The 57,671-nt window shown below is 73.0% G+C and carries 42 protein-coding genes (2 of these 42 running past the window's edge); 17 read left to right on the top strand and 25 right to left on the bottom strand.

Annotated features, from left to right (window positions below):
* The 3 genes from OV090_RS30465 to OV090_RS30475 all read right to left on the bottom strand — a co-directional run.
* Window positions 1-1,369 carry the 5' portion of a c-type cytochrome domain-containing protein gene (locus tag OV090_RS30465; RefSeq protein WP_267708157.1) on the bottom strand. It extends 473 nt beyond the left edge of the window, so the window shows 1,369 of its 1,842 coding nt (coding positions 1-1,369); the start codon lies at window positions 1,367-1,369; the stop codon falls past the left edge of the window.
* A 94-nt stretch (window positions 1,370-1,463) separates the two neighbouring features.
* Complete coding sequence (locus OV090_RS30470; RefSeq protein WP_267708158.1) at window positions 1,464-2,465, bottom strand: hypothetical protein; 1,002 nt, start codon at window positions 2,463-2,465, stop codon at window positions 1,464-1,466.
* Between the two features lie 413 nt (window positions 2,466-2,878).
* On the bottom strand, window positions 2,879-6,340 hold the full coding sequence (locus tag OV090_RS30475; protein WP_267708159.1) for a protein kinase: 3,462 nt from the start codon (window positions 6,338-6,340) through the stop codon (window positions 2,879-2,881).
* Window positions 6,341-6,413: 73 nt separating this feature from the next.
* Here OV090_RS30475 and OV090_RS30480 point away from each other — a divergent pair, with 73 nt between their 5' ends.
* The 5 genes from OV090_RS30480 (at window position 6,414) to OV090_RS30500 (ending at window position 12,053) form a co-directional block, all read left to right on the top strand.
* Window positions 6,414-7,073: a sigma-70 family RNA polymerase sigma factor gene (locus tag OV090_RS30480; RefSeq protein ID WP_267708160.1), complete on the top strand. Its 660-nt coding sequence runs from the start codon at window positions 6,414-6,416 to the stop codon at window positions 7,071-7,073.
* A 91-nt stretch (window positions 7,074-7,164) separates the two neighbouring features.
* Window positions 7,165-8,652, top strand: a complete 1,488-nt coding sequence (locus tag OV090_RS30485; protein ID WP_267708161.1) for a WG repeat-containing protein — start codon at window positions 7,165-7,167, stop codon at window positions 8,650-8,652.
* Window positions 8,649-9,761, top strand: coding sequence for a ribosome small subunit-dependent GTPase A (rsgA, locus tag OV090_RS30490; RefSeq protein WP_267708162.1), 1,113 nt, complete (start codon window positions 8,649-8,651; stop codon window positions 9,759-9,761). Before OV090_RS30485 ends, rsgA begins: the two co-directional genes overlap by 4 nt.
* A 211-nt stretch (window positions 9,762-9,972) precedes the next feature.
* Entirely contained in the window at window positions 9,973-10,953 is a 981-nt protein-coding gene (locus OV090_RS30495) for a hypothetical protein (protein WP_267708163.1), read from the top strand.
* A 506-nt stretch (window positions 10,954-11,459) separates the two neighbouring features.
* Window positions 11,460-12,053, top strand: coding sequence for a hypothetical protein (locus tag OV090_RS30500; protein ID WP_267708164.1), 594 nt, complete (start codon window positions 11,460-11,462; stop codon window positions 12,051-12,053).
* A 14-nt stretch (window positions 12,054-12,067) separates the two neighbouring features.
* On the opposite strand, the gene msrB is transcribed toward OV090_RS30500, so the two are convergent.
* Window positions 12,068-12,478: a peptide-methionine (R)-S-oxide reductase MsrB gene (msrB, locus tag OV090_RS30505; protein ID WP_267708165.1), complete on the bottom strand. Its 411-nt coding sequence runs from the start codon at window positions 12,476-12,478 to the stop codon at window positions 12,068-12,070.
* Between the two features lie 143 nt (window positions 12,479-12,621).
* Here msrB and OV090_RS30510 point away from each other — a divergent pair, with 143 nt between their 5' ends.
* The 3 genes from OV090_RS30510 to OV090_RS30520 all read left to right on the top strand — a co-directional run bounded on the left by OV090_RS30510 (window position 12,622) and on the right by OV090_RS30520 (window position 16,391).
* Complete coding sequence (locus tag OV090_RS30510; protein ID WP_267708166.1) at window positions 12,622-14,400, top strand: DUF1592 domain-containing protein; 1,779 nt, start codon at window positions 12,622-12,624, stop codon at window positions 14,398-14,400.
* A 5-nt stretch (window positions 14,401-14,405) separates the two neighbouring features.
* Entirely contained in the window at window positions 14,406-15,818 is a 1,413-nt protein-coding gene (locus tag OV090_RS30515) for a DUF1552 domain-containing protein (protein ID WP_267708167.1), read from the top strand.
* 150 nt (window positions 15,819-15,968) lie between these two features.
* Entirely contained in the window at window positions 15,969-16,391 is a 423-nt protein-coding gene (locus tag OV090_RS30520) for a GFA family protein (RefSeq protein ID WP_267708168.1), read from the top strand.
* Window positions 16,392-16,415: 24 nt separating this feature from the next.
* On the opposite strand, the gene OV090_RS30525 is transcribed toward OV090_RS30520, so the two are convergent.
* Both OV090_RS30525 and OV090_RS30530 read right to left on the bottom strand, forming a co-directional pair.
* Window positions 16,416-18,125, bottom strand: coding sequence for a tetratricopeptide repeat protein (locus tag OV090_RS30525; RefSeq protein ID WP_267708169.1), 1,710 nt, complete (start codon window positions 18,123-18,125; stop codon window positions 16,416-16,418).
* A gap of 385 nt (window positions 18,126-18,510) precedes the next feature.
* Window positions 18,511-20,943 carry a hypothetical protein gene (locus OV090_RS30530; RefSeq protein ID WP_267708170.1) on the bottom strand — a complete coding sequence of 811 codons (2,433 nt, stop codon included), beginning with the start codon at window positions 20,941-20,943 and terminating at the stop codon, window positions 18,511-18,513.
* An 89-nt stretch (window positions 20,944-21,032) separates the two neighbouring features.
* Between OV090_RS30530 and OV090_RS30535 the strand changes: the two genes are divergently transcribed.
* Window positions 21,033-21,608, top strand: a complete 576-nt coding sequence (locus OV090_RS30535) for a hypothetical protein (RefSeq protein WP_267708171.1) — start codon at window positions 21,033-21,035, stop codon at window positions 21,606-21,608.
* A 290-nt stretch (window positions 21,609-21,898) separates the two neighbouring features.
* Here the strand turns inward: OV090_RS30535 and OV090_RS30540 are convergent, their stop codons facing one another.
* The 3 genes from OV090_RS30540 to OV090_RS30550 form a co-directional block, all read right to left on the bottom strand.
* Window positions 21,899-23,218, bottom strand: coding sequence for a radical SAM protein (locus OV090_RS30540; protein WP_267708172.1), 1,320 nt, complete (start codon window positions 23,216-23,218; stop codon window positions 21,899-21,901).
* A gap of 169 nt (window positions 23,219-23,387) precedes the next feature.
* Window positions 23,388-25,883 carry an SPFH domain-containing protein gene (locus OV090_RS30545; RefSeq protein WP_267708173.1) on the bottom strand — a complete coding sequence of 832 codons (2,496 nt, stop codon included), beginning with the start codon at window positions 25,881-25,883 and terminating at the stop codon, window positions 23,388-23,390.
* A 102-nt stretch (window positions 25,884-25,985) separates the two neighbouring features.
* Window positions 25,986-26,318: a hypothetical protein gene (locus OV090_RS30550; RefSeq protein WP_267708174.1), complete on the bottom strand. Its 333-nt coding sequence runs from the start codon at window positions 26,316-26,318 to the stop codon at window positions 25,986-25,988.
* Window positions 26,319-26,655: 337 nt separating this feature from the next.
* Between OV090_RS30550 and OV090_RS30555 the strand changes: the two genes are divergently transcribed.
* The 3 genes from OV090_RS30555 to OV090_RS30565 all read left to right on the top strand — a co-directional run bounded on the left by OV090_RS30555 (window position 26,656) and on the right by OV090_RS30565 (window position 31,851).
* A complete protein-coding gene (locus OV090_RS30555; protein ID WP_267708175.1) occupies window positions 26,656-27,678 on the top strand; it encodes a Glu/Leu/Phe/Val dehydrogenase dimerization domain-containing protein in 1,023 nt (340 codons plus the stop codon).
* Window positions 27,679-27,989: 311 nt separating this feature from the next.
* Entirely contained in the window at window positions 27,990-30,308 is a 2,319-nt protein-coding gene (locus OV090_RS30560) for an ATP-binding protein (RefSeq protein WP_267708176.1), read from the top strand.
* Between the two features lie 208 nt (window positions 30,309-30,516).
* The gene (locus tag OV090_RS30565) at window positions 30,517-31,851 is read left to right on the top strand and encodes an OmpA family protein (protein ID WP_267708177.1); all 1,335 of its coding nucleotides are present in this window, start codon (window positions 30,517-30,519) and stop codon (window positions 31,849-31,851) included.
* Between the two features lie 184 nt (window positions 31,852-32,035).
* Here OV090_RS30565 and OV090_RS30570 read toward each other — a convergent pair whose 3' ends face one another.
* The 5 genes from OV090_RS30570 to thrS all read right to left on the bottom strand — a co-directional run bounded on the left by OV090_RS30570 (window position 32,036) and on the right by thrS (window position 38,156).
* The gene (locus tag OV090_RS30570) at window positions 32,036-33,355 is read right to left on the bottom strand and encodes an insulinase family protein (protein WP_267708178.1); all 1,320 of its coding nucleotides are present in this window, start codon (window positions 33,353-33,355) and stop codon (window positions 32,036-32,038) included.
* Window positions 33,356-33,597: 242 nt separating this feature from the next.
* Entirely contained in the window at window positions 33,598-34,890 is a 1,293-nt protein-coding gene (locus OV090_RS30575; RefSeq protein ID WP_267708179.1) for a pitrilysin family protein, read from the bottom strand.
* A 98-nt stretch (window positions 34,891-34,988) separates the two neighbouring features.
* A complete protein-coding gene (locus OV090_RS30580; RefSeq protein WP_267708180.1) occupies window positions 34,989-36,059 on the bottom strand; it encodes a methyltransferase in 1,071 nt (356 codons plus the stop codon).
* A gap of 401 nt (window positions 36,060-36,460) precedes the next feature.
* Window positions 36,461-36,850, bottom strand: coding sequence for a hypothetical protein (locus tag OV090_RS30585; protein ID WP_267708181.1), 390 nt, complete (start codon window positions 36,848-36,850; stop codon window positions 36,461-36,463).
* An 85-nt stretch (window positions 36,851-36,935) separates the two neighbouring features.
* Window positions 36,936-38,156, bottom strand: a complete 1,221-nt coding sequence (thrS, locus tag OV090_RS30590) for a threonine--tRNA ligase (RefSeq protein ID WP_267708182.1) — start codon at window positions 38,154-38,156, stop codon at window positions 36,936-36,938.
* A gap of 840 nt (window positions 38,157-38,996) precedes the next feature.
* Here thrS and OV090_RS30595 point away from each other — a divergent pair.
* Window positions 38,997-40,331, top strand: coding sequence for an FAD-dependent monooxygenase (locus OV090_RS30595; protein WP_267708183.1), 1,335 nt, complete (start codon window positions 38,997-38,999; stop codon window positions 40,329-40,331).
* A 253-nt stretch (window positions 40,332-40,584) separates the two neighbouring features.
* Here OV090_RS30595 and OV090_RS30600 read toward each other — a convergent pair whose 3' ends face one another.
* The 6 genes from OV090_RS30600 to OV090_RS30625 all read right to left on the bottom strand — a co-directional run bounded on the left by OV090_RS30600 (window position 40,585) and on the right by OV090_RS30625 (window position 49,867).
* Window positions 40,585-41,643 carry a hypothetical protein gene (locus OV090_RS30600; RefSeq protein ID WP_267708184.1) on the bottom strand — a complete coding sequence of 353 codons (1,059 nt, stop codon included), beginning with the start codon at window positions 41,641-41,643 and terminating at the stop codon, window positions 40,585-40,587.
* Window positions 41,644-42,063: 420 nt separating this feature from the next.
* Window positions 42,064-43,356, bottom strand: a complete 1,293-nt coding sequence (locus OV090_RS30605) for a dienelactone hydrolase family protein (RefSeq protein ID WP_267708185.1) — start codon at window positions 43,354-43,356, stop codon at window positions 42,064-42,066.
* A 9-nt stretch (window positions 43,357-43,365) separates the two neighbouring features.
* The gene (locus tag OV090_RS30610) at window positions 43,366-44,247 is read right to left on the bottom strand and encodes an alpha/beta hydrolase (protein ID WP_267708186.1); all 882 of its coding nucleotides are present in this window, start codon (window positions 44,245-44,247) and stop codon (window positions 43,366-43,368) included.
* Between the two features lie 138 nt (window positions 44,248-44,385).
* Window positions 44,386-45,387: a glycine-rich protein gene (locus tag OV090_RS30615; protein ID WP_267708187.1), complete on the bottom strand. Its 1,002-nt coding sequence runs from the start codon at window positions 45,385-45,387 to the stop codon at window positions 44,386-44,388.
* 544 nt (window positions 45,388-45,931) lie between these two features.
* Complete coding sequence (locus OV090_RS30620) at window positions 45,932-46,780, bottom strand: glycine-rich protein (protein WP_267708188.1); 849 nt, start codon at window positions 46,778-46,780, stop codon at window positions 45,932-45,934.
* A 261-nt stretch (window positions 46,781-47,041) separates the two neighbouring features.
* Window positions 47,042-49,867: a VWA domain-containing protein gene (locus OV090_RS30625; protein ID WP_267708189.1), complete on the bottom strand. Its 2,826-nt coding sequence runs from the start codon at window positions 49,865-49,867 to the stop codon at window positions 47,042-47,044.
* Window positions 49,868-50,041: 174 nt separating this feature from the next.
* Here OV090_RS30625 and OV090_RS30630 point away from each other — a divergent pair, with 174 nt between their 5' ends.
* The 4 genes from OV090_RS30630 to OV090_RS30645 all read left to right on the top strand — a co-directional run bounded on the left by OV090_RS30630 (window position 50,042) and on the right by OV090_RS30645 (window position 52,598).
* On the top strand, window positions 50,042-50,602 hold the full coding sequence (locus tag OV090_RS30630) for a hypothetical protein (RefSeq protein ID WP_267708190.1): 561 nt from the start codon (window positions 50,042-50,044) through the stop codon (window positions 50,600-50,602).
* A gap of 24 nt (window positions 50,603-50,626) precedes the next feature.
* The gene (locus OV090_RS30635) at window positions 50,627-50,923 is read left to right on the top strand and encodes a tetratricopeptide repeat protein (protein ID WP_267708191.1); all 297 of its coding nucleotides are present in this window, start codon (window positions 50,627-50,629) and stop codon (window positions 50,921-50,923) included.
* A complete protein-coding gene (locus OV090_RS30640; protein WP_267708192.1) occupies window positions 50,920-51,840 on the top strand; it encodes a hypothetical protein in 921 nt (306 codons plus the stop codon). The genes OV090_RS30635 and OV090_RS30640 overlap by 4 nt, the downstream gene beginning before the upstream one ends.
* Before the next feature lie 398 nt (window positions 51,841-52,238).
* Window positions 52,239-52,598, top strand: a complete 360-nt coding sequence (locus OV090_RS30645) for a hypothetical protein (protein WP_267708193.1) — start codon at window positions 52,239-52,241, stop codon at window positions 52,596-52,598.
* Window positions 52,599-52,707: 109 nt separating this feature from the next.
* Here the strand turns inward: OV090_RS30645 and OV090_RS30650 are convergent, their stop codons facing one another.
* The 5 genes in view from OV090_RS30650 to OV090_RS30670 are tightly spaced (at most 34 nt apart) and all read right to left on the bottom strand, a layout consistent with a single transcriptional unit that may run on beyond the window.
* Entirely contained in the window at window positions 52,708-53,349 is a 642-nt protein-coding gene (locus OV090_RS30650) for a DUF3261 domain-containing protein (RefSeq protein ID WP_267708194.1), read from the bottom strand.
* Window positions 53,346-55,730: an MMPL family transporter gene (locus tag OV090_RS30655; RefSeq protein WP_267708195.1), complete on the bottom strand. Its 2,385-nt coding sequence runs from the start codon at window positions 55,728-55,730 to the stop codon at window positions 53,346-53,348. Before OV090_RS30655 ends, OV090_RS30650 begins: the two co-directional genes overlap by 4 nt.
* Window positions 55,731-55,763: 33 nt before the next feature.
* The gene (locus OV090_RS30660) at window positions 55,764-56,483 is read right to left on the bottom strand and encodes an outer membrane lipoprotein carrier protein LolA (protein ID WP_267708196.1); all 720 of its coding nucleotides are present in this window, start codon (window positions 56,481-56,483) and stop codon (window positions 55,764-55,766) included.
* Window positions 56,484-56,517: 34 nt separating this feature from the next.
* Window positions 56,518-56,922, bottom strand: a complete 405-nt coding sequence (locus tag OV090_RS30665; protein ID WP_267708197.1) for a thioesterase family protein — start codon at window positions 56,920-56,922, stop codon at window positions 56,518-56,520.
* On the bottom strand, window positions 56,919-57,671 hold the final stretch of the coding sequence (locus OV090_RS30670; protein ID WP_267708198.1) for an aromatic amino acid ammonia-lyase. The gene runs 777 nt beyond the window's last position; only the last 753 of its 1,530 coding nucleotides appear in the window; its start codon lies off the right edge, out of view; its stop codon occupies window positions 56,919-56,921. The genes OV090_RS30665 and OV090_RS30670 overlap by 4 nt, the downstream gene beginning before the upstream one ends.

Genomic DNA, 57,671 nt, shown 5'->3' on the forward strand with positions numbered 1-57,671 from the left:
CGTCGGGGGCGTTCTTGTCCTGCACGATCTGGATCGGCGCGTCGTCGATGCGGACGCCGACCGCGTCGACGATCATGTAGCCCTGGAGGCCGTTCGGCAGGCTGTAGATGATCTCGCTGCCGTCCTCGACGAAGTTGAACGGGTCGACGAACACGTTGGCGTCGCCGGCGTTGCTCTGGAAGTCGTAGCTGATCCAGTAGACGCGGTTGCTGGCGTTCGGGAAGTCGTGGCGCTCGATCACGCGGTGGTTCTCGGACACGCCCGACTCGTGGAACGCGGCGCGCGCGACCCGGTTCGGGTTGGTCTCGATCTCCTCCTGGACGTTGCCCTCGACGTTGATGCCGAAGCTGGCCTCGAGCTCCTGGCGGGTCCGCGGGATCCGCAGGATGTCGTGGTAGAGCGGCGGCTGGGCCGAGACCTCGACAAACGCGTCGGCCTGCAGCAGGAAGAACTTGGTGTTGGTCGCCTGCTTCACGTCCTCGGCGCTGTCGCCGATGAACTCGATCGCGTACGGGTCCTTGTCGGCGATGAGCTCCCAGGTGTCGCGGAACTCCTCGACGAAGGTGTTGGTCTCGATGTCGAGCACGCGGCCCGGCGCGTCCCAGTCGTAGTCGCGGATGTCGATGCGGAAGATCAGCCTGTCCGGATCGATCGCCACCGGCGCCACGACCTTGATCTCGTTCGACAGGCTGTTCGCCAGCTTCGACAGGGCGTGGCGGTAGATGTCGATCTGGTCGTCGCACCAGCCGTAGTTGTAGAGGTGGACCAGGCTGAAGTAGCGGATGAAGGGCCGCGCGTCCGCCGAGATCTCCTGCGTGTTGAGGAGGTCGTTGCGGATCAGGTCGATCACCTGCGTGCGGGTCATCCACGGGTTCTCGCCGCACCCGGTCACGCCGGCGCACTCGCCGATCCACTGCTCGACCGCGCGGATGTCGTCCTCGGTCGGCCGCGGCTCCTGGCCCTCGGGCGGCATCGGCAGCATGGTCGCGGCCATGCGGCGGTAGATCGCCGAGTTGTTCGGCTCGCCGGGCACGACCTTGCCGTTCGAGATCAGCGCGTCGAGGTTGGTGATGTAGTTGATGCTGCCGAGGGCCGCGCTGTCGGCCCCGTGACACTGCTTGCAGTTCTTGTCGAGGATGTTGAGGGTCTGCGCCGACAGCTCGCCGCAGTTGGCCTCGCCCTGCTCGCCGTCACCGCCGGTGCTGCTGCCGCCGTCGGTGCCGCCGCCGGCGGTCGTGCCCCCGGTGCCCTCGGTCTCGTCGCCGCTGTCGTTGCCCGGCAGGACGACGGTCTTGCAAGCGCCGCCCACCATCAGCGCGAGCGCTGCGGCGGAGATCAGCGGGATCGATGAGTAGAATCGTTGAGTCATGGTCGAAGGTGCTCCTGGAACATGTGGCCCGTAGGACAGGTGGGGGATCGCGGAGCCCGGGCCAGGGCGACGATCAGCGGCCTCGGGCCAGGGGTCAGAAGCGCGCGGACAGGAACATGCCGCCGAAGGTCGGCGAGACGGCGGGCGCGACGCGGACGCGCGAGAGCTGCTCCTGGCGCGCCTTCTTGAGGTCGGTCGCGCCGAGAGCGACCAGGGTGACGCCGAGCGCGACGCCGAGGACCCCGGCGACCGCGCCCGCGGCGGTCATCGTGTCGCCCTGCTTCTTCTGCGCCTCGAGCGGGGCGAGGTACTCGGGGTTGCCATCCGCCTTCGGCAATTCGCGGTCGGCCGACTTGCTGAGGTAGATGCCGCCGCCCATGACGCCGAGGGCCGCGAGGCCGCCGGCGAGGAAGATCGAGCCGGCGATCAGCTCGCCGCGGGCGTTGCGACGGACCGGGTTGGTGCGCCGCACGAGGTCCGGCAGCGCGCTGTCGGCCGCGGTCCGCAGCTCGGTGCTCCACGCGTGCATCGTCTCGAGGTCGTCCGGGTTGACGCGGAGGCCGTCGACCGCCCCGCCGCTGTTGGCCGCGAGCAACGCGTCCGCGCGGTCGATGTGGCGCAGGCTGGCCTCCCACTCGGCCTTGGCCTGGTCGGCGCTGCGCTTGCGCGCGAGCTTCTGCCGGGCGTCGGCGGCCGCGAGGTGCAGCACCGGGTCGCGCAGGGCCTCGGCCCCGCCGGCGAGCAGGCCGACGGCGCCCTCGAGGTTGCCGGCGTCGGACAGCTGCTGCGCCTGGTCCTGCAGCGGCGCGCGCTCGGCCTCGGCCTTCTCGACCTGGGCCTTGATCATCGCCTCGCGCGGCTGCGCCTTGGTCTTGTCCTTCTTCTTGCCGCTCCCGCGGTTCTTCTTCACGGGCCCGGGCGAATCGTCGAGGACGACGGTGTCGTCATCTGCGGCCGGCGCGGCCGCCGATTCGGTCTTCCATCCATTCGTGGATTCCCCCGGCTGGCCGGCCCACGCGGGCGCCGGCATCGCCAGGGACAATGCGATCCCCACCATCAGGAGCGAACGGCGCCCCTGCGATCGTACTGTCGACATGTGCTCTCCTTGAGGGCCGCGGCCGCGTCATTGCGGCGCGCGGCGACGATGCTGTCCTACAGGCCGGCCTTGCATGGGACATACAAGGCTGGCGACGGCCTGGGCGGACCGCGAGAATTAGGATTGGCCATCCTGGCCTAAAAGACAGCCTCCATGGCAGAGCACCTTCCGTGGCGCATGGGCGGGAAGTCCGCGACGACCGCGGGACCCGACCTGTCACTCGAGTAACGGCTCCCGCCCGATCGATCACCGCCCCCGACAGAAAATTCGCGAAAGCCGTGTAACAGGCGTATGACGGCGATTTTTCCGCCGCGGTGCGTGGTTGCCCGGGTCGCCGGCGAACCTTGGGGGCGAGAGGCCGCCGCGCGAACGACTGCACGTATTGCGGCCACCGTCGGGCCGCATGGGATCATTTAGTAATTCGAATTACCAAATGAACGCTCGCACGCGCCGGCCCGCGCCTCCGCGACGTCGTCGGCCTCTCCGAGGTGGCGCCGGCGCTCCGCGGGCAGCAGGCACGCGCGCGTGGCGGCGGCGAGGCGCGCGCGCAGGCCCTCGCCGGGCCGCGGCCACACCACGACGCGGCCGTCGGCGCCGGCCGAGGCGAGGCGATCGCCGCCGGCGTCGTACGCGAGGGCGTTGACGCCGCCGCCGTGGCCCGCGAGCAGCTCGGGCCCGGCGTCGCCCTGCAGCGACCAGAAGAGGAGCGCGCCGTCGGCCGCGCCGGCGACGATCCAGCCGTCGCGCGGGTCCCAGGCCACGCTCGTCAGCGCCGCCGAGGCCCGCCCCAGCTCGGTGCGCACGCCGGTGGCGGCCGCCACGCGGATCAGCGCCCTGCCCTCGCCCGCGACCGCGAGCGCGTCGCCGGCGGGGCTCCACGCCAGCGCGCGCAGCGGGTGGCCGAGCTCGATGAACACCGTCTGCTCGACGCGCACCAGCACGAAGCCGGAGGCGGTGACCGCCGCCAGCCGCTCGTCGACCGGCGACCACCCCATGGCGGTGATGGCCCCGCGGCCCTGCGGCGCGCGGGACGGATCGAGCATGTCCTTGAAGTCATGTCCCGAAGGCCAGAGGAAGAACGCGCCCTCGCTGCCGCCGGCGGCCAGGCGATCGCCGCGAGGATCCCAGGCCAGCGCGGACACCGGGCGGCGATCGACGCTGACGCGCCGCGTCGCCCCCTCGCCGCGGGGGATCCAGGTGACCACGCCGCTGTCGTCGGCGACCGCGAGCTCCTGCCCGTCGCGCCGCCAGGCCAGCGCCAGCGCGGTGCCGGCGTGGTCGCGCCGACGCACCGGGCCGTCGTCGGTCGGCAGCAGCCACACGCTGCGCGCGCCGGCGGCGGCCAGAGCGGTGCCGTCGGGGCTCCACGCGAGCGCGTGCACGGTCGCGCCGACGTCGTGCTCGCGCAGGGCGGCCGGCGCGAGCCGCCACACCCGCGCGCTGCCGTCGTCGCTGCCGGTGATCAAGCGGACGCCGACCGGCGCGAACGCCAGCGCCCGCACCGGCCCGGTGTGCCCGCGCAGCACGTACGGACGCGCAGTCCCGCCGATCCGCCACACCCGCGCGCTGCCGTCGTCGCTGCCGCTGGCGAACCAACCTGTCCCGAGAGCCAGGCCGGTGACGCCGCCGTCACCGACCACCGCGGCCACCCGCCGCGGGGTGCCGTCGACCCGCCACACCTCGACGCCGCCGTCGTCGCGGCCGATCGCCAGCTGGCGTCCGTTGCGGTCCCAGGCCAGAGCGCCCACGGCCGCGCCGCGAGCGACGACCGCGACCGCGCGCCCCTCCGCGACCACCCAGACCTCGCCGCGCGGACCGGCCGCGGCCACGCGCGCGCCGTCAGGGCTCCAGGCGACCTCTGCGAGCGGACCGGCGACGCCGCGCAGGGGGGTGACCCGATCGACCGCGACCAGCGAGACGCCGCCGCGCGCATCGGTGCGGAGCTGCTCGCCGCCGGGGCCGCGCCGCGGATCGGGCGCGGAGCCGCCTGCCCCCGGCGTCGGCGGCCCGCCAGCGAGCGCGAAGCGGCGGACGTTGCCGGCGGCGTCGACCGTCTCGACCGCGCCGCGCAGATCTTCGGCGGCCGCGGCGGGCCGCGGGCTGTCCTGCGGGACAGCCGATGTGTCCCCCGGGACAGGCGCCCCGGCGACCGGCACCGCCGCGCTCGCCAGCACGACCTCGCGCCTGCGCGCGATCGACCTGTCCGCAGGGACAGACGCAGCGGCGACCGGCACCGCCGCGCTCGCCAGCACGACCTCGCGCGCGGGCGCGTTCGACCTGTCCCCGGGGACAGGCGCAGCAGATCCAGCCGCGCTCGCCAGCACGACCTCGCGCGCGGGCGCGCTCGACATGTCCCTGAGGACAGGCGCAGCAGATCCAGCCCCGCTCGCCAGCACGACCTCGCGCCGGGGCGCGTTCGACCTGTCCTCGCGGACAGCTCCTGCCTCCGCGCTCGACCTGTCCTCACGGACAGCCCCCACCGCCCCCGGCACCGCGCCAGCCGGCGCGCTCCTGTCCCCCGGGACAGCCTCGATCCAGCGCACCGCAGTCACCGCGCCGTCGTGGCCGCGCAGGATCGCCTGACTGATCGGCTCGGCCAGGACGCGCTGGGCCAGCGCGCCCGGCTCGTCGAGCTCGCGCAGCAGCAGCGCCGCGGCGGTCGGGTCGCGCGGCAGCAGCGAGAACGCGGCGTCGCGGACCCGCAGCGCGTGGGCCTGGCGCTCCGCGGCCGCGCGCTCGACCGCCAGCTCGCCGGCCTGCGCGTCCGCGGGGGCGCTGTCGGGCGCGGCGGCTTGCGGGTCCGCGCCTGCGCCGGCGTCGGGCTGCGCCAGCGACACCCCGAGCGCGACCAGCCCCGCCGCGGTGGCCGCCGCGCCGCCGGCGATCAGCCACGTCCGCGCGGGCACCGGCTCGGGGCCCTCGGCGAAGCGCCGCCGCGGCTGCAGGGCCGCGAGCAGCTCCTCCATCGTCGGCCAGCGCTCGGCTGGCTTTTCGGACAGCCCGCGAACGATCGCGCGGCGCACGCGCAACGGCACGCGACTTTCGCGCGGAATGGGCGCGATCTCGACCTGCCCGAAGCGCGGAAGCGAGCCGAACGGCCGCAGACCGAACAAACCTTCGAACAGCGCCACGCAAAAGCTGAATTGGTCGGAGCGCGGCTCGGCGTTGCCGGTGCGCTGCTGCTCGGGCGCCATGTAGGCCGGCGTGCCGAGGATGCTGCCGGTGCGCGTCAGCGGCATCAGCTCGTCGTCGAGCGCCTCGCCGGTATCGAGGGCGCAGGTGAGCCCGAAGTCGAGGACGCGCGCGCGGTCGCGGCTGTCGACGAGCACGTTCTCGGGCTTGAAGTCGCGGTGCAGCAGGTTGGCGTGATGCGCCGCGGCCAGCGCCCGCCCGGCCTGCAGGTACACCGCGAGCACCTCCTGCCACGGCCGCGGGCGCTCGCGCAGCCACGCCTCGAGGGTCACGCCCTCGATCAGCTCCATGGCGATGTAAATTTGGTCGCCCCACGCGCCGACCTCGTAGATCCGCGCCACGTGCTCGTGCTCGAGGCGTGCCATCGCCCGGGCCTCGCGCAGCAGGCGGGCGCGACCCTGGTCGTCACCCTGGAGGTGCGGGTGCAGCAGCTTGATGGCGACGCGGCGATTGAGCTGGGCGTCGACGGCCGCATACACGACGCCCATGGCCCCCTCCCCGAGCCGGCGCTCGACGTGGAAGCGGCCGATCATGGTGGGCGCGGCCGGCTCGCCGAACAGCCGACCCATCACGCGCGCGTGGAGACGATGGACGTCGACGTCCCCCCACGTGCCCGCACCTGCGCCGCGGGCGGCCCTCGCATCGGGAGGCGTGTCGGGCGGCGTGTGGGGCGGCGTCGACATCGTCGGATCGCAGAGAAGATAACAGGCGGAGCGGCCCCGCGGGCGGCGCGATCGGAGGTAAGATCGAGGCGCCATGGACCCCGACTGGGAACTGCTCTCGGCCTGGCGCAGCGGTGATCGCGGCGCGGGAGAGCGGCTGGTGAAGCGACACTTCGGCGCGATCGCCCGCTTCTTCCGCAACAAGGTCTCGAGCGAGCACGACGCCGCCGACCTCGTCAGTCAGACCTTCCTCGAGTGCACCAAGGCGAAGGACGGCTTCCGCGGCGAGACCAGCTTCAAGCGGTTCGTCTTCGCCATCGCCCTCAACGTGCTGCGCCTCTACATCCGCACCAAGCACAAGCGTCAGGGCGAGGCGCTCGACTTCGGGGCGCTGTGCGCCAAGGATCTGTCGCCGTCGTCGATGAGCTCGATCGTCATGCGCCGGCGCGAGGCCCAGCTGCTCGTGCTGGCGCTGCGAGAGATCCCGCTCGACCAGCAAATCGTGCTCGAGCTCAACATCTTCGAAGGCCTGTCGGGGCGCGAGATCAGCGAGCTGCTCAGCGTGCCCGAGGGCACCGTGCGCGGCCGGCTGCGCCTCGGCAAGGACCAGCTGCGGGCCCGCCTCGCCGAGCTGGCCCGCTCGCCGGCCGAGCTCCAGGCCACCCTCACCGACCTCGAAGGCTGGGCCGCCAGCATCCGCCGCGCCCTCGACCGCGACGACGGCGACGCCGGCCCGGCCGCGACCGGCTCGTGAGCGCGCGCGCCGGCGGCCGGCCGCGAGGCTGCTTCGCCGGCCTCCTGCGGTGGACCGCCGCGCTATAGTCGGGCCCCCCGAGGACCCCGAGATGAACGCCACCGGCACCCTCAGCCGTGCGACCCAGATCGTCTATCGCGTCGGCTCCCGCCACTCGAGCGAGGTCGACACGCTGACGCTCGAGCCCGACGGACGGGCGACGTGGACCTCGCAGGGCCGCCACTGCGAGGTGCAGCTGCCGCCCGAGGTCTACGGCGACATCCTCGGCCGCCTGGCGCAGTACGGCTTCAAGGCGGCGACCGGCCTGCACGGCGACGCGATGGCCGACTACCAGCACGAGATCGAGGTGCTCGAGGGCCCGAAGAAGAAGTCGCGCTGCACGTTGCGGCTCGGCCACGAGTTCGGCACCTACCTCGGCGACGCGCCGATCGGCATGAAGGAAGTCGTGGCCCTCCTCGACCGCGTCGCCAGCCGCGTCGAGTCCGGCGCCGACCTGTCCGAATCGCCAGACGCGCTGATGGGCGCCTTGTTGCGCAACATCGACTTCCCCTACGTCAACCCGCACGGCGAGCCGGGCGCGTTCCTGCTGATCGACCCGGGCGGGCAGGTGCTCGCCGCCTCGTCGCTGCGGTTCGCCCTGCCCCACGCCAGCGGCCTCTTGCCGTTCCGCGACGGCGACCGCTTCGGCTTCGTCCGCGCCACCGGCGAGGTCGCCATCGCCCCGGCCTACGCGCTGACGCTCGGCTTCAGCGAGGGCCTCGCGGCGGTCAAGCTCGACGGCGGCTGGGGCTTCATCGACGTCCGCGGCGAGCTCGTCATCCCGGCCCGCTTCGCCGCCGCCGCCAGCTTCGCCGACGGCCTCGCGTGCGTGCAGCTCGGCGACCAGACCGGCTACTGCGACCGCGCCGGCGCGTTCGTCCCGGCCCCGCCGCAGGCCTCGCAGCTCGGCCGGTTCGCCGAGGGTCGGGCCCCGTTCCGCGCGCTGTCGCGGATGGGCGTGCCCGCGTGGGGCTACATCGATCGCACCGGCCAGGTCGTCGTGCCCGCCGGCTTCGACTACGCCGGCGAGTTCTGCGAGGGCCTCGCCTGCGTCCAGCAGGACGACCTGTTCGGCTTCATCGACGTCACCGGCGCCTGGGCCATCGAGCCGCGCTTCACCGACGCCGGCGACTTCCACGAGGACCTCGCCGCCGTCGGCGACAGCGGCCAGTACGGCTACTGCGACAAGAGCGGCACCGCCGCCGTCGACTTCCGCTTCCTCCGCGCCGGCAACTTCGCCGAGGGCCTGGCCCCGGTCGGCGTCGGCGCCAAGACCGGCTTTATCGACCGCGAGGGCCGCCTGGTCATCGAGCCGCGCTTCGACCTGGCCCAGAGCTTCAGCGAGGGCCTGGCCGCCGTGCGCGTCGACCACAAGTGGGGCTTCATCGACCGCGCCGGCCGCATCGTCATCGAGCCGATCTACGAGGGCGCGGGCCCGTTCGGCGACGGCGTCGCCTGCGTGCGCAAGTTCGCCGACCCGCGCCCCGTGATCCATACCGGGTCGAAGAAGGTCATCATCAACATGAGCAAAAAGACATGACCGAAGCGCCAGATCCGCTGGCGCGCCTCGGCTGGGACGAGCACGCCGCCGCTGCCTGGGCGGCCAACCGCGGCGACGGCAACCTGCCTGGCCGCGTAGCCGCCGAGCACCGCGGCGGCTACGTGGTCCTCGCCGCCGCCGGCGAACTGCGCGGCGAGCTGGCCGGCAAGCTGCGCAAGGCCGCGGCCAAGGACGCCATGCAGAAGCCGGCCGTCGGCGACTGGGTCGCGCTCGACGTCCACGCCGCCGCCGGCACCGCCACCATCCATACTGTCCTGCCGCGCAAGACCGTCCTCACCCGCCGCGCTGCCGGTCGCGGCGCCGCCGCCCCGCAGATCGTCGCCGCTGGCGTCGACAGCGTCTTCATCGTCCACCCGCTCGACCAGGCGCCCAACCTGCGCCGGCTCGAGCGCTACCTCGCCATCACCCTCGCCAGCGGCGCCGCTCCGGTGATCGCGCTGACCAAGGCCGACCTGGTCGACAGCGCCGAACCTGTCCTTTCGGCCATCCGCCCGCTGCTCGCCCGCGTCGCCGGCGAGCGGACCATCCCGATCCACGTGCTGTCGAGCGTCAGCGGCCAGGGCCTGGACGAGCTCGACGCCTACGTCGCCCGCCCGCAGACCACCGCGTTGATCGGCGTCTCGGGCGTCGGCAAGAGCACGCTCATCAACCGCTGGCTCGGCGAGGACCGGCTCAGCACCGGCGGCCTGCGCGACGACGGCAAGGGCCGCCACACCACCACCCACCGCGAGCTGCTGGTGCTGCCGCGCGGCGGCCTCGTCATCGACACCCCCGGCATGCGCGAGCTCGGCCTGTGGAACGCCGACGAGAGCGTGCCCGAGGCCTTCGCCGACATCGCCGCGGTCGCCGAGGGCTGCCGCTTCCGCGACTGCACCCACGCCCACGAGCCCGGCTGCGCCGTGGTGGCCGCCGCCGCCGCCGGCCAGATCGAGCCCGAGCGCCTCGACAGCTACCGCAAGCTGGTCGCCGAGCTCGCCTCGCTGGCGCGCGACCGTGAGACCGCCGCGCGAAACCGCGCCCGCAAGGCCGACCACCGGGTCCTGCGCGCCTACTACAAGGACCCGCGCACCCGCGGCCAGCGCGACTGACCCGTCCCCGGCCACCCTCGCAATCACCGGCGAGCTACGTCCCTCGCGTACCTCGATCCCCTCGGTCCTCCGGCTCAGCCTCGCGCTCCCTAGCGACCTCCGCGCCGCTTTACAGCCACCGCGTTCAGCGATGAACTCGAAGGGTCCACGCCCGGCGGCGACGACCGCAGAAATGCCGGCCCAGCCCGCCGTGTTGTGCCGGAGCTCGTCGATGCGTCCGCGCCTCCCGCCCCTGCCCCGTCTCGTCCGCGCGAGCGCGATCGTGCTGGGCCTGTCGGTCGCGCCGGACGTCCACGCTGCTCCGGCCAAGCTACCGCCGAACATCCCGCGGCCTTCGGTCGACCTCGAGCCCGACGGCGCCGGTCGCCTGAAGCACCGCGGCGACGGCTTCACCGCCATCATCCAACCCGACGGTTCGGTCGAGTTCCGCGACCACGGGGGCACCGCCGACATCAACTTCCTCGGCCTCGACCTGTGGCGCCGCCGCCTCCGCGAGCCCGAGCCCGAGCGTCACCCGCCGTGGTTCATGGGCGTCATCGACGAGGCGCTGTTTCCCCGGCGCGCTGCCCCGTACGGCGCCGCCCCGATCCTCGCCGGCTTCGGCGCCCGCTTCGGCGGCCTCGCCGACGGCCGCCGCAAGAACCGCCACAAGAGCGCCAAGCAAGCCTTCATGGTCGCCACCGAGCAGCTGCGCTTCCACCTCGCCAACGCCTGGTACAAGCAGCGCCTGCGCAGCGAGCTCGCCGACCTCGGCGGCCAGCTGCTCGAGGTCTGGCGCGACGCCAAGCTGCCGCTGATCGAGCGCAAGCGGCGGATCTTCGAACGCTGGGAGGAGTGCGAGGACCCGACCACCACCCGCCGCACCGAGGTCGATCGCATGCGCCTCGACATCGCCCGCACCGCCCGCGCCAAGATCGAGGCGTTCGTCCGCCAGGTCGCGCCGTACGGCTCGCCGCAGGCCTTCACCGACGCCGAGCTCGACCGCCTCAACGCCGGCCGCGCCGGCAAGACCCGCTTCCGCCCCTACGACGCCCCCGTGCTGCCCGAGGACGTCAGCGCCGAGACCGAGCTCGGCACCACCGACGCCGCGCCGCAGACCGTCCCCGAGCCGCCGCCCCCCGATCCGCCGCCGAGCCCGACCCCGATCGGCCCCGACCCCGGCCCCGGCTTCTCGCCCGCGCGCGATCGCTGAGCGGTCCAAGCACATGACCCCGAGGGCATGTCCTGGAAGACATGTACTTTCTCAAGCTCTGCCGAGCGAGCCCGGGCGTCCCTGCCCTGACATTGACCGCAAGGACATGTCCTGTAAGACATCCATGTTCGCAAGCTCCGCCGAGCGAGCCCGAGCGCACCCTTCCTTCGCATGTCCAATAGGACATGTCTTAAAACCCATGTCCTATCGACATCTCCGCCGGAGCGAACCTGGCTGAGACATGTCGCATCGAACATGCCCGATGCGACATGTCCATCGAACACTGGCGAAAGCGCCATGTCTTTCGTCACACCCCGTGCGACGTCCCGCCCACGGCCGAGCCCGCTCGCCGCCATCCGCGCCCTCGCCGCTGCCGCTCTGGTCGACGCTGCTGCGTCCGGCGCCAAGGCCGTGCGGCTGGGCGTCGCCGACGTGCGTGCTATCCCGAAGCGCGACGGAATGCGCCGCCGGCCGCCGCCGTTGTCGTGACGCTCCGCCTCCTCCTCATGAGCGCCCGCATCGACCTCCTCGTCACCCTCGGCCTGTCCGTCCTCGCCTGCACTGCGCCGGCCGCGGTCCCCTCGCCCGCGCCCGCGAAGGCCGAGCCCACGCCTGCCGCGCCGCCGCCGCCGCCACCGCCGGCCCAGGACGACGCCGCGCTCGCCGATCGCCTCGGCGACGCCAACACCCCGCCCGAGCTGCTCGAGCGCGGCGCCGCGGCCAAGATCTGGGCCGACCACGCCATCGATCGCGGCATCAACCCGTTCTACCTGCGCGGCGACTTCGACGGCGACGCCGCGCCCGACTATCTGGTCAGCGTCGTGTCCAAGCTCGGCGCTGGCGCGCTGCCACGGCTGGTCGTGCTGCGCGGCGGCGGTCGCCCCGCGGTCTGGCTCGACGACGACCCCAAGGCCGGCCTCACCTTGCCCGCGCGCGACGCCTGGTACGTCCACGACCGCGGCACCTCCGTGCCCGGGGGGCCCGGCGGCAAGGCCCCGGCGCTCCAGGGCGACGGCATCGTCATGATGAAGCTCGAGTCCTCGAGCGCGCTCGTCTACTGGGACGGCGCCCGTTTTCGCAGCCACTGGCTGTCGGACTGAGCGGCGAGATCGGCCTACTGCGATCCGCCCTCGCGCTCGAAGTCGAGGCTCAGCGAGTTGATGCAATAACGCAGACGTGTCGGCTGCGGACCATCGGGGAACACATGGCCCAGGTGGCCGCCGCAGCGGCGACACAGCACCTCGACGCGCCGCATCCCGTGGCTGGAGTCGACCCGCTCCTCGATGGCCGAGCGGTCGACCGCGTCGAAGAAGCTCGGCCAGCCGCAGCCCGAGTCGAACTTCGTCGTCGCGTCGAACAGCAGCGCCTTGCAGCCGGCGCAGCGGTACTGACCCGGCGCCTTCTCGTCCCAGTACGCGCCCGTGAACGCGCGCTCGGTCCCCGCCTGCCGCAGCACCCTGTACTGCTCCGGGCTCAGCGTCGCGCGCCACTCCGCGTCGGTCTTCTCTACCTCTCGTTCGGACATGCCCGGACCATAGCGCGTCCGCGCCCTCGGGGCCGCCTGCCGCGACCTCGACGCGGGTCCCCCGGGGGCCGTCGGCCCCCCGCCGATTGTGCGTTGCAAGCCCTCTGGCCGGCCTCTACCGTGGCTTCCCAGGAGGCGACCGAGTGTCACGATCCCTACCACGATACCTGGCCGCGCTGGCCCTGTTCGCGCCGGCGATCGGCTGCGGCGGCGGAGGCGGAGGCGGTAACGACGATGCCACCGCGACCGTCGGCGCCACGGAGAACCCCGGGCCGACCCAGGGTTCTGCCGGGACCGACGGCGGCGATCCGACCGAGGGCGGCACCGACACCAGCGACGATCCGACCGGCGGCAGCCAGCCAGTCTCGTGCGACGAGGGCCCGCAGCCCGGGCCGATGCCGCGGCTCGTGCGGCTCACCCACTCGCAGTACGACCTCACCGTCGCCGACCTCCTGAAGTTGAACCTCGACCCGCGGCCCTCGGCCGAGTTCCTGGCCGACCCTGCGGTCGCCGGCTTCGACAACAACGCCCAGCAGATGGTCGTCAAGGACCGCCTCGGCCGCGACTATCGCCGCGCCGCCGAGCGCCTCGCCGGCGAGGCCACCAAGCCCGACGCCCTCGCCGTCCTGCTCCCGTGCCAGCCCGAGGGCGACGGCTCGCAGTGCGCCGCGCAGTTCGTCGCCGAGTTCGGCCGCCGCGCCTTCCGTCGCCCGCTCACCCCGACCGAGCAGACCACCTACAGCGGCCTGTTCAGCCAGGGCGCCGGCCTCTACCCCGAGGGCACCCCGTTCGAGCAGGGCATCCGCTTCATCGTCGAGGCCATGCTGCAGTCGGGTCACTTCCTCTACCGCGTCGAGCTGAGCGACAGCGTCGACAGCGGCAAGGTCATCCCGCTCGCCGGCTACGAGCTCGCCTCGCGCCTGTCCTACTTGCTGTGGGGCAGCATGCCCGACGACACCTTGCTCGCCGCCGCCGAGGCCGGCGAGCTCGACACCGCCGAGGGCGTCGAGGCGCAGGCGCGGCGCCTGCTCGACAGCCCCAAGGCCGAGGCGCCGGTCGCCGACTTCCACCGCCAGTGGCTCGAGCTCGACAAGGTCGACAACCTCCAGAAGAACACCGACCTCTACCCCGAGTTCAACAAGGCCCTCGCCCACGCCATGCGCGAGGAGACCCAGCGGTTCGTGCGTCACGTCGTGTTCGAGCTCGAGGGCGACTACGCCGCCCTGCTCACCGCCCCGGTCACCTTCGTCAACGCCGAGCTCGCCGCGCTCTACGGCCTGCAGGGCCAGTTCGGCGCCGAGTTCACCGAGGCCGCCCTCGACCCGCAGAAGCGCGCCGGCATCCTCACCCAGCCGAGCTTCCTCGCCACCCACGCCTACCAGAGCATGTCGTCGCCGATCTTCCGCGGCGCCTTCGTGCAGAAGCAGATCCTCTGCACCCCGCCGCCGCCCCCGCCCGGCGGCATCGATCCCAACCTGCCCCCGCTCGGCGACGACATCGTCACCACCCGCGATCAGGTCGAGGCTCACACCCAGCAGGACCCGTACTGCGCCGGCTGCCACAAGGGCATCATCAACCCGCCCGGCTTCGCCTTCGAGCACTACGACGCGCTCGGCAAGTGGCGCGACCTCGACAACGGCGCCCCGGTCGACGCCAGCGGCGAGGCCGTCTCGGGCGCCTGGCTGCTCTCGTTCACCGACGCGGTCGACATGGTGGGCCAGATCGGCGAGTCCGCCAACGGCACCCGCTGCTACCTCACCAACTGGTTCCGCTACGGCTACGGCCGCGACGTCGCCCCCATCGATCGCTGCACGATCGACGCCCTCGACGCCGAGCTCGCGGCCTCGGGCTACAACATCAAGGAGCTGCTGGTGTCCCTCACCCTGACCCGAACCTTCCGCTTCCGCGCGGTGGAGGAGTGATGACCATGAGACGGCGCAACTTCCTGCGAGGCGCGTGCGGAGTCGCGGTCGCGCTGCCCATCCTCGAGTCGCTCGGCTGGCGGCGCTTCGTCAAGACCGCCCGGGCGGCCGAGCCCGGCGGCAAGCGGCTGGTCGTGTTCTTCATGTGCAACGGCGTCAACATGGAGACCTTCTTCCCCGCCACGCCCGGCCCGCTGACGGCCGCCTCGCTGATGGGCACCAGCATCGAGGCGCTGGCCGACTACGCCGGCAAGCTGCTGATCCCTCGCGGCATGCACATGGTGCCCAAGGGTTGGGGCCAGGACGCCGACACCCCCGGGGACGACCACGCCAAGGGCATGGGCCACAAGCTCACCGCCGAGGCCCTCGACCCGGGCACCCTCTACGCCCGCGGGATCTCCGTCGACCAGCGCGCCGCCCAGGAGCTCAACAAGGACGGCAGCCCGTCGATGACGCTCTCGGTCGGCTGGCGTCACACCAACTGGCTCGGCCACATCTCCTACGCCGGCAACAACACCCCGGTCACGCCCGAGGGCAACCCGTGGCTGACCTACCAGGACCTCATGGGCCTGGGCGGCCTCGACGAGGCGGTCAAGATGCAGATCGCCACGCGCCGGCAGAGCGTGCTCGACCTCGTCGAGGAGGAGTTCAAGGCGCTCAAGGCCAAGAACCTCAGCCAGGCCGACGCTCAGAAGCTCGAGATGCACGCCGACTCGATCCGCGACCTCGAGATCGACATGGTCGGCAACGGCCTCATCGAGTGCGCCCTCGACCCGGCGCGGGCCGCCGAGATCGAGGCCATCGACCCCGACTCGGTGCTCGAGGACTGGCAGTTCAAGGCCATCGGCCTGATGCAGCTCGACATCCTCGCCATGGCGATCGCCTGCGGGGCCACCAGCGTCGGCAGCATCCAGTGGGCCTCGGGCTCCGGCGGCCCGATCTACAAGTGGGACGGCATGAACCACGAGTTCAACCACCACAAGCTGTCGCACGGCAACACCAAGGACGACAACTCGGGCGAGGAGGTCGCCGGCTACCTCGAGATGCTGACCCAGATCGATCGCTGGCACGCCGAGCAGTACCGCCACCTTCTCGACCGTCTGTCCTCGTACAGCGAGGGCGACGGCACCGTGCTCGACAACAGCGCGGTCGCCTGGTTCAACGAGCTGTCCGACGGCAAGGCCCACTCGTACCTCGACCTGCCCGTCATCATCGCCGGCGGCGCCGGCGGCTACCTCAAGCAGGGTCACTACATCGACCTCATCGGCGGCCAGGACCCGTGGGTCCAGACCCACCCGCACAACCGCCTGCTCATCACCCTGCTCAACGCCGTCGGCTGCACCGAAAACGGCGGCCCGGTCACCCAGTTCGGCCGCGCCGGCCTCGAACAGGGCGAGTACGCCGAATTGCTGGCCTGAGAGACAGGTCCGCCGCTCCCCCGCTCGAGGACCCGCGCGCTCCGGCCCGCGGGTCCTCGCGCGTTCACGTCAGCGGCCTTCGCATCTTCACGCACGCTCTCGTTGGCACGACGGCCATCGTCGAGCATGCTCCCCGCGGAGACCTCCCCGATGCCCACGACCTACCACGGCAGCTGTCACTGCGGCGCCATCCGCTTCGAGGCCGACATCGACCTGTCCACCGGCATTCGCAAGTGCAACTGCAGCTTCTGCTGGAAGCTCGGCTACCGCAAGGCGCTGGTGCCCTACCCCGCAGTGCGCATCACCGCCGGCCAGGACGCCATGAAGGACTACCAGCCGACCCCGCTGCACTGGCCGCCCGGCGACATCAACCACTACCACTGCGGCCGCTGCGGCGCGCACGTGTTCTCGCGCGGCTACCTCGAGAAGGAGATGGGCGGTGACTTCTGGGCCGTCAACGTCGCCTGCCTCGACGACGCCACCGAAGAGGCGCTGGCCGCCGCGCCCGTCATCTACGAGGACGGCAAACGCGACCGCCAGGACCGCCCGCCGGCGATCACCGCGTACCTCTGACCCTCCGCGTCACAACCTCTGCACCTACGCGCTACCTCGCGCCAATGCATCGAGCACGGTCAGCGGCGCCTCGTCGGCGATCACCCGCGCAAGCGCTGCCACCAGCTCGCCCTGCGGATGTCCCTCGCCTCGCGCCCGCGCCACGTTCGCAGTCAGGTCCCACCCGGGCGAGCGGACCCCGGCCCTCAGCGCCGCGAGCAGCTGCGGCAGCGCGTCCGGGCACAGCTCGGGCGCGTGCGCGAACGCGTAGAAGCACAGCTCGCAGCGCAGCGCCAAATCGGGCTCCGAAACCTCCATCGCGCGCGCAAGCAGCTCGCGTCCTTCCGCCGCGCGCCCCTCGGCGAACAACAGCCGCGCGAAGTTCCCGAGCAAGTTGCCGTCGTCCGGCTCGACTGCCAGCGCCCGGCCATACAGCGCCTCCGCCCCGACCGCGTCGGCGAACGCGCTGACGCGAAAGTTCGCGTAGTTGCCCAGGTGATGCGCGTCTTCCGGCGCCAGCGCGATCGTCTCGCGATAACACGCGTCGGCGCGCGCCCGATCGCCGCGGATCAGCGCGAGGAAGTTGGCGAAGTTGCCACGATGGTCGGCGTCCTCGCCGTCGGCCGCCAGCGCCCGTTCATAATAGGTCTCGGCCAGATCGTGCTCGCCGCACACGTCGCTGAGGAACGCCGCGAAGTTGCCGAGCATGTCCGCGTGCTCGGGCACCTCCGCCAGAAACTTCTCATAGAAGCCGCGCGCCAGCGGATTGCCGGCCCGGTGCAGCGCCGTCGCGAAGCTCGCGTGGACCGGCGCATCGGCCGGCAACGTCTCCACCAGCAGCGCGAACACAGGATCGCCGGCGCCCGGCCCCGCGTGCTCGCGCAACCAGCCCAGCGTCGCCGCCAGCGACTCGCCGCTCGGCTCGACCACCTTCGCCACCCGCACCAGCGACACCACCCGCGGCCACGCCTCTTCGGCGATCGCCGCCTCGATCGCGCGGAGGATCGATCGCACCTCGAACCCTGCGTCGATCGACATCAGGCGCGCCAGCTCGACGTGCGCCGCGACGATCGGCCCGCGCTCGCTCGCTCGCTCGTCCAGGGCCACGCGCGGGTGCTGCGGGATCTCCAGCGACAGCTCGATCCCCGCCGCGCGCGCCGCCGCCTCGCGCACCGCTCTCAGCTCGTCCTCGCCGACCGGCAGGGGGCTGCCCACCACCCGCGTCGCCAGCCCCGCGTCCTCGCAGCGGCGCAGCAGCTCGGCCGTGCCGGCCACGTGCTGGCGATCGAGCGCCGTGAACAGCACCACGCGATCGGCCAGCGCCCGCACCACCCGCTCGGCCGCCCGCGAGGAACCTGCCGCCGCGTCGATCAGCACGACGTCGGCGATGTCGGCCGCCGCGATCGCCCGGCGCAGCTCGTCCCACGCCGCGCCTCGTCCCGCGGCCGCCCACCCGTCCAGCCGATCCCAGTAGCCCGCATCGAGCCGCCCCGCCGGCAGCACCCGCAACCCCTCACCGATCGCCACGCACCGCTCGACGAGCGCCTGTTCGTCGCCCCGCTCGACCGCCCACTCGACGACCCCTTCGCTGTCCGTCGCGCCCATCCGCGTCAGCCCCGGCGACTCGAGGTCGAGGTCCACCAGCAACACCCGCAGCCCGCGCGCCGCCAGCACCCGCCCGGCGCCCCACACGGCCAGCGTGCGCCCCACCCCGCCATGAGCCGACCAGCACGCGATGAACGACGGCGTCTGCATGCCCGAGTCTTACCGCGCGAGACCCCGCCCGCGCCCCCACTCCCGCGTGCGATTCCCCCGGTCGCCCACCCCGCCGATATGTCTTCAAAGCCAGGTCCATCGCAACCCAGCACTGGCCATCGCCGCAACGACTCCACGACATGCCCTCGGGGGCATGCTCATAAAGACATCCGCAGTCCTCGCTTATTCCGCATTCGCCCCCAGAGGCTTCAAGGACATGTCCTTCCGGACATCCTGAAACAGCCTCGCCTCTGCGGACCTGCTATCCAAGACATGACCTCCAGGACATGTCCTTTCGAACCGCTCGACCCGAGCCCTCGCCTCCCTACTCAAGCGTCCCCAGTCGCGCCGTCACATCGCTTCACGAGCCCCAGCAACGCCCCATTCACCCCTGCGCGCGTGCCCCCGCCACCCGCGCCGCCACGCGAGCGCGGCGATCCTCGCGAGCCCACCGCGCCAGCGCCCCCAGCAGCCCCAGCGCCGCGAGTGGCCACAGCGGCGCCAGCGGATCGCGCCGCGCCTGGCGTTCTGCCCACGTCGCCGGCCGCTCCCACGCGAACCGCCGCGTCTCCGCCGACTCTGGCGCCAGCCCGTGCCGCCCGCGCACCTCAGGGTCCAGCTGCGCGAACGGCTCCTCCGCACACGTCACCTGCGCCAGCACCCGCACCTGCTGTCGCGCCGCGAAGTGCTCGCGCGGATCGCTGCCGGGCGGCGGCAGCGGAGCCCGCAGATTCTCGAGCAGCACCTCGCGCGGCGGCTCGCCCCCGTGCTCGAGCGCCCAGCGGCGGCACAGGTAGCGCGCGTGCCACGGCGCCAGCCGCTCGCGCTGCCCGAGCACGTTGTCGCCGATCTTCCGCCAGCGGTCGTGCCACCAATACGGCCGCGGCGCGTCATCCTCGCGCTGCGGCTCCGCGCCGAAGCGATGCCGTTTCCCCGCCGCGTCGACCACCGTCGCCCGCAGCAGGTTCTGCTCGCGCGGCGGGTTGGGGGCGAACATCGCCCACACCTGGCTCGTGAAGCTCAGCTCGATCCACGGCCCCACCAGCGCCCGCGCCTGCGCGCGCCACGGCACGCTCGGCCAGGCAGGCAGCTGCCACACCAGCAGGGCAGCCACGTGGTACGCGACCAGCCCGCCCGCGGCGAGGCGTCCTGCCGGCCCGTGGGCCCACGGCTCGCGCAGCTCGATCACCGCGCCTCGATCGCGCCGCGCGATCCGCCAGCCGACGATCGTCAGACCTGTCCCTGCGGCCAGCCACGCCGCGTGCCATGCCCGAGGCCCAACCCCGCCGATCACCGCGATCGCCCCGCCGGCCAGCACCAGCCCGCCTGCCCCCGCGATCGCCCACCCCGGCAGCGCCGCCGCGTCGCGGTGCAGGTGCGGCAGCGACGGATCCTCGCAAGCTGTCTCTTCGCGCAGGTTCTCGGGGACAGGCACGCCGCGCCGCGCCAGCCCGCGCAGCGCTCGCTGCAGCGTCGCCACCGCCCACGGACCTGCCCCACAGACCAGGTAGACGCTCATCGTCGCCGGCGCGAACGCCCCCACCGCCAGCAGCGCGTGGTTGCCGAGGTGGAACAGCAGCCCGAACCCGAGCCACCACTTCGGCGCCAGCGGTCCCGCGGCCAGCCGCCGCGCCGCCGCCCCGGCCCGTGGCCCCGCGATCGCCACCGCCGCGCACACCGCGGCCAGCACCGCCAGTGTCGCCGCACGCTCGGCCGTCCCCGGTATGCCTGGCTTTTCGACCAGGTCCTCCGGGACAGCCGCAGCGATCGCCGCCGCCGCCGCCAGCCCGCCCCAGCACAGCCGGGCCGCCGCCGCCGCGGGCCCGCGCAGCGCCGGCGTCCCCGAGCGCGCGAGCGCCCGCGCGGCCAGCCCGACCAGCACCAGCGGGAACAGCCGCTCCCACCACATCACGCCCCAGCCGGCCAGGCGCAGCGGCCACGGCCCCATCGCCGCGATCGCGGCCGACATGTCCCAGCGGACATACGTGTCGCGCAGCAGCACGAACTGCAGCACGTCCCCCGTCTGCCACGACGTGCCCGCCTTGACCCAGCCGTTGGCCGCGTAGCAAAGCGCCAACTGGCCGGCCATCAGCGCCTGCGGCCAGGCCGGGATCCGGCGATAGATCGCCGCCAGCCCGTGCGGCGCCGCGGCCGACGGGGCCGCGCCCGCACCCGCACCTGGCCCCGAGGGCATGCTCAAAAGGCCATGTCGTCGCAATGCCCGGCAGCGGCGCCAGTTGTCGACGCTGTAGGCCGCCCCGCAGCGCGACCACATCAGCAGGAACAGGAACGCGCAGAACACCTGCTCTCCGCCCCAGTGGGCCTCGCCGCGGCGCAGCAGCCCGGCGTAGAGCAACCACGAGGCGATCGCGCTGAGCCGCGTGCGAAACCCCAGGGTAAGCGCCAGCGCGGCCGCGAAGAGCAGGCCGAGGTGTACGCCGACCACACCCGGACTGTCGGCGAAGTAGAGCGGCGACCACCGACCGCTGCTCACGAAGTCGAGGACCGCGGTCGCATCGAGCGGGCCCGCGGGCTCGCGCACCCCGTCGCCGAAGCCGATCAGCGCCCCGCGGCCCATCCGCTCCGGAACTGCGGCCCGCGGCAAGAGCCCCTCGTCGGAGAACAGATACGAGGCGAGCGGCGCGACTTCGAGCAAGTTGACGAGTAGACAGCAACCGAACGCGATCCGCAGCAGCGCCAGCGGCCGCGGGTCGACCGCGCGCAGCAGCACCCGGCGCAGCCCCTCGCGGTATAGAGCGACGAGGCCGACCAGGCTCGCAGCCGTCAGGGCGAGCGCCACCGCGAGTCCCGGAGACACCGGTCCATTGTACCCGACGCCGCGCGGACCCGGTCCCGCGCTGGCAGATTTTCTGGTCGCCTGCGCCCTCGATCTGCTAAGGTCCGGGCATGTCTTCGCTTATCGACTGCCCCGAATGCGCCTGTCTGTTCCGAGCCTCCGACGCGACCTGCCCGTTCTGCGGTCACGTTCAGCGCCACTCGCTCGGCTCGACGTGGGCCGCCGTCGCCTTCACCGCCAGTCTGGGAGTGATGGGCGCCGCTTGCCAGGTCGACCGCGACATCGGCGACGAGACGTCGGCCACCGCCGCCGACACCGTCGACACCGCCGATACGGTCGACACCTCGATGGTCTCCGAATCGACCAACCCGGGCGGTGACACCGTCGACCCGACGATCACCACCACCTCCAGCGACGGCGCCACCTATGCCGGCCCCGACGAGGAGTGGGACACGTGGGGGGACACCACCACCACGACCACCGATACGTCGACCACGACGAACACCACGCCGGGCACGACGACGACCACCACGACCAACAGCACCAACGACTCGTCCGACGCCAGCACCTACGCCGGCCCCGACGAGGAGTGGACCACGTCCGACTGGACGACCTCCGACGACTCGTCCGACGCCAGCACCTACGCCGGCGCCGACTCGTGGGAGCCCAACGGCCAGGGCCGCTGAGCCCCGGACCGCTCGCCCGCAACCCGGCCGCGTGCCCGCACGGACCAGCCCGTGCGGACATGCGGTTTTCTCGTCACCGCGGCCGCTCCGGTCCGCGCACGCCCGTCCGGGCGTCATGCGGGCGAATGGTGGCACACGCCCATGACCGCTGCCGGACCCTCGTCTCCGACGTCATGACCTCGGGGACATGTCCCCGAGGTCATCCGACGACTCGGCCGCCGAGAGCCGCGCGGCCGGCCGGTGCGATTCACCGCACCCCGCCCCGCGCCTGATTCACCGACGCTCGCCCCTCACAGCGTGACCGTGCGCCCGGCCCCGTAGGGCTCCTCGAGCCGCGACACCCGCGGCTCCTCGATCGCCACCGGCCCGTGCTTCTCGCGCAGCTCCGGGTCGACGTGCTCGCGGATCACCCGGAACAGGCCGTTGTCGAACGACTTGCCGCCGGCGCCACGGACCTGCTCGATGCGCTCGCGCAGCCCCGCGCGCTCCATCATCACCGCGCGGTGGTGGCAAAACGGGTTGTTGCCCGGGCGGCCGAGCAGCGGCTCGGCGGCCGCGGTGCAGCCGGCCATGCACGTCTCGGCGTAGTAGCACTCGCGGCAATAGCCCCACAGGTCGTCGATCGTGCGCGAGCGGATGTAGCCGAGCTGATACGACTCTTCCCACACCTTCTTGATCCCGTGGACCCGCCAGTTGCCGCCGATGTTGGTGCCGCCGCCGAGGCTCGGGCAGTTCTTGATCGCCCCGTCGCTCTCGATGCCCATCACCGACACCCCGGCCGTGCAGCCGCGCCAGTGCTTGCGCTGCGACTGCCGCAGGCGCCGCTCGAGCGGCCCGAAGTAGCCGAGGTTGTTGCCGGGCCACAGCCGGACCTTGCGGGCCTCGCAGCGGTCGAGCACCTGGTCGAGCGTCTCGAAGATGTCGATGAACATGTGCGGCTGCAGCAAGATCTCCGGGTGATCGGCCGCATTGCCGTGCGGCACCGTGATCTGCAGCTGCCACGAATGGATGCCCTCGTCGGCCAGCAGCTCGAACAGCGGCAGCAGCTCGTGGCGGGTCAGCGCGTTGATCTGGGTGTTGCTGGCGATCTTGCCGCCCGCGTCGCGGATCCGCCGCATCGCCGCGAACGCCCGCTTCCAGCTGCCCTGCACCCCGCGCAGGCGATCGTGAGTGGCCTCGAGGCCGTCGATCGAGAAGGTCACGCTGCCGATCCCGGCCTCGATCATCGCCGCCGCCCGCTCCTCGGTCAGGTTGAGGCCGCCGGTCGTCATCGTGCAGGCCATCCCGGCCTCGCGGATCGCCCGGATGATGAGGATGAAGTCGTTGCGCAGGTAGGCCTCGCCGCCGATCAGCACCACCTCGCCGCACCCGAGGTCCGCCAGCTCGCGCACGACCTTCAGGCACTCCTCCGTCGACAGCTCGTCGGGCCGCTTGTGGCCCGCCCGCGGCCCGCAATGCGCACAGTGCTGATCGCACGCCAGGGTCAGCTCCCACACCGCCCAGCGCGGCGCCTTGGCCTCGCGGCGGTCCTTGATGCTCAGCCAGCGATTGGCTGGTGTGGGCAACGAGGCGACCACGGGCAAACGACGGCGCACATCACTTAAGCTCATGGCGACAGCCTAACACGCGGGCTGCACCGATGCTCGCGCGGGCGCGAGCGGGCCTCGAAGCGCGGGGACGATGCCTCACGACGCCAATGACCCGGTCGCCGGGGCACCGCGACACCGCTGCCCCGGTCGCCGCACCCCACACATGGGGCGCGGCGCCGCGGCCTCGTGGTCACGACTTCGCCGGCTCGTTCGCCGCGCCCGGCAGCAGGCGCGCCAGCGGCGAGCCGCGCAGCAGCCGTGCGAGCACCTCGGCCACGCTCTCGCCGCCGAGGATCGCCAGCGGGGCCATCGACTCGGCCATCTTCTCCGCCAGCGCCCGATCGCCGAACGCCTGCAGCGCGGCGATCAGGTCGGGCGAGACCGCTCGCGCCTTCTCGACCACCGCCACCACCTCGGCCTGCAGCTCGCGCAGCCGCTGGTCGAGCTGCTGCTGCTGGACCGTCAGCTCGAGCGTCGCGGTCGCCTGGCGCCGACCGAGCTCGGCCCCGTGGATCGCCCCGAGCCGCTCCTGCTCGGCCAGCAGCGCCTGCTGCTGGCGCCCGTGCAGATCGAGCTTGGCCGCCAGCTCGGCCAACTGGTAGCGCTGCTGCTGCTCGCCCTCGCGGGTGCGCAGCGCGATCGCCTGCTGCAGCGTCGCCGACTTGGCCTCCGCGACCTGCTGCGTGACCGCCTCGGCCTGGCGCACCATGTCGAGCCGGCGCTGCTCTGCGGCCAGGGACAGCGTCTGCTGGACCGCGGCGTGCTGCGCCTGGACCAACAGCTCGGCGATCGCCTCGTCGCCGATCGTCACCTCGAGCACCTCGACGTCGTACACCCGCATCCCGTTCTCGTCGAAGCGCCGGCCCGGCCGCTTGCCGTCCTCGCCCGCGACCCCGAGGATCACGTCGCGCAGGATGGCCACCGAGTCGGCGTAGAACTGCTCGATGCCGTGGCGCTTGACCGCCGCGCGGACGAGCGAGCGCAGGTGATCGGTCAAGAACTTGACGTAATTCTCGACCTCGAACCACCGGTTCGGGTCGCCCTCGAAGTTGACGCGGTAGCTGAGCTGCAGCTGCACGCGCACGAGGTCGCGGGTCTCGACCTCGACCTGGTCGGACACCTTGTTGTTGAGCACCCGCAGGTAGACCGTCTTGAACAGGTTGTGCTCGGTCTTCGGCGTGCCGGTCGACAGCTCGAGCACCTGCAGCGTCTCGTCGTACTCGAGCAGGTGCGTGTGCGGCCCGGTCACGACCTTGCGCTCGCCGGTCTTCGACACCACCAGCACCGCGTAGCCGGTCCACACGTCGATGGCGACCGCGCCGTCGTAGCGGGTGTCGAGCACGATCGTGCGCGGCCCGGTGAAGGTCTGGCTGCGCGTGAAGTCGTCGCCGGCGAACTCCGACGACGGCGGCGGAGGCGGCGGCGCGGCCGGTCCGCCGGGCGCCGGCGCGGCCTTCGGCGAGGCCGAGGCCCGCGCCGCCTGAACCGGCACCGAGGCGACCGCCGCGAACTCGGCGGCGATCTGCGGCGCGTTCTGCTGGGCGAGGCGGCGGTTGTAGTCGTAGGCCTCGCGGTTGCCGGGGAACCACAGCGAGACGGTCTTCGGATCGAGCACGCGGCGGATGATGAGCTCGATCCGCGGATCGGGCAGGTAGATGGCCGGCCCGCGCTTCAGCGTGATGGCGCCCTTGTTGCGGTCGAGCACGTAGCGCGCCTCGCCGGCCGGGATGGCGACCGCGTAGTGCCGCTCCTGATCGCCGTACTTGATGATCGCGTGCTCCGGCCGCGGCAGGTAGATCATCGTGTCCTTGCCGGTGATGAACAGCTCGTCGCCGACCTTGTAGCGGACCCCGTTCTCCTCGTACGGCGCGATGACCTTGATGTAGAGGCCGGTGTTCTCGTTGAGCTCGATCGCGCGGAACTTGCGGGCGCCCCGCATCGCCACGAACGTCTCGGTCGGCTGCGGGAACACCACCGCAGGGCCCTGGATGTAGCGCTTGTTGCCGTTCTCGTCGAGCAGGATGCAGTACTCGAGCCGCTCGAGAGTGATCGCCTCGCGCACGTAGTTGCCCTCGACGTCGGGCACCACCTCGACGCCGGTCGGCGGGATGTAGAACGCGACCTCGGTGCCGCGGATGATCAGCAGCGTGCCCATGGTCAGGTCGGGCGGCCGCTGCACGTGGACCGCCTCGCCCTCGTCCGCCGCCGCCTCGGCGCGCATGCGCAGCACCGCGTTCTTCCAGTTGGCCTTGGCGCCCTCCTCGTCGTACACGCGCACGAGCAGGTATTGATTGGAGCGCAGGTGGTGGCCCTGGATGACGCGCACCATCTGCCCCGGCCACAGCGCGAACGAGGCCGGCCCGGGGATGTTGACCTTGCGGCCGGTGTCGAGCGACGGCAGGTTGTTGAGCGCGCCGGTCCGCGGGTGGCTCTTGTCGGTCGCCGGGTTCTTCAGCACCAGGTACCAGCCCTCGGGCGCGATCGACAGCGACTGGATCGCGCCGTCGAGGGGGCGCCGCTCGAACCGCTTGCTGCCGGCGTCGAACACGACGGGCGCGTCGGTGTTGGCGAGGCTCGTCTTGTGCGGCCCGACGTAGACGTTGATGTTGCCCTTCGTCTCGTCCAGGATGAAGGCGAACTCGTTCGGTGCGAGGACAAGGTCTCGTTCACGGCCTCGGTCGTTCATGGGGCTCCTGTCGCGACGGCGGACGTCGCGGGCCCCGAGCATACGAGCCGACGCACCGCGACGGCAGCCCCGCGGCCGCGCCTCACGATCGCGCAGGCGCGCTCACGCGCGCAGGACGAGCTCGAAGCCCCGGCGCACGCGCGCGGCGTAGCTGTCCCAGAAGCCCCGCTCGTCGGGCGTGCCCGCGTCGGCGCGATCGAAGCGACCCTGCCACCCGACCACCCGCTCCGGTGCGGGCTTCCACAGGCCGGCGTCGACCAGCTCGACGACGAGACCGAGCGCCCCGTAGTCGCCCGCGCCCTCGTAAAGATCGCCGTCGTCGGCGCGATCGAGGACCGCGGCCGCGCGCTCGCCCAGGGCGTCGAGGCTCGCCTGCCCGCCGGGCACGCGCAGCAGCGCGTCGAACCGCGGGCCGTCGTTGTAGCCGCCGATCACCGCCTCCGCGGCCTCGCTGCGCGAGCGCGCCCTCGAGATCGCGCGCGAGCCCGGCCAGCACCTCGCGCGCGTCCGCCGGCAGCGCCTCGCCGTGGGCCAACGCGGCGGCGACGTGGTCCGCTCCGCGCAGCTTCAGCACCACCGGTTGCAACCACGCGACCAGGCCGATGCCCACCGCCAGCGCGACCGGCGGGGCGTCGATCGCCGGCAGCTTCACCAGACCACCGACGAGGTCGAGCGCGGAGTCGTTGTCGTAGAGGCCGTCGTCCCAGGTGCCCATGCGCGGGCGACGGTAGGCCGGCGCACGCGCGCGCGCAAGCGCGGTAAAGTCGCGCCGATGTCCGCGACGCTCCCCGACCTCCTCGACCCCGCCGGCGCCGCTCGCTGCGTGCTGTGGCGCGACCCATCCTCGGGCCTGGCCGCCGTCCTGGTGATCGACGACCTGTCCCTCGGGCCAGCTGCCGGCGGCGTCCGGACCCGCGCCTACCCCGACGCCGCGGCGATGATCGCCGAGGCGGCCGCGCTGGCGCGAGCGATGACCCGCAAGTGCGCGCTCGCGGGCCTCGACGCCGGCGGGGCCAAGGCAGTCGTCCTCGATCACCCCGGCCTCGATCGCCCGGCGGCCTTCCGCGCGCTCGGCCGGTTCATCGCCGAGCTCGGCGGGGTCTTCCGCACCGCCGGCGATCTCGGCACCACCACCGCCGACCTCGCGGCGATGGCCGAGTCCTGCCCCTACGTCCACACCGACGACCACGGCCTGGCCGAGGCCGTCGCGCGCGGCGTGGTCGCCTGCGTCCGCGCGTGCGCCCGGGCCCGCGGGCGCGGGATCGGCGGCCTGCGGGTCGCGGTGCAGGGCTGCGGCGCGATCGGCTCGGCGGTCGCGCGCGCGCTCGCGGCCGAGGGCGCGTTCCTGTTGGTCGCCGACGTCGACCCCCGGCGCGCTCACGACGTGGCCGAAGCGACAGGTTCTCACGTCCATGACCCAAAGGACATCTTGCTCGCGCCCGTCGACGTCCTCGCCCCGTGCGCCGTCGGCGGGGTCGTCACCGCCGAGGTGGCCGCCGTGACGCCGGCCTGGGCGCTGTGCGGCGCCGCCAACAACCTGCTCGCCGCGCCCGCGGTCGCCGAGGCGCTGCGGGCCCGCGGGATCTTGCACGTCCCCGACGGGGTCGCCTCGGCCGGCGCGGTGATCGAAGGCATCGGCCGCTCGGTCATGCAGCTCGCCGACCGCGAGCCGCTCATCGCCGCGCTCGGCACCACCGCCGGCGAGCTCCTGGCCGAGAGCGCCGCCACCGGCCTCACCACCGAGGCCCTGGCCGGGCGCCGCGCGGCCGCGCGGATCGCCGCCGCCCGCCGCTAGCCGCGGCCTCGTGGCCTGGGATGGCGCTCGGGACATGTCCCGAACGCCATGCCCGATCGTTCATTGTCGACTCGAGGAGGCCGGCCCCCACGTGGGGACCTCAGGGCGACGATCGAGGTCCTTCGCTCGTCTGCTGCTGCCGACGCTCGGCGGCGGCGACGCGGGTGAATGACCGCAGTCATTTCGACGGACCTATCCCTTGAATCAGGTGTCGCGGCCGCCGCGCCACGAACGCCGTCAACCGCGACAAGGCTGCGTCGTCGGCTCGCGGACGAGAAGACGCGCGGCCCGTCCGCTATGCTGAGGCACCTATGCACGAGTCCGAGGGATCCGCCGGCGCCCCGTGCGACCTCGCGGCGCTGATCGACAGCCTGCCGGGGATGGTCTATCGCTGCCGGGCCGACCGGGTCTGGACGCTCGACTACGTCAGCGCCGGCGCGCTCGAGCTGACCGGTTATCGGCCCGACGAATTGCTGGCGAGCGAGCGGCGGGCCTACGCCGATCTCATCATTGCCATGGACCGTCGCGCCGTCGAGGCGGCCGTCGAGACGGCCGTCGCCGCCGGCCAGTCGTTCACCATCGAGTACCGGATCCGCGACCGCGCCGGCCGCCTCAAGCACGTGTGGGAGCGCGGCCAGCTGCTGCGCGGCGAAGGCACCGCCGCCGTGCTCGAGGGCTTCATCACCGACATCTCGCCGCTGCGCCGCGCCGAGCACGACCTGCGCGAGCGGATCAAGGAGCTCGAGCTGCTCTACGAGGTCTCGTCGATCGCCGGCGACGAGATCACGCTCGACGAGGCGCTGTGGCAGATCGCCGACCGGATCCCGCGCGGCTACGGCTACCCGCCCGAGGTGGCGGCGCGGATCCAGCTCGGCGACCGCCTCTACACCTCGTCGCGCTTCGCCGCCGACCCGTGCAGCCAGTCGGCGCCGATCAGCGTCGGCGGACGGATCGCCGGCGTGCTCGAGGTGTGCCGGATCGCCGACTCGCAGGTCCCCTGCGCGCGCTACTTCCAGCGCGAGGAGCAGGAGATGCTGCACGTCATCGCCGGCCGGATCGGCGCCCTGGCCGAGCGGGCCGGCATCGTCGAGGCCCTGCGGTCGAGCGAGCGCCACGCCCGCGAGCTCTACGAGCGCCTGCCGATCGCCACGGTGTGCTGGCAGCAGCGCGGCGACGCGTTCGTGCTCGTCGATCACAACCGGGCCGCCTTCGCCCTCAGCGACGGCCGCGTGCCGGCGTGGGTCGGGCGCGGCCTCGCCGAGCTGCTGCCCGATCGTCCCGAGCTCGTCGACGCCATGAAGACCTGCGTCGCCACCCAGGGCGCCCTCCGGCGCGAGGTCGAGGTCGCCCGGCCGGACGGCCCGACCGCGATCTTCGTCGTCTCGTTCGGCTTCGTCCCGCCCGACCTCGTGCTCACCCACGTGCTCGACGTCACCCGCGAGCGTCACCTCGAGCGGCGCTTCCAGGAGGCGCAGAAGATGGAGGTGCTCGGGCGCATGGCCGCCGGCGTCGCCCACGACTTCAACAACCTCCTCACGGTGATCCTCAGCTACACCGGCATGCTCGAGAAGAGCGTCGCCGCCAGCAAGGCCACCGGCTCCGACGTCGCCGACCTCGAGGAGATCCGCAAGGCCAGCGAGCGGGCCGCCGCGCTCACGCAGCAGCTCCTGAGCTTCAGCCGGCGCGACATCGTCGCTCCCGAGGTCATCGACCTCGGCGCCAAGATCCGCGAGCTCCGCGGCATGCTCGTCCGCCTGCTCGGCGAGGAGCGGACCCTCACCGTCTCTCTGGCCGGCGCGCCGTGTCCGGTGCGGATCGGCCCCGGCCACCTCGATCAGCTGCTCGTCAACCTCGTCATCAACGCCCGCGACGCCACCCGCGTCGGCGGTCGCGTCGTCATCGCCACCGCCACCCTCGAGGCCGGCGACGACGACGGCGGTCACCTCGACCTGCCGCCCGGTCCGCGCGTCGTCATGACCGTGCGCGACGACGGCAGCGGCATGGACGACGCGACGCGGGCGCGGATCTTCGAGCCGTTCTTCACCACCAAGCCGCCGGGCTTCGGCACCGGCATGGGCCTCGCGATCGTCTACGGCATCGTCCGTCAGGCCAACGGCGCGATCGTCGTCGACAGCCAGCCGGGCCGCGGCACGACCTTCCGGATCTACTTCCCGCGCGACCAGGAGCCGCTGCCGCGCCGGCCGTCGACGGCGCCCGCGCCGCAGACCCGCGAGCCCGGCGGCGAGACCATCCTGCTGGTCGAGGACAGCGAGCCGGTGCGACGCCTCGTGCTGCGCGTGCTCGGGGCCGCGGGGTACCACGTGCTCGCGGCCGCCGACGCGGCCGAGGCGCTGCTGAGCTGCGAGCGCAACGGCGGCGCGATCGACCTGCTCGTCACCGACCTGGTGATGCCGTGGACCACCGGCGCCAGCCTGGCCCAGCGGGTCGCGGCGCGCTGCCCCGGCCTGCGCGTCCTGTTCACCAGCAGCTCGTCCGAGCGCGCCCTGCAGGCCGCCGCCGAGCTCGACGCCTCCGCCAGCTTCATCGCCAAGCCGTTCACCGGCGAGGCCCTCGTCGGACTGGTCCGGCGGATCCTCGACGGCGAGGACGGCGAGCCGGCGGCCTCGTGAGCGCGGCGCGGATCACAGCGCCGACCAGCAGGCCCAGGCGCTGACGACATAGCCGTTGCGACATGTCCTTCGAGTCATGGTGACGAGCGAGCCGCCTCGCTGTTCGCGGCGCCGCCGGCGACCGCCCTGAGCGCGGCGGACGGCAGCAGCGTCAGGTTGTCGCATCGCGCGACCCGATTACTCTTTCGCGCGACTCGAAAGGAACACCATGACGTTCTCCCTGACAGACACAGTTCGCGACGCGCTGACCTCCGGCGGCATCGTCAACGGCGCCGCGTCCGCCCTCGGGATCTCGAGCGCCTCGGCGTCGAAGGGCCTGGGCGCCGCGGGCTCGGCCATGCTCGCCGGTCTGGCCAATAAAGCCCGCGATCCGCTGGCGCTCGGCGAATTCTTCAACATGGCCCAGGATCCGGCGCTCACGAGCTCGACGCTCGACGATCCGGCGCGTCTGCTCAGCGGCGCCGCCGAGGCCACCCGCGCGCGCGACCTCGGCAGCCGCTTGACCTCGAGTCTGTTCGGCGGTCGCACGGACGACGTCGTCGGCGGCCTGGCCCGCCACGCCGGCATCGGCAGCACCGCGGCCGCCTCGTTGATGAGCATGGCGGCGCCGCTCGTCCTGCGGGCGGTCGGCGGCCTGGTGCGTAGCGGCGGCCTGACGGTCGGCTCGCTCGGGCAGGCGCTGCTCGGCAACCAGAGCGAGATCATGAACGCAGTGCCGCCGTCGATGGCGGGCACGATCGGCCGCGCGCAGATCTACGACGTCGTCCGCGAGGCCCAGCCGCAAGTGCCTCACCTGCCGCACCCCGCGGCCGTCGAGCCCAAGCGGCCGGCCTGGTGGGCCATCCCGCTGGCCCTGCTGCCGCTGGCGCTGCTCGCCTGGTGGTTCCTCGACGCCCGCCGGACCGAGCGTCAGGTCGACACCACCGCCTCGCGCTACGAGACCCCGGCGGCCGTCGCCACGCGCACGCCTCCCCCCGCACCACCGCCGCCCGCGAGCAAGCGCGCGACCACTCCGACCACCCCGACCCCCGCGACCACTCCGACCCCCGCGACTGCCCCGGCGCCGAAGGCCCAGGCCGAGCTCAAAGCCGTGCACGTCGCCGAGGTCAACCGCGAGCTGCGGTTCGCCGAGAACGGCGTCGAGGCCAAGCTGCTCGCCTTCCTGCGCGACAAGAGCGCCAAGTACGACGACAAGACCTGGTTCGAGTTCGACCGCCTGGTGTTCGACACCAACGCGCAGACGCTGGCCGCCGGCTCGCACGAGCAGCTCGAGAACCTGGCCGCGATCCTCAAGGCCTATCCCGGCGTGCACATCAAGGTCGGCGGCTACACCGACAACACCGGCGACCCGAACGCCAACCTCAAGCTGTCGCAGGAGCGCGCCGACAACGTGAAGAAGGAGCTGGTCGCGCGCGGCGTCCCCGGCGATCGCATCGAGACCGAGGGCTACGGCGAGCAGCACCCGGTCGCCGCCAACACCACCGAGGAGGGCCGTTCACAGAACCGCCGGATCGCCCTCCGCGTGCTCCCGCCGAAGTCGTGAGCCGCGCGCGAGCGCTGCGTCGTCCACGAGCCGGGCGCCGTTTCGGGCCCCGGCTCGTCACGCTCGGGGCCTCGTTGCGACGAGCGGCCGCCCTCGGCAGTCACGCAGTGACATGTCCATGAGAACATGTCTTTATGAAACTTTCATTGAGGCATGTCCTGGACGACATGTCCTATCATTTATTTCAGAGATCAGTATCGATCACCTTGAGCGGCCCGAGCCCGAGCGGCTCGACCTGGGCGCGAATCACCTCGGGATCGCCGATCAGCACCACCTGCATCGCCGCCGGCTCGAACCACCGCGACAGCGCGCGCTCGACGTCGTCGTCGCGCACGCCCCCGAGCCGGCGCAGCTCGGCCGCCAGCGCGTCGTCGGGCCGCCCTGCCACGTGCAGCCGCGCCACCGCCTCGACGACGGCCTCCAGTCGCTGGTGCTCCAGCATGCGCTCGACCTGGAACGCGCGGCCGAGCAGGCGCAGCACATCCCCGGTCAGGAAGCGGCCCTGCGCCGCCTTCAGCTGCGAGAGCAGCGCTCGCAACGACGCGCCCGTGGCGACCGCGTCGACTTGGGTCTCGATCGCCAGCAGTCCGCCGCTCCGGACCGGCGCGTGGCTCACCGCCACGCTGTACGTGTCGCCGCGATCGCGCCGCAGCACCTCGCGCAGGGCCGAGCCGACCACGGCCGACGCCAGCTCGAGCGCGAGGTCGTCGGCGTCGCCGGGGATCGCTCGGCCCACCACGATGGCAGTCTGGGCCAGCCCGGGCCGCGGCACCACCAGCACCTCGCGTCGCGCCGCCGCGAGCTCGGACGCAGGCGCGGACATCGCTGACGACCCCCGCCACTCGCCCAGCGCCCCCGCGGCCGCCCGCGCGAGCTCGGCCTGCGGCACCTCACCGACGACCACCAGCGCCGGCCGGGCCCGCAGCCATTGCTCCTGCGCCTTTCGGACATGTTCGATCGACCAGCCTGCAGTCGCTCGCGCCTCCCCGAGCGCGTCGAGCCGCGGGGCCAGGCGGCGCTGCAGCAGATGCAGCCCGCGCCTCGCCGGATCGCCGTCGCGCCGCTGCAGGGCCGCCTGCCGCTCGCGCCGCAGCGCCTCGACGTCCTCCGCAGTGAGTTCCGCGCTGCGCAGCGCCGCCGTCACGATCGTCAGCGCCTCGCGCCACGCCGACGCCTCGACTTCGACCCGCAGCAGCGCCCCGTCTCCGAGCCACACCACCTCGATCGCCCCGCCGAGCTCGCCGAGCGCGTCTTCGACGGCCCGATCGCGCCCGCGGGCCAGCAGCTCGAGGGTGAAGCTCGCCAGCGGCGGATCGATCTCCGCACCTGTCCGCAAGACCAGCCCGATCGCCGTCGTCGGCCCCGCCCGCCGCACGTGCAGCAGCGACGGCCCCAGCCGCTCGATCCGCGGCGCGACCACCAGCGGCGCGTGGGTGGGCAGCTCGGGCGCGTTGTGTCGCCACGACTGATTGCTCGCGCACGCGCCGAGGAGCCACGCCAGCAACCATGCCCGCGGCGCGCCCCATCGCCTCGCGCTCGCGCCCCGCTCGCGACCTGCGACCGTGGCCGGCGACGCAGTCGCCACCGAGCCCGTGCCCCGGCGACATGACGGCTCCGTCGAGCCCGCGTCTCGGCGCCGCGCGTCCTTCGCCGTGCCCACCTCTCCCTTCGCGCTCGCGCCTCCCCTCGCTCGCCCGCCAGCGCACCCGCGATCGCGCCGCTCGACGTTTGCGATGCCCGCGACCCTCATGCCTCGCCCTCCGCCAGCACGGCCACGCGCCCCTCCGGCCGCAGCACCTCGCGGGCGAAGCGGGCCACCTCCGCGGGCGTCACCGCGGTCCACTCCGCGACGTCTTGCGTCCCGCCGAGCGGCTTGCCGGCGGCCGCCTCTGCCGCCAGCACGGCCGCGCGATCCTGCAGGTCTTGCAGCGCGCTGCGATGCTCTCGCGCCAGCCGCAGCCTGGCGCGTCGCACGGCAGGCTCCGCCAGCGCTCCCTCGGCCACGCGAGCCAGCACGCGATCGACCTCCGCGACGAGGCGCGCCGGATCGCCGCCGACGCGGCCGATCACCCGCACGAAGAACACCGACTGATTCGGCAGACTGCGCTGCGTCGCCTGGAACTCGGCCGCCTCCGGCGGACCCTCCGCGCGCGCCAGCCGGACGTACCCGCCGCGCTCGAGCGCCTCGGCCAGCACGTCAGCGGCCGCGTCGCCCTCGGCGTCGAGCGCTGGCGACGGCCAGGCCATCAGCACCGCCGGCGCCGCCCCCACCGGTCGCTCGGCTGTCACGCGCAGCTCGGTCGTTCGGATCACCTGCGGCACAGTGCGCGCCGGCGGTCGCGGCTGCGCTGGCAGGTCGCCGAATTGTCGCTCGATCCACGCGGGCGTCTCCGCCGGCAGATCGCCGACCAGCACCAGCGTCGCGTTGCCCGGCTGGACATGTCGGCCGAGGAACGCGTCGACGTCGGCGATCGTCGTCGCCGCCAGATCGTCCGCGCTGCCGATGATCGCCCCGTGATACGGGTGCCCCGCCGGAAACAACGCAGTCAGCGCCTGGATCTCGAGCCGCGCCAGCGGATCTTGCTCGGCCCGCTGGCGCCGCTCGTTGAGCACGATCCGCCTCACGCCGGCAAGCGTCGGCGCGCCGTGTTGCCCGCGCACGAAGCCGAGGCGATCGGCCTCGATCCACAGCACGTGCTCGGTCGCCTGCGCCGGCGCCGTATAATAATACTCCGTGGCATAAAACCCGGTCTCCGCGTTGTTCGCGTGGGCCGACAGCGTGTACTCGAGGCCCTCGCGCCGGTTGCGATCGACGTGCGTCGAGCCCTCGTGCGCCACGTGCTCGACCACGTGCGCCAGACCGCTGCGACCGCGCGGATCGTCGACGCTGCCGGCGTGGACTCGCAGTCGCACTGCCACCAGCGGCGCCCGCCGGTCGTGGCGGAGGATCACCTCGAGCCCGTTGTCGAGCCGGTAGTGAGCGTCCTGCCCGGGCGTCACGACCGGGGCGGCGAGCAGCGCGAGCACGGCGGCGAGCATCACGTCGACGCTACCGCGAGCTCCCTACCCGGCGCCGCGGTCGCCGATCGGACGCGCAGCCCGTCCTCACCCGTGGGCCGCGACCACGCGCTCGCGCATCACATCGGTCGCGGGCGGCACACCAGCAGCGTGTGGCTGACCCCGAGGTCGTCGTACTCGCGTTCGATCTCGAGGCCGGCCGCCTGGACGCACGCGAGGAACGTCGTCGAGCGGTACATCTGGCTGGTGCCGTTGGCGACCGCGGTGAAGTACAGCGACGTCATCTGCAGGCAGAAGCTGGCGGCCTCGAAGCGCTGGCGGTCCCAGAACGCCTCGAGGATGTAGATCTTGCAATTCGGCCCGGCCGCGGCGACGCAGCGGCGCAGGATCGACACGATCTCGGCCTCGGAGAAGCAGTCGAGGAACTGGCTCATCCAGATCGCGTCGAAGTCGGTCGGGACCGGCGAGCGCTCGTCGAGCAGATCGGCCTCGTGGAAGCGCGCCCGCGCCAGCAGCCCCGCCTCGCGCAGGTTCTGCTCGGCGTTGCGGAGCTGCCCCGGCAGGTCCATCAGCGTCACCTCGACGTCGGGGTCGTGCCGCATGCACGCCGCCGCCCACTTGCCCGTGTTGCCGCCGATGTCGAGCAGCCGCTTCGGCTTGCCCGCGAACACCAGCGGCAGCGCCGCGCCGAACGCCCCGTCGGAATAGTAGTGGTCGAACTGGAACCACGACTTTCGCACCGACTCCGGCAATTGCGACAGCCCGGCGTAGACAGTCGGCCACTCGCCGAACACCTTGAGCCCCTCCGGCTTGCCCGACGCCACTGCCGCGTCGAGCCCCGCGATGCCGTGGTAGTTCACGTCGCGCACGAAGTCGAAGTTGGCGCGCGTCATCGGATCGTGCTGCACGTACACGCCGGTCTTGGTGATGCGATAGCGGCCGTCGACCTCGGTCACGAGCCCGATCCCGAGCCCCGCCTCGAGCACCACCCGCGTGCCGTAGATCGGCAGTTCCGCCGCCGCCGCGACCTCCTCGAGGGTGAGGCCCTCTCGGCTGCGCTCGATGGCGAGGAGGATCCCGCGGTCGCGCAGCACGCGGGCGGCCTGGAACACGAACGGGGCGAACGCGATCCACTGCGCGCGCTCCAGCGCCTCGAGCGCGGTGATGGGCTTGGGAACGTTTACGGACATGCCGGGGGCCCGACTGTCGCTCACCACGGCCCCGCCGACGAGTGGCAGATGCCCCGGAGCGCAGCGCGCGCTTTCGCCCCGCGCCCGCAGCCAGATCCGCGGCTACGGGGCCCCAGCCGCGCGGCGAGCGGGTCCCTCGCGCCTGCCGGCGGCCCGGCCGCCCGACCTCCACCCGACACGAACCGGGCGATCTCCCTCGCCTCCGAACGGCTGTCGAATCCGAAACGCCGCGACGAGTTTCTCGACACTTCATGCCTCGCTCATCGTGGGCTCGCTCGGATGCACGACGTTCGTCCCGCCCACGGACGCGCCGCTCGTCTCCGCCGACCGGGGAGCCGAACGCTCGCGTCAGTCGGGAATCAGTACAGTGCGTCCCCGCCCCATTCGCGCCCGTGCTCGCATCAGCGATCCGCAGGGCCCGAGCTCACGTCCACGAGCAGCCTGGTGCCGGCCGTGCCGTCGGCGTGGGTCATGGTCTGGACGTGGCATTGCAGCACCCGTCCCTGCACGCGTGCTTCGATCTCGACGTCTTCCGCATGCCACGGCGGCGTCTCGCCCTCGTTGACCCATGGCGTGTACACCACGCCGGTCACCCGATCGGTCAACACCGTGTACTTGGCCTCCACGCTGAGGAAGCCCCTCGCCGGCTTCACGTAGATCACGAACTCGATCTCGTGGCCGCGGGGAATGGCAGCAGTGCCGAGAATGAAGACGCTCACGGGGGCGACGGCCGAGGACCAGGCTTGCTGCATGGTGGCGTCGAGGATGCCGCAGGGGTCGACCGAGGTCACGTCGATCCACTCCTGCGAGTCGCTCCTTTGCCTTCGCAACCTCGGCCCCGGCGCGAGCGGGCACCTTCGCGCCCGCTCGGGTCCCTCACACCGGCGGCGCGCAGTCCCTAGCGATCTGCGCCACTGCCTGAGCCCGCGGCAGCACCTGCTGCTCGTCGCGGATCCGCAGCGTCAGCGCCTCGCTGCTCGCCTCGCGCGCCCCGATCACCGCGAGCATCGGCACCCCTTGCGCGTGCGCCTCTGCCACGCGGCGGGCCAGCGTCTCGCGGCGGTCGTCGAGCTCGACCCGGATCCCCGCCGCGCGCAGCTCGGCCTCTGCCGCCTCTGCCGCCGCTTGCTGGGCCGGGGCGACCGGCGCCACCACCACCTGCACGGGAGCCAGCCAGGCCGGCAGCGCGCCTGCGTGGTGCTCGAGCACGATCGCCAGGAAGCGCTCGAGGCTGCCGTAGATCGCCCGGTGTAGCATCGCAGGGCGGCGGCGCTGACCGGCCTCGTCGATGTAATGCAGCCCGAAGCGCTCCGGCAGGTTGAAGTCGAGCTGGATCGTCCCGCACTGCCACGAGCGGCCCAGGCGGTCGCGCAGCGAGAACTCGAGCTTCGGCCCGTAGAACGCCCCCTCGCCCGGCTGCACCACGTAATCCAGCCCGGCCTCGCGGGCCGCCGCGGCCAGCTGGGCCTCCGCGCGGTCCCACAGCGCATCGTCGCCGACTCGCTCCGGCGGGCGCGTCGACAGCCCGACCGCGAAGTCCTCGAACCCGAAGCCCGCGTAGAACCTGCGCGCGCCCTGGCAGAAGCGCACGATCTCGGCCGCGATCTGGTCCTCCGCGCAGAACACGTGGCCGTCGTCCTGCGTGAACTGGCGCAGGCGGAACAGCCCGTGCAGCGTCCCGCTCGGCTCGTCGCGGTGGCACAGGCCGAACTCGCACAGGCGCAGCGGCAGGTCGCGGTACGACAGCGCGCTGCGCTGCGCGATCTGGATGTGGCCCGGGCAGCTCACCGGCTTCAGCGCCGCCCCGCAGCCCTCGTCGGCGACTGCGAACATTCCCTGGCGGAAGTGCTGCCAGTGGCCGCTCTTCTCCCAGATCGGCTGTCGCAACAATTGCGGCGTGCGGACCTCGTGATAGCCGTCGGCGCTGGCGCGGCGGCGGGCCGCGTCTTCAAGCGCGCGGGCGAGGACCAGGCCGCGGGGGTGCCAGAACACCATCGCCGGCGCCTCTTCCTGCAAGTGGAACAGGCCGAGGCGAGGGCCGAGGGCGCGGTGGTCGTGGGCGTCGAGGACGGAATGGGGGCTGATGTCGTGGCTCATGGCGGCGGTCTCCGGGGGTGAAAGGACCGGCCGGACGGAGCGACGCCACCATGCGCGCAAAAGCCCCGCCGGCTCGGGCGGGGCTTCGCAGGGCGTGTGTCTCAAGAGCTCTCAGCGCACGCGCACGCGACCGACCCCACCCGGAAGGGTGGTAGTAGTGGTCGCGGTGGTGGCGCGCCGGAGCATCGATTTGGGGATACACGCGGCCTCCCGAGCGGTCAAGCCGAGCGCTCGTGCGGAAGCTCGTGGGCACCTGAATCCCACACCTGCGATTGCGATCACCTTCTTTGGGCCGCGTGTCGGCGATCAACGATGCGCCCGCGACGACCTGTCCCTTCGGACATTTTTTAAATCATCCATGCACCGACCTCGGCGCGCCATCCGGCGCCCGTGACGGACCTGTCCTTTCGGCCAGACGCAGCGTGCCGGCCGAACATCGTCATCCCGCAGCTCGACCGCCTCCCGAACGAGCTTCAGCCCCGTTTCGCCGGCCCGCACCCGGCCGCGAGCGACCGGGGCGTCGCCCGCCTCGCCGCTGCAGCCGACGCGACATGTCTCTTCGGCCAGCCTCGCTCGCCCCCGCCGGCGATCGCCCCCTAGCGCCGCGCCGCGCACCCCGCCGCTGCAGACCGCCCCGGACATGTCTCTTCGACCAGCTCACCCTCGGGTCACGGCCGAGCGCGCCGCTCCGGCGGCCACCGGCACCCGTTCAAAACACCGTCGCCGGGCGTCGCCCGATCTGTCTCTTCGACCAGCCCGGGGCGGAGCGCGAGCGATCGCGCGCCCCGCCTGCGTGCGGGCCCGCTTCCGGCCGTCGCCGCGCTGTCGTATCACTCCGCCATGCCCACCTCAGGCTCCGCGTCGGCGCCTCGCCGCGCGATCGTGATCGGCGCCGGGATCGCCGGTCTCCTCGCCGCCCGCGTGCTCACGCGTCACTTCGAGCGCGTCACTCTCCTCGATCGCGACAGCTTGCCGGCCGGGCCCGAGCCGCGGGCCGGCGCGCCGCAGAGCCACCACGTCCACGTCTTGTTGACGCGCGGCTGGCAGATCATGAGCGAGCAGTTCCCCGGCCTCGGCGACGCGCTCGCGGCCGCGGGCGCCCACGAGATCGACTGGCTCGACGACGTCGCCTGGCACACCCCCTTCGGCCAGGCGCCGCGGGTCCCCTCGCCGCTGCGCTCGCGCGCCTGCACCCGCGGCCTGCTCGAGTACCAGGTGCGCAGCGCGCTGGTCGCCGACGATCGCGTGCGCATCCACTCCGGCCTCGAGGTCACCGGCCTGCAGGCGGCCGGCGAGCGGATCGTCGGCGTCCAGGTCCACCGTCGCGCCGGCGCGCCCGAGCTCGCGGCCGACGAGCTGCGCGCCGACCTCGTCGTCGACGCCGGCGGGCGCGCCTCCAGGGCCCCGACCTGGCTGGCCGCGCTCGGCTACCCCGAGCCGCCCGAGACCATCATCGACGCCCAGCTCGGCTACGCCACCCGCCTCTACGAGCTGCGCGCCCGGCCCGACTGGAAGGTCCTCTACGCCATGGGCAAGCCGGGCAAGAACCCGCGCGGCGGCGTCGTCTATCCGGTCGAGGGCGGGCGTCACATCGTCACCCTCGTCGGCTACGGCGGCGTGTTCCCGCCGGTCGACGAGGCCGGCTTCCTCGAGTTCGCCGGCGCCCTCGAGACCCCCGCGCTGCGCGACGTCCTGCTCGACGCCACGCCCTGCTCCGCCATCCACGGCTACCGCAAGACCGAGAACCGCCTGCGCCACTACGAGCGCCTGCGCCGCTGGCCCGACGGCTTCGTCGTCCTCGGCGACGCCGCCTGCGCCCTCAACCCCGTCTACGGCCAGGGCATGAGCGTCGCCGCCGTCGCCGCCACGGCCCTCGACGAGGCCCTGCGCGCGCGCCCGCACGAGCCGCTCGGCCTGCGCTTCCAGAAGCGCCTCGCCGCCGGCAACCTCGCCGCCTTCATGACCGCCAGCAGCGACGACCTGCGCTGGCCGGGGACCACGGGCAAGGTCTCCCCGGGCCTCAAGCTCATGCACCGCTTCGTCGACCGGATCTTCGCCGCCGCCACCCGCTCGCCCGAGCTCTACCTGCGCCTGATCGAGGTCCTGCACCTGATGCGCCCGAGCCACGCCCTGTTCCACCCGAGCGTGCTGCGCCGGGCCCTGCTGGCGCGCTGAACCTGTCCCGAACGACATGCCCTTTACGGCATGTCCTTGTCGACATGCATATGTAGACATGCTCACAAGGACATGTCTATCGATGCATGGGCCTCGGGAGCCCTCGCGCCCGCTCGCCCGCGAGCACGAGGCGCGTCCCTCGCTCGACGGCCGCCGCCGCAGCAACACATCCGCCCGACCCGCGCAGACATCCGCCTGGGCTCTGCCTCTCGCGGCAGCCCTCGCGACTCTCCCCAGCGACCCCGACGACCGCTCACGGCCGCAAGTCGACCAGCCACGGCCAGCCGAGCGCCCCCGGCCGCTTCGTCAGGATCAACGAGCCAGGCGCTTTCGGCAATGTCCCAAGGACCCTGTCCATCGGGACAGCCAGGCGCGTCGACGTGCGACCGACCTCGAGCCCGACCACGTCGACGAGCACCAGCGTCTCGCTGCGGTCGACCAGCTGCACCGGCAGGCGCACGGCGACCTCGGGGCCGCGATCGAGCGCCGCGTTGGCCCACAGGGCCAGCTTCATCCCCGCGAACGGCGTCGTCAGCAGGAACGCCGCCGCGCTGAGCGTGAACCACCGCAGGGAGTCCGGCGCGCCGCGCAGGATCAGCCCCAGCGGGATCAGCACCACACCCCACAACAACCCCCCGAGGCCGAGCGCCCCGAACACCGGCCCCCACGCCAGCACCTGCGGCGGGCGCAGCAGCACCGCCAGGCCGAGGGTGACCAGCCACGCGAACGCGATCACGAAGATGTGACCGACCGAGCGCCGGCGCACCAGCTCGCCGCGCGTCGGCATGTCCTTCGGGACAGCCATCGCCGCCGCCAGCGCGCGCAGCGACGTCAGCAGCGCCTCCGCGACCGTCGTCTCCGCCAGCTGAGCCGCCGACAGCCGCGCGGTCACCCGACCCTCGCCGAGCTGGACCTCGCGGGCCGGCCCGCGCACCAGCGCCACCGCTGCCGCCCGCGCCGCCGGTTCGGCCAACACCTGGGCCACGAGCGCGTCCGGGACCTCGGACTCGACGTAGACCGCCGCGTCGAACGCCGGGTCGCCGAGCTGCAGCTCGCGGTTGAGGCCGACCGCCTTGGCGCCGCGGTCGAGCGCGTCCTCGGCTCGCAGCACGATCCGCGGCGTCTCGGCCGCGTCGGCGCGCAGCACCGCGAACACCGCCCCGACGCACGCGCCTTCCTCGAGCTCGGGATAGACATGTACTTCGGGACCTGTCCCGGAGCGCAGCACGAACGGCGCCAGCTCGCTCCGCCCGCCCGCCTCCGCCGCCAGGGTCTCGCCGCCGAGCGCCTCCGCGAGCCGTGCGAAGTCCATGCGCCGCAGCATGGCCCGCGACGACCCGTCCGACAAGGGCCCCGCCCGCCCCGCGCCGGCCCGCGCGGCCGAACCCGCCCGTCATCGCCAGGGAAGCGGCGACGGAACGCCGTTGCTCGTCCGGCTCCCATCGCTAGGCGGTTCTCTAAAAAAACGAACCGCTCGACTCGAGCGACACCTCGAGAGGCCGCTCCCGGGCCAGGCGCAAAGCGCTGGACCGCTCGATTCGGGCACCCCGCGCTCTTGCACCGTCGCTAGGCGCCCGTCGCTCCCGCGAGGCGCGACGGGCCCACGCGGCCGGTCACGCCGCCCCGTCACCGCAGCCGCGCCCGACTGTGCCATGTCCCTGGCGCCATGTCCCCGGAGCCATGCCTCGAAGGGCATGTCCCCGGCGACATGCCCTTCCAGACCTGTCCCTCGCTACAGCCGCGTCTCGACCTCGACCACCTCGGGCGGCGTCGCCGTCTGCAAGAACTCGAGCGCCGCCGCGTTGCCGCGCAGGTGGTGGTCGAAGAACGCGGCCGCGTAGGCGGCGACGATCGCCCGCGCCTGCAGCGGCTCGAGGTAGACGAACTCGCTGCCGTCGGTCTGGCGCGCGCCCGGGCCGCAGCCGGCGTCGAACTGCTCCGCCAGGCCGCAGATGTCGGTCGGGCCCCAGTGGCCGGTGTCCTTCATCCGCACCAGGTAGGCCGGCGTCGCCGCGGCGTCGAAGTTGGACTCGATGAGCTGGTTGCCGATCTTGCCGATGCTGTTGTCCTCGGCGGCGAGCACGAACAGCTGCGGCTCGTCGATCTCCGCCAGCTTGGTGCCGGAGAAGATCGGGTTCTGCACCGGCGCCGCGATCGGCAGCGCCGCCACGATCCGGTCGTCCTCCTGGGCCAGCCGCCCCGCGGTCGCGGCCCCGTAGCTGTGGCCCATCGCGCCGATCCGGGCCGGGTCGATCGCCCCGCGGATGGCCTCGGGCACCGCCGAGTTGCCGGCGTCGAGCACCGCGTCGAGCACCGCGCTCTGGTCGGCGACGCGGACCTGCAGGAACGCCTCGTCGAGCGGCGCCTGGGGCTCGTCGAACAGGGTGTTGCCGGCGTGGTCGGGCGCGACCACCACGAACCCGTGGCTGGCCAGGTGCTCCGCGATGGTGAACATCGAGAAGCGCACGCAGCCGTGGCAGTGCGAGAACATCACCAGCGGATACGGCCCCGTGCCCGCCGACGCGGCGTCGCGCGCCGAGCGGGTCTGCTCGCGCACGCCGACCTGCCCGTGCTCCGACAGCTTGGCGAGCAGCCCCACCATCGTGTCGCGCTGCGGGCCCACCGGCACGAACTCGGCGATCGGATGCCCGGCGTCGGCGGCCGCTTGCGCCGAGATGTCGGCCGGGTACCACGCTTCCACCAGCAGCGTGCGATCGCCGGCGACCACCGAGAACGTCGCGTTGCCGACCGGCGCCGCCCCGGGCGCGTCGTAGTCCTCCTCGGAGCCGTGGCCCGAGGTGCCGGTCGCGTTCGGGTCGAGCGTGTCGCTCTCCGTCCCCACGCCGGTCGTCGGCGTATCCGTCGACGCCGACGAACCACCCGGGCCGGGTGGCTCACCGGACGTCGTCGACGAGATCGAAGAATCCGAGCTGTCGGTGCCGCCGGCGCTGTCGCCGGGGCCGGAGGTGGCCGCCGCGGTGCTGCAGGCGGCGAGGAGGAGAGTAAGCGAAGCGAAGCGGCGCATGCCGCCGTTTTACCCGACCTCGCGGCGCCCCGTGAGGCCCTCGCAGAACCGTTCGACCGCCGCCCCGATCTCCAGGTGATGCTCGAACAGGCTGGTGTGGGTCCCGTGGGCCAGACGAAGCAGCTGGCTGCCCGGGATCGCGCGATGCAGCGGCAGACCGACCCGGGGCGCCGGCGCGAACACGTCGCGGTCACCGGCCACCACCAGCGTCGGCACGGCGATCCTCGGCAGCAGGTCGACCGCGCAATGACTCTGGGCCGCCCGCGCCATCGCCGCCAGAGTCCCCGGGTCGAGGTCGCGCACGAAGTGGTCGATGTAAAGCTTCACGTCGGCCGGCGTGGCCGCGGGGCCGACGAGCCCGAGCAGCTGCCCCAGCCGCCGGCTGCCCGGCAGGCCGACGATCGAGCGCACCCCGCGAAACGCCAGGCGGAACCCCGGCACCGGCAGGCGAGCGATGAGCCCGTGCAGCGCCGGCCCGAACGGACCGAGCGCCGTGTCGAACACCCGCCCCGACGGCCCGAGCAACAGCACCAGCCCCCGCACCCGCGCCGGCGCGGCGCGATAGATCTCGAGCGCCACCTGGCAGCCCATCGAGAAGCCGACCGGCACCGCCTCCGCCAGCCCCTCGGCGTCGAGGATCGCCAGGGCGTCGCGCGCCAGCGCCGGGATCTCGACGCCCGCGGCAGTGCGCGCCGGGTCGCTGCGCCCGTGGCCCTTGAGGTCCCACGTGATCACCGTGAACCGCTTGGCCCAGCGCGGCGCCAGGTGGGTCCAGAAGAACCGCGACGTCGTGATGCCATTGCACAGCAGCAGCGCCGGCCCCTCGCCCTCGCGGCGGTAGACCACGCGGGTGCCGTCGGCGGCGACGATGGTGCGATCGGGAGCGGTCATGCGCGGCCGCGGCGAGGATGCCACGACCTCGGCAAAAGAAAACCCGCCGGCCGCGGCAGAGGGGGGAAGGCCGGGCCGGCGGGTCGAGTGGATGTCTTTCCGGTCATGTGCGAACGGACACGTGACCTCGCGCCGCGCTCACCAGCGGATCCGCACCAGCCCGTCGCCTGCGCGCACCGCAGGCAGCCCGCTGCCGGCCGGGTCGGCGCCGAGGAGCGACGACCCGCCGCCCCCGCCCGCCGCGTGGGCCGAGCCGCCGCCGAACCAGCCGCCCCCGCCCCCTGCCACGTGATAGACCCCGCCGCCCCCGCCCTCGCCGAACCCGCCCGCCTCGCCGGGCGTCGAGCCCTCGACCCCGCCGTGGCTCTGCGTCCCGCCGCCGGCCGCCTGCCACTCGGGCAGCAGCGCCACCCCGGGGCCGCCGATCGCAAGCCCGCCCGGGCCGCCTGCGCCGTGGTCCGGGCAGCCACACTGCCCGCCCCCGCCGCCGGCCGCGACGAAGATCCGGTCGTCGAGCGTCCCGCCGCCGTGGCGCACGTCGCTGGCTCCGCCGCCGCCGCCCGCGAACGCGCCGCCGAGCCCGCCGCCGTTGTAGCCCGCCGCGCCCTCGAGCCCGCCGCGCCCGCCGACGCGGATCTGCAGCGCCTCGCCGGGCTTCACCTCGAGCTCCGCCCGCACGTAGGCGCCGAGCCCTCCGTCGGCCTGATCGATCCCGTCGCAGCAGCGCGAACCGCCGCCCTGCGCGCCCCACAGCTCGACGGTGAGCCGCGACACGCACTCGGGCACCACGAACGCCTCCGGCGCGCCGATGAATTCGAACTCGCGCGCGCTCCCGTCGGGCGTCGCGCGCGTGCGGTCGACGCAGCGACCGTCGCAGCGGATCTGGCCCGGCCCGCACTGCGCCTCGCAGTAGCCCGCCGCACACGTGCCGGTGCACACGCGCCCGCAGCCGCCGCAGTGACGCGCGTCGCTCGCGAGGTCGACGCACTCGGCCTCGCACAGGTCGAGCGCCTCGACCTCGCACTCGAGCGCCAGCGCATCGTCGGCCTCGGCCCCGGCACCTGCGACGGTGCTCGGCACCGGCCGCAGGTGGCGAGTGTCCGTGATCTCGTCGCAGCCGCCGGACACGATTGCGAGCATCACCGACACCGTACGCCACCGACCCTCGAGAACCATCTGCGCGGCCTCCCCTGCGACCTGTAGGCATGATGCTCACGAGGCGTCCACGCAAACACCCCTGTGTCGCCAGTCACCCGCGATCGTCCTTCACATGTCCCTCAAGACATGTCCCGAAGTCCTTCACCGCAACGGCGCCGAAGCACCGCCACCACGCGTCACCGCTGGCCCTCCGCAATGCAGGACTACCGTCGCGAAGCGAACGCCGCAGTCGCGAAGCGAGCGCCCCCATCGCGAAGCGGCGACGCGACCGCCGGCATCGAGAGCGGCGCCGAAGCGCGCCTGCGACTCGTCCCCGCTCGCCCATCGCGACGCACCCCCACCGCCGCGTGGCAGCCGCGCTCCTCGTCGCTCGCCCTCCTCGACACATCGCCGCCGCGGCTCGTCGCCGCTCGCCCTCCGCGACGCATCGTCACAGCCGACCGCCGGCCTCGAGGCCGACGCGCGCCGACCTCGACCCAATCACGATCGCTACCATGACCTCGCGTCGCGCCAGGCGGACCGCGGGTCACCAGTAGATCTGCACCGCACCGTCGCCGCGACGCGCTCCCGCCTCGAACTCCACCTCGTCCGCATCCACCCCGACGTACGACGAACCGCCGCCACCGCCCGCGCCGAAGGCTCCGCCGCCGCCGTACCAGCCGCCGCCGCCGCCGGCCACGTGATAGCGCGCCGCTCCGCCGCCGAGCCCGAACACGCCCGACTGGCCGGGCGACGAGCCGCCTGCGCCCCCCGCGTGTTGCTGGCCCCCGCCGCCCGCGTTCCAGTCGGCCTCGCCCACGATCCCGGCGTCGCCGACGAGCCCGCCGCCTGCGCCGCCCGCCCCGTGGTCCGGAAAGCCGCACGAGCCGCCGCCTCCGCCGCCTACCACCAGCGCGCGATCGATCAAGCTGGCGCCGCCGATCCGGATGTCCGATCCGCCGCCACCCCCGCCGGCCCACACGCCGCCGCGCCCGCCTCCGTTCCATCCCGGCGTCCCGTCGATCCCGCCGCGCCCGCCGACCAGCACCAGCAGCACCTCGCCGGGTCGCACCGGCAGCTCGGCGCGCAGCCAGCCGCCGCGACCGCCGTCCATCTGCACGTCGGGCAGCCCGTGGATCTCGTCGACGCCGCAGCGACTCGGACCGCCCTGCGCGCCCCACAGCTCGACCGACAGCGTCGTCACGCACTCCGGCACCACGAACACCTGCGGCCCGCCCGAGAATCCGAACCCGCGCCCGCCCGGACCCGCGCACCCCGGCACCCCGTCCGGCACCATCCCGTCGAGCCCCACGATCTCGGGCGCGTGACAGCCGATCAGCGCCACGAGCGCCGCGGCCCGGCGTCCGGGTCGAATGTGTGAGCCGCTCCCCTGCATCGCCACCCCTTCCCCAGGGATGCGCGGCGCCGTCCGCGATGCAAACACCGCCCGTGCTGCGCGTCACGCCTCGCATGCCATGCCCGAAAGGACATGCCCGATCAGTAAGCCTATCGATGGTCGAGGACCGCCGACAGCTGTCCTTCGAGACAGCCATTCAGACCTCGCATGAACTTCAAGACATGCCCCCAAGGACATGCCCTTTCAGACATGCCCTCGGAGACATGCCCCTTCATTCCCACCCGCGGCGCGCCCGCCCGCTCACCCGATCTCGCCGCGACGCGCCCGGCCGAACGCCACGCGTCGCAGCAGGAGGTCGAGGATCAGCAGCGGCAGCGCCAGCGCCCACAGCACCTCGGGCCAGACCGCGCGCTGGCGCGTCCCCTGCGGCGCGCCCGGGGTCGTCACCACCGCGTCGATCGGCCCCGCGTGCGAGCCCTCCGGCGCCAGCGTGGCCAGCCACGCCGGGTCGGCGCCGAGCTGATCGGGGGCCAGCTCGCTCGGGTACGGCACGCTCGCCTGCCCGGTCGCCTCGGCCACCAGGCGCGGCGGCGTCTGGCCGTCGTCGAACATCTGCGCCTTGATCAGTCGCTGGCCCGCGCGCACCCCGAGCACGGTCGCCTCGTAGCGGCCCGGCGCCGTCAGCTGTGCGGCCAGCGTCGTCGTGTGGCCCTCGGCGCCGGCGGGCAGCGACGGATCGATCACCTGCAGCTCGCCGCGCAGGTCGCTGACGAAGCCGGTGCTCGCGTCGACATCGACGACCGCGCGGAAGCTGCCCTCGTCGGCGCCGGGCGTGATCCGCAGCGACGCCCCGCCGAGCGACGCGGCGCCCTGGCGCATCAGATCGCGGGCCACCTGCGACCAGAACTTGGGGAACCCGTCCCAGCCGATCCAGCGATGCGCCCAGCGCGGCTTCGCGTCCGACGCGAACGCGGCCGTGCGCCCGAGCCCGCGGCGGCCGCGGACCAGCAGCGGATCGCCGACGTGCGTGCGCAGCAGCAGCTCGGCCAGCGGCTTGGTCTTCAGCGGGATCACTCCGCCGAGCCCGGGCGCGCGATCGAAGTCGATCCCGCGCAGCACCTGCGCGCTCTTGGCCACGCGCGCGAACAGGTCGCGCTCGACCACCGCGTTGCGCGTCACCTCGCGGGTCTCGCGAGAGAAGATCCGCGGCACGTCGGTGCCGTCCTGGCTGAAGTAGTAGCGACCGCGGCCGCGCTCGGCCACGCGGGCGAGGAAGTCCTTGCCCGCGCCCGCGCCGACGCCGACCGCCGACACAGTGATGTCGGCGTCGCGCATGTCGGTGATGAGCGCCGACACCCCGGCCTCCGGCGACTGCCCGTCGGACAGCAGGATCACGTGCTTCACCAGCGCCTTGCTGCCGGCGAGCTGCATGTACGCCTCGCGCAGGGCCGGCAGCGCGTTCGTCCCGCCGCCCGCGCTGAGCCGACGGATGTCGCCGGCGATGCGGATGCGATTGGCCGCCGGCTGCAGGCGCACCAGAGTGACCGGCCGCGAGTCGAACGCGATCACCCCGATCTCGTCGCCCGGGTCGAGCGTGCTGGCCGTCGAGCGAGCTGCCTCTTTGACCAGGTCGAGGCGGTCCTCGCTCGACATCGACCCGCTCTTGTCGATCACCAGCACCAGCGCCAGCGTCGGCTGCTCGCGCTGGCGCTCGCCCTCGAAGCGGACCGGCAGCACGTCCTCGAGCACGCTGCCGCCCCAGCCGCCGACCCCGAACGCGCTCTCGCCCCCGATCATCACGAAGCCGCCGCCGTCCTGGACCCACTTCGCGATCGCCTGCTGCTGCGCCCCCGACACGTGGCGCGACGGCACGTCCGACAAGATCACCAGGTCGTACGGCTGCAGCCCCTCGGCCGCCGCCGGGATCGCCGACGCCGCCTCCGCGTCGACTTGCAGGTGGTCGGCCCGCAGCGCCCGCGCCAGCGCCCCCGACGGATCGCCCTCGCCGACCAGCAGCACGCGCGGGCGCCCGCGGACCTCGCCGACGGTCGCCGCGCGGTCGTTGTCGAGGCTGCGGTTGTCGGCCGCGTCGAGCTCTGCCGCGTCGAGTCGGGCCGCGATCACGATCGGCCCCGGCGCGTTGGCGCGGACCGGCACCTTGATCTGCTGCGGCCCGCCGCGCAGCGTCACGTCGACGCTCGGCGACAGCGGGTTCGGCACCCCGTCCTTCTCGACGTACAGCTTGAGCGTGTGCGGCCCGCTGGCCCACACGTCGATCGCCGCGTCGAACGTCTGGCCGACCCGCAGCTCGCTCGGCAGGTGCACGCCCGCGACCAGCACGTCGCCGCGGGCCGCCGGCGCGGCAGTGCGGGTGTGCACCGCGACCCCGCGGCGGCGCAGCCCCTCGGCCGCCGCGATCAGGTCGGTGCGCTCCGCCACGCTGGCCGCGCCGTCGCTGACCAGCACCACCCGGCCCTCGGTATCGGGGTCGAGCAGCGCCTCAGCCAATCGCAGCGCTCCCGCGTGGTCGCTGGCCAGCCCACCACCTGGCTCTCGGGACAGTTCGACATCACCTGTCTCTTCGGACAGCGGCACCGCCTGCGCCCGGTCCGCGTAGGTCACCAGGCGCAGCCGCGTGCGGTCGTCGCGGTCGCCGGTCTCGCCCTTCACCAGCCGGATCACGTCGCGGGCCACCGCAGTGAACGCCGCGAGCTGGCCGTCGTCGACGCTGGCCGACACGTCGACCGCCACCACCACCGTCTTGCCGCGCCGCGGCGCCTCCAGGCTCGGGGCCGCCAGCGCCAGCGCCAGCGCCAGCAGCAACAGCACGCGCGCGCCGAGCTGCAGCGCGACCTGCCAGGCCGGCAGGTCGACCAGCGAGCGGCGCGCGACCGCCACGAGGAACGGCAGCAGCGCGACCGGCATGAGCCACAGCACGCTCGGCCGCGCCAGCACCAGAGTGCGGTCGCCGGCCTCGGACAGCCTCGCCGCCAGCCACTCGGGCAGGGTGAACAAAAGGACAGGAACGTCGGGGCCGAAGCGATGCAGCGCCGCCGCGGCGGCGAGGCCGAGCGCGAGCCACAGGAAGGCCCACGGGCGAGCCCCGGAGGACGGAGCGCGGGTCAAGGGCGCACCGGGGCGCGCGGGCCGGGGGAGGATCGCATCGGCGAGGGTCCGGCAACCATAGCGCCCCGGGCCGCCCGGCAAAAGCCGGCCTGCTGCCGGACGGCGTTCCCGGCGCGGCCGGGTTGCGCGGAAGCGGCAGGGCGGTTAGGGTGCCGCCCACCCAAGGGAACCGCTGTGAAGCCGATCGAGATCTGTCAACACCTGGGCCAAGGCCACATCGACGCGTACTACGACGAGCTCTCCGGCAAGGAAGTCCGCGAGGTGCTCAAGGCCGGCGGCTGCAGCGTCAACGTCCCCCCGACCGCGTACACACAGGCCGCCCGCCGCCGCGCGTGGCGCCGCCGCTTCGACACCGAGCTGACCGGCGGCAACGACAACCTCGCGCTCGCGCTCCTGCTCGAGTGGCTCATGCGCCACCACCGCCAGATGCTGGTCGACTACCTCGACTTCCTCGGCGTGAAGCACACCATGGGCGAGACCGACGAAGATTTCTGCGTCACCAACCCGCCCGAGAAGCTGCGCGAGGGCGTCGCCGAGCTGCTCAAGAAGTACCCGCCGGCCCACGTCGCCAGCTACCTGCTGCTCGTCGGCCACCTGCAGGACACCCCGGTGTTCGACCAGACCCCCGAGGTCCTCAAGGCGCTCGGCGTCGAGGACGCGGCCGCCAGCGAGTACATCGAGAAGCACAAGCAGACCTACAAGCCGCGCATGCGCCAGCAGCAGGCCGCTTCCTGAGGTCCCGCCGTGGATCGCCTGGCGATGCTCCGACAGTTCGTGGCCCAAAAGCCAGGTGAAGCGTTCCCGCGCTACGGCCTGGCCATGGAGCTGAAGCGCCGCGGGCAGCTCGCCGAGGCGATCGTCGAGTTCCGCGAGCTCATCGCCAAGATCCCCGAATACGTGCCCGCCTACTTGATGGCCGGCAACACCCTGGTCGAGGCCGGCGACCGCGACGGCGCCCTGCAGGTCCTCGATCAGGGCGTCCAGGCCGCGCGCGCGGCCGGCGACGCGCACGCGCTCGGCGAGCTCGAATCCGCCCGGGCCGCGCTGGAAGGGTGAGCGCCACGTCCAGGCTCTCCGACGCCGCCGCGATCGACCTGGTGTTCGCCAGTCCGCGACGGCTACCCAAGCCCGCGAACCTGCGCGGCCGCGTGGTCGTGCTCGACGTCGCCTTCGCGGCCGAAGGCATCGGCAGCGGCTTCGAGAAGATCACGGGCAAGTTCCTCACCGGCCTCGGCGCGCGCCTGGCCCGGTGGGTCGACCACCACGATCACGAGCGCCACGCCCAGTTCCGCGGCGACTCGCGCTTCGTGCTCCACACCAAGGCCGAGCACGGCGCCTGTCCCGAGATCATCACGCCGCAGATGGTCGAAGAGACAGGTCCTGTCGACACCATCGTCGCCCACTTCGATCTCGACGGCCTCTATTCGGCCGCCAAGTGGCTGCTCCGAGGCGTCGAGCCCTACCCCGGCGCCGACGCCGACGCCCGCGCCGTCGACACCCGGATCGGCGAGGTCGGCCCGATTGGCGCCCTCGTCGACAAGGCGCTGCGGGCCCACTACGAGGACACCGTCCTCCTCAACAAGATCGTCCGCTGGCTGGTCGCCGGCCGCCCGCGCGGCGCCGAGCAGGAGGCGATCGCCACCGCCGCGGCCGACTTCGACGCCATGGCCGCCGAGGCCGCCGCGCTGGCCCGCGCCTACGTCGTCGAGGACGGCGTCGCCCTCGTGCGCGTGCCCGGTAATCCGCGCGCGTTCGACAAGACCGAGCTGCTGCTGCTCGGCCAGGAGCGCGCCCCCGTGGCGGTCGTCGTCGACGGCCAGACCCTGAACATCGCCGCCAGCTTCGCCAGCGGCCTCGACTTCGTCGCCCTGCTCGGCCTCGGCGGCGGCATGCCGACGCGCGTCAGCGTGCCCGCCTCGCGCCTCGACGACACCCTCGCCAAGATCCGCGCCGCCCTGCGCGCGCGCGGCTGAGCTGCCCTTCGGGACCTGTCGCATTCGACATGTCCTGAGAGACATTTTTGTCTCCGGGCCGGTCGGCTGTCCGCCGCGCGCGAACGACATGTCCCGAGAGACACTCGCGTCCCCGGGCGGTCTCCCGAGCCCTGCACGCGACCGACCTGTCCCGAGAGACACTCTCCGCTCCGGCGGTCACGTGTCCCGGCGCGCGGGCGCGACATGTCCCGAGAGACATCTCTGTCTCCAGGCCGATCCTGTCGCCGATTGCCCGCAGGGGGCGCTCACGCGCCCTCGTCCCGCGATCTCGCCCAGATCGAGAGCTCACTTGGTGTTGCAGGTCGGGGACGCAAATAGGACCCTGGCGCCCGCAGTCCGAGTGCCCACCACGGGCCGACCCCCCAGGAGAATCACACATGTCGCAACGTCCTCGTCTGTCCCTGCTCGCCGCCCTGACGGCGTTGATGCTCCCCGCCGCCGCCTTCGCCGACTCCAACGGCACGGCCGGCAACGTCGAAGCAGTCACCCTCTACGAGAGCAGCAGCGACAACCACGCCATGTTCAACGGCTCGGTCTCCATCAAGGAGAAGACCGGCCAAAAGCGCGACTACAAGTGGGGCGGCTCGCTGTGCCCCGGCCGCGAGCTCAGCGCCAACTCGATCAACCTGCTGTTCGAGGCCCTGCGCGCCAAGAAGCAGGTCGAGGTCACTCCGACCTACAAGGCCGGCAACGGCGGCGAGCGCTGCCTCACCGGCTTCAAGCTCGAGACCCGCTGAAGCCCCGGCCAGTCGCCGCGCGTCGCCGCTCCCCCCGGCGACGCGCGCCCACCGGCAGGCCTCATGACTCTTCGGCCATGTCCTTCACGACATGGCCGTTTCTACGCGCTCACAGCGGCTGCCACTGCAGCGTCTCGACCGCGATCTCGTAGCCGAACCACCCGTTGACGAGCCTCAGCCGCGACGGCAGCGCCCCGTCCTTCATCCCGCCCTCGTAGGTGACGACGATCTCCCCGCCCGGCTTGCCGTCCTTGCGCTCGAAGCGGCGCTCGAGCAGCGCCCCGCCCTGCCACACCTCCGTCACCCGCTCCTCGCCGACCTCGCCGCGGTGGGTCCCGTCGGCCAGCGGCGCCCCCGGCAGCCCGAGGAACTGCACCCGGTGGACGTCGAGCAGCATGAAGCGGGGCGGGAACGGCAGCTTGCCCTCGGGCGCGAACACGTCGACCTTCACCTCCGCGCCCTGCTGCTTGGCCACGAACGCCTTGGTCGAAAACGGCGTCAGCCCGATCAGCGTCAGCGCGTCGCCCTGCTTCTGCAGCACCACCTCGCCGCCGATCTCGCGCCCGCGGGCCGTCCCGCGCAGCCGCTGGCGCGCCATGAAATCCGGCCCCGTCAGCGTCGTCGCCAGCGCCCCCGGGTAGTCGGCCTCCGCCAGCTGCGGCGGCGTCGACTCGGCCTCCTGTCCCTTCGCACATGCCCCCAGGAGCATGGCCGCGACGACGGGACCTATCGACCATGCTCCCCGGTTCATCCGCGCTCCTTCTCTTCGCCCGCGCCGGCCAGCACCAGGGCCGCCGGGGCCAGCACCAGGCTGAGCAGCACCCCGAGCCCCACGGTCACCCCGATCGCCTGCAGCGCCGGGCTCTGCGACATCGCCAGCAGCCCGAACGCCAGCACCGTCGACAGACACGCCAGCAGCACGCTCAGCACCGTCGCGTCGAATCCGCTCGGGTCGCGCCGGCTCTCGGCCAGGAACACCCCGTAATCGACACCCATGCTCAGCACCAGCAGCAGCGCGACCACGTGCAGAATGCCGATCGTCACCCCCGACAGCGCCACCAGCGACAGCGCAGTCGCGGCCGCCAGCACGGCCGGGGCGAACGCCGCCAGCGCCAGCCCGAACCGGCGGTAGCGGACCCACACCATCGCCAGCACCGCGAACAGGCCGAACACCACCAGCTCGAGCGTGCGCGCGCGGTAGCGGCCGAACGCCGCCTGCATCATGCCCTGTTGGTCGAAGTAGCGCACCTGCGGCAGCTCGGCCAGGCGGGCCTGCAGCGCCGTCGCGTCGGAGACCCCGCGCAGCAGCGTCACCACGGCCACCTCACCGCCGTCCAGCTCGGCCCGGAACGTCCGCGCCGCCTCGGCCAGCGGCGTCGCGGCCAGGTCGGCCGGCCGCATCACGTCTGGCCCATGGGACATGTCCGCGAAGAACTTGGCGAACGAGCCGGCGCGGAAGCCCTCGGCCACGAACGCCGCGTCGAGCCGGGCCGGCAGGCTCGGGTCGGCCAGCGCCGCCTGGTTGTCCTTCTGCAGCGCCGCCGACCACACCAGCGCGTGCAGGCTGCGGAACGCCTCGATCTCGCCGGCCGCCTGGGCCGCGCGCAGGCGCACCGCCGCCGCGTCGTTGCCGGCCAGCGCCTCCTCCTCGTCGGCCCCGAACGCGACCACGAAGCGCCCGCCGTCCATCCGCGACACCCGCGCCCGCACCCGCTCGTCCTCGGCCAACATCTCCGGGTCGAGCGCAGTCAGCAGCCGCACGTCGTCCGACCACTCGATGCGCGGCAGGCCGACCACGCACAGGCCCAGCGCCACCGCCGGCAGCACCGCCACCGCCGAGCGCCGGCGTCGCATCCCCGCGACCACCCGCGCCAGCCCGGCCGCGGCCCGCCGCTGCAACCAACCTGGCTTTGGGGCCATGGGCAAAAGGTCAGGTAGCCAGTAGCGCGTGGCCAGGGCCGCCACCAGCACCCCGATCGAGGCGAACAGCGCCACCTCGCGCAGCCCCGGGAAGCTGGTCCACGCCAGCCCGGCGAAGCCCGCCACGGTGGTCAACGCCCCGAGCAGCAGGCCCGGCCAGATCTGCCGCGCGCTCTGGCGCGGGCCGCCGCGCGGGTCGAGCATGTGGTGGTTGAACAGGTGCACCGAGTAATCGATGCACACGCCGATCAGCGTCGCCCCGAACGCCAGAGTCAGCCCGTGGACCGCGCCGAACAGCGCCAGGCAGGCCGCCAGGGCCGCCGCCACGCCGGCCACCAGCGGCGCCAGCGACAGCAGCACCAGCCGCGGCGAGCGGAACATCAGCAGGAACAGCGCGACGATGCCGACCAGCGAGACGGTCGAGATCCGGCCGATGTCCTCGCGCATGCTGGTCTCGGCCGCCAGGGCGAAGCGAGCCACGCCCGACTGCTCGAGCACCAGGCGCCCGCCCGACTGGGCGTCGACCTCGTCGAACGCCGCCTCGATCGCGGCCTGGAGCGGCGCCTGGTCGGTGGCGTCAAACGGCGAGCTGCGGGTCGCCAGCATCACCAGCGCGTGCTGCTCCTCGGCCACGAAGTGCCCGTCGCGCAGCGCGACCCCGCCGCCCTGGGCCGCCTCGAGCCGGCGCAGCTGGGCCGGATAGGCGAGCAGCGGGTCGGCCGGCGCGATCTGCTTGATCACCCCCGACGTCGGCAGGCCGAGCTGGCGCCGCAGCTCGCGGGCCGCCGCGCGCAGGCCGTCGTCGGACAACCTGTCCTGAAGGCCAGCTGTCTCGTCGGCCAGGAGGAAGAATCGCCGCGGGTAGTAGAGGTTGTGGATCGCCTCGGCGTGCAGCTCACCCGGCCCGGTGCGCAGCCACGCCACCTCGGGTCGGTCCTGCAGGCGGTCGGCCAGCGCCTGCGCCCCGGCGATGGCGACGTCCGGCTCGCCGCGCTCGTCCGAGACCGACAGCACCAGAGTGCGCGTCAGCTCCGAGCTGGCCATCCCGCGCGACAGCGCCGCCAGCTTGGGGTCGGCGACGTCGGCCATGAACGCGGTGATGTCGGTGACCACCTGCAGGCGCAGCACGCAGAACGCCACCAGCCCGGCCACGAGCGCCGCGCCGAGGCCTGCCCGCCACGCGTTCGGCCTGTCTGATCGGGCAGGTTCCATGGAACAGGTGACCAGCGGAGGGCCGCGCCGCGCTCAGCGAGCGGCCGGCGGGGCCGCGGCCGGCTTCGGCGGCAGGCTGAACAGCGAGCCCAGCTCCTCGGCGGAGAACTTGCGCTTGGCGTCGACGGCCGAGAACGTGGTCACGGCCTCGTCGCCGCCGACCTCGACCACGCGCATGGTCGCGATCACCACCCCGTCGCCCGCGATCTCGACCCGCTCGATCAGCTTGTCGAGCGGCGCCAGCTTCGGCTTCAGCTTCAGCGTCCAGCGCTGGCCCTCGGCCTGCAGGTCCATGGTGTACATGCTCGTCAGCGCCTCGCGGTCGCCGGCGAAGATCTTGACGAACGAGTCGACGAACAGCCGCACCGCCGGGCTCTTGTCGAGCGCGATCTCCTCGCGCCCGGCGTCGTCGGCCAGCTTGAGCGCGCTGCCGTCGATCACCACCACCGAGCGGGCCGGCTTGGCCGTGTGACGGGCCAGGCGCGGCTTCTTGCCGTTCGGCACGAAGTAGATGGTGCCCTCGTTGACGAGCGGCGCCGCCAGCAGCGCCATCCGCTTCTCCTCGCGGAAGCTGGCCTGCAGCCCGCTCATCCCGGCGAACTGCCCGAGCAGCTGGTCGAGCGTGATGCTGGCGACCATCGGCGCGGCCACGGTGATCGGCAGCGGCTCGGCCGCGCTCGCCTGGCCGATCGGACCGGTCAAAAAGACCAGGGCCGCGAGGACATGCGCGAAAAGACCTGTCCAAACGGACATGCCCTTACGGAAAGGGGCGGGCGAGGATGGCGAGCTACACCAGGCGCTGGAGCAGAGCATCGGGCGTCTCCGGCAAGAGGCGACCTTCCTGGTCGGTGGTGACGAGGATCGTCTGCCCGCGAGCCGAGCAGCGGTCGTCCTTGAGGTTGCGGATGCGATAGGCCACGACCAGCCGCGGCGCAACCGCCACGAACCACGCGTCGACGCGAGCGCGGTCGGCGTAACGCAGCGGGTAGGTGTAGCGGCAGTGGCTGTCGACCAGCAGGAGGGCGTAACCCGCGCGGCGGATGTCCTCGACGTCGAGCCCGCGCGAGCGCAGCAGCGCGGTCCGGCCGTACTCCATGTACTTGTAGTAATGCCCGTGCCAGACGATGTTGAGGATGTCGACGTCGTGGAACGGGACCTCGAACTCGACCGAGACCTCGTGCAGCCGGCTCACGACAGCGCTCCGATCGGCAACGCGTTCGCGCGCATCAGCGTCAGCACCGCGGCGATGTCCCGGTCCTGGCGGCGGTCGGCGTCGACCATCGGGATGACGCCGCGCACCGCCGCGTGCAGCGTACGCGCCCGCGCGTGGACGTTGTGCCCCGCGCGCAGGTCGACCGCCTGGCACATGGTGAGCAGCCCGATCGCGGCGACCGTCTCGGTCAGCTCGACGATCCGCAGGCAGTCGCGCGCCGCGATCGTGCCCATGCTCACCTTGTCCTGGTTGTGGCATTCGGTGCTTCGGCTGAAGACGCTGGCCGGCATCGTCAGCTTCAACGCCTCGGCCGCCAGCGCCGAGGCCGAGATCTGCATCGCCTTGAAGCCGTGGTGCGCCGCACGATCGGGGCCCGTGCGCCCGACCAGGTTGGCCGGCAGGCCTGCGTTCGTGTCCGGGTTGCAGACCAGCGCGATCTGGCGATCGACCAGGTCGGCGAGGTTGGCCACCGCCGTCTTCAGGGAGTCGAGCGCGAAGCAGGCGTGGCCGCCGTAGAAGTTGCCGCCGTGCAGCACCTCCCCGGTCTCCGGGTCGACCAGCGGGTTGTCGTTGGCGCCGACGATTTCGACCTCGAGCCACTGCCGGACCCAGGGTAGCGCGTCGACGAGGACCCCGATCACGTGCGGGGCGCAGCGGATCGAGTAGCGGTCCTGGATGCGAGCGGGGGCTGCCGGCCGCGGGAACTCGATATCTTCGCGGATCCACCC

It is taken from the genome of Nannocystis sp. RBIL2 (assembly GCF_026626745.1).
In the GTDB taxonomy this organism is placed as follows: domain Bacteria; phylum Myxococcota_A; class Polyangia; order Nannocystales; family Nannocystaceae; genus Nannocystis.

What these genes read in the sequence shown, in the direction of transcription:
- OV090_RS30470 (WP_267708158.1), bottom strand. Translation starts at nt 2,465, where the DNA reads ATGTCGACAGTACGATCGCAGGGGCGCCGTTCGCTCCTGATGGTGGGG.
- OV090_RS30475 (WP_267708159.1), bottom strand. Translation starts at nt 6,340, where the DNA reads ATGTCGACGCCGCCCCACACGCCGCCCGACACGCCTCCCGATGCGAGG.
- OV090_RS30480 (WP_267708160.1), top strand. Translation starts at nt 6,414, where the DNA reads ATGGACCCCGACTGGGAACTGCTCTCGGCCTGGCGCAGCGGTGATCGC.
- OV090_RS30485 (WP_267708161.1), top strand. Translation starts at nt 7,165, where the DNA reads ATGAACGCCACCGGCACCCTCAGCCGTGCGACCCAGATCGTCTATCGC.
- rsgA (WP_267708162.1), top strand. Translation starts at nt 8,649, where the DNA reads ATGACCGAAGCGCCAGATCCGCTGGCGCGCCTCGGCTGGGACGAGCAC.
- OV090_RS30495 (WP_267708163.1), top strand. Translation starts at nt 9,973, where the DNA reads ATGCGTCCGCGCCTCCCGCCCCTGCCCCGTCTCGTCCGCGCGAGCGCG.
- OV090_RS30500 (WP_267708164.1), top strand. Translation starts at nt 11,460, where the DNA reads ATGAGCGCCCGCATCGACCTCCTCGTCACCCTCGGCCTGTCCGTCCTC.
- msrB (WP_267708165.1), bottom strand. Translation starts at nt 12,478, where the DNA reads ATGTCCGAACGAGAGGTAGAGAAGACCGACGCGGAGTGGCGCGCGACG.
- OV090_RS30515 (WP_267708167.1), top strand. Translation starts at nt 14,406, where the DNA reads ATGAGACGGCGCAACTTCCTGCGAGGCGCGTGCGGAGTCGCGGTCGCG.
- OV090_RS30520 (WP_267708168.1), top strand. Translation starts at nt 15,969, where the DNA reads ATGCCCACGACCTACCACGGCAGCTGTCACTGCGGCGCCATCCGCTTC.
- OV090_RS30525 (WP_267708169.1), bottom strand. Translation starts at nt 18,125, where the DNA reads ATGCAGACGCCGTCGTTCATCGCGTGCTGGTCGGCTCATGGCGGGGTG.
- OV090_RS30535 (WP_267708171.1), top strand. Translation starts at nt 21,033, where the DNA reads ATGTCTTCGCTTATCGACTGCCCCGAATGCGCCTGTCTGTTCCGAGCC.
- OV090_RS30540 (WP_267708172.1), bottom strand. Translation starts at nt 23,218, where the DNA reads ATGAGCTTAAGTGATGTGCGCCGTCGTTTGCCCGTGGTCGCCTCGTTG.
- OV090_RS30545 (WP_267708173.1), bottom strand. Translation starts at nt 25,883, where the DNA reads ATGAACGACCGAGGCCGTGAACGAGACCTTGTCCTCGCACCGAACGAG.
- OV090_RS30555 (WP_267708175.1), top strand. Translation starts at nt 26,656, where the DNA reads ATGTCCGCGACGCTCCCCGACCTCCTCGACCCCGCCGGCGCCGCTCGC.
- OV090_RS30560 (WP_267708176.1), top strand. Translation starts at nt 27,990, where the DNA reads ATGCACGAGTCCGAGGGATCCGCCGGCGCCCCGTGCGACCTCGCGGCG.
- OV090_RS30565 (WP_267708177.1), top strand. Translation starts at nt 30,517, where the DNA reads ATGACGTTCTCCCTGACAGACACAGTTCGCGACGCGCTGACCTCCGGC.
- OV090_RS30575 (WP_267708179.1), bottom strand. Translation starts at nt 34,890, where the DNA reads ATGCTCGCCGCCGTGCTCGCGCTGCTCGCCGCCCCGGTCGTGACGCCC.
- OV090_RS30580 (WP_267708180.1), bottom strand. Translation starts at nt 36,059, where the DNA reads ATGTCCGTAAACGTTCCCAAGCCCATCACCGCGCTCGAGGCGCTGGAG.
- thrS (WP_267708182.1), bottom strand. Translation starts at nt 38,156, where the DNA reads ATGAGCCACGACATCAGCCCCCATTCCGTCCTCGACGCCCACGACCAC.
- OV090_RS30595 (WP_267708183.1), top strand. Translation starts at nt 38,997, where the DNA reads ATGCCCACCTCAGGCTCCGCGTCGGCGCCTCGCCGCGCGATCGTGATC.
- OV090_RS30600 (WP_267708184.1), bottom strand. Translation starts at nt 41,643, where the DNA reads ATGGACTTCGCACGGCTCGCGGAGGCGCTCGGCGGCGAGACCCTGGCG.
- OV090_RS30605 (WP_267708185.1), bottom strand. Translation starts at nt 43,356, where the DNA reads ATGCGCCGCTTCGCTTCGCTTACTCTCCTCCTCGCCGCCTGCAGCACC.
- OV090_RS30610 (WP_267708186.1), bottom strand. Translation starts at nt 44,247, where the DNA reads ATGACCGCTCCCGATCGCACCATCGTCGCCGCCGACGGCACCCGCGTG.
- OV090_RS30615 (WP_267708187.1), bottom strand. Translation starts at nt 45,387, where the DNA reads ATGCTCGCAATCGTGTCCGGCGGCTGCGACGAGATCACGGACACTCGC.
- OV090_RS30620 (WP_267708188.1), bottom strand. Translation starts at nt 46,780, where the DNA reads ATGCAGGGGAGCGGCTCACACATTCGACCCGGACGCCGGGCCGCGGCG.
- OV090_RS30635 (WP_267708191.1), top strand. Translation starts at nt 50,627, where the DNA reads ATGCTCCGACAGTTCGTGGCCCAAAAGCCAGGTGAAGCGTTCCCGCGC.
- OV090_RS30645 (WP_267708193.1), top strand. Translation starts at nt 52,239, where the DNA reads ATGTCGCAACGTCCTCGTCTGTCCCTGCTCGCCGCCCTGACGGCGTTG.
- OV090_RS30650 (WP_267708194.1), bottom strand. Translation starts at nt 53,349, where the DNA reads ATGAACCGGGGAGCATGGTCGATAGGTCCCGTCGTCGCGGCCATGCTC.
- OV090_RS30655 (WP_267708195.1), bottom strand. Translation starts at nt 55,730, where the DNA reads ATGGAACCTGCCCGATCAGACAGGCCGAACGCGTGGCGGGCAGGCCTC.
- OV090_RS30660 (WP_267708196.1), bottom strand. Translation starts at nt 56,483, where the DNA reads ATGTCCGTTTGGACAGGTCTTTTCGCGCATGTCCTCGCGGCCCTGGTC.